Source organism: Mesorhizobium sp. M0152, from assembly GCF_040322415.1.
Lineage (GTDB): Bacteria > Pseudomonadota > Alphaproteobacteria > Rhizobiales > Rhizobiaceae > Mesorhizobium.
In genome coordinates, this window is the sequence record NZ_JAMYTH010000021.1 from 1 (window position 1) to 57,671 (window position 57,671).

45 protein-coding genes and 2 pseudogenes (1 of these 47 running past the window's edge) are annotated in these 57,671 nt (G+C 64.6%); 9 read left to right on the top strand and 38 right to left on the bottom strand.

Annotated features, from left to right (window positions below; all coding sequences use genetic code 11):
* Positions 1-197: 197 nt before the first annotated feature.
* The 12 genes and pseudogenes from NKJ26_RS20505 to NKJ26_RS20555 all read right to left on the bottom strand — a co-directional run bounded on the left by NKJ26_RS20505 (position 198) and on the right by NKJ26_RS20555 (position 21,164).
* On the bottom strand, positions 198-719 hold the full coding sequence (locus NKJ26_RS20505) for an invasion associated locus B family protein (RefSeq protein ID WP_352696720.1): 522 nt from the start codon (positions 717-719) through the stop codon (positions 198-200).
* Between the two features lie 147 nt (positions 720-866).
* Positions 867-6,890 carry an autotransporter outer membrane beta-barrel domain-containing protein gene (locus NKJ26_RS33605; RefSeq protein WP_502903161.1) on the bottom strand — a complete coding sequence of 2,008 codons (6,024 nt, stop codon included), beginning with the start codon at positions 6,888-6,890 and terminating at the stop codon, positions 867-869.
* A pseudogene (locus tag NKJ26_RS33610) lies at positions 6,876-12,221 on the bottom strand (beta strand repeat-containing protein); the annotation flags it as partial. The pseudogene NKJ26_RS33610 and the gene NKJ26_RS33605, both read right to left, overlap by 15 nt.
* A gap of 460 nt (positions 12,222-12,681) precedes the next feature.
* Positions 12,682-12,804 (bottom strand): annotated as a pseudogene (locus NKJ26_RS20515) (integrase core domain-containing protein); the annotation flags it as partial.
* Positions 12,805-12,853: 49 nt separating this feature from the next.
* A complete protein-coding gene (gene atzF / locus NKJ26_RS20520; protein ID WP_352696723.1) occupies positions 12,854-14,698 on the bottom strand; it encodes an allophanate hydrolase in 1,845 nt (614 codons plus the stop codon).
* Positions 14,695-15,045: a cupin domain-containing protein gene (locus NKJ26_RS20525; RefSeq protein ID WP_352696725.1), complete on the bottom strand. Its 351-nt coding sequence runs from the start codon at positions 15,043-15,045 to the stop codon at positions 14,695-14,697. The genes atzF and NKJ26_RS20525 overlap by 4 nt, the downstream gene beginning before the upstream one ends.
* Positions 15,038-15,706: a cysteine hydrolase family protein gene (locus tag NKJ26_RS20530; protein WP_352696726.1), complete on the bottom strand. Its 669-nt coding sequence runs from the start codon at positions 15,704-15,706 to the stop codon at positions 15,038-15,040. The genes NKJ26_RS20525 and NKJ26_RS20530 overlap by 8 nt, the downstream gene beginning before the upstream one ends.
* Positions 15,706-17,238, bottom strand: coding sequence for an ABC transporter ATP-binding protein (locus tag NKJ26_RS20535; RefSeq protein WP_352696728.1), 1,533 nt, complete (start codon positions 17,236-17,238; stop codon positions 15,706-15,708). Before NKJ26_RS20535 ends, NKJ26_RS20530 begins: the two co-directional genes overlap by 1 nt.
* Positions 17,239-17,248: 10 nt before the next feature.
* Positions 17,249-17,950 carry a biuret amidohydrolase gene (biuH, locus tag NKJ26_RS20540; protein ID WP_352696730.1) on the bottom strand — a complete coding sequence of 234 codons (702 nt, stop codon included), beginning with the start codon at positions 17,948-17,950 and terminating at the stop codon, positions 17,249-17,251.
* A 16-nt stretch (positions 17,951-17,966) separates the two neighbouring features.
* On the bottom strand, positions 17,967-18,893 hold the full coding sequence (locus NKJ26_RS20545; protein ID WP_352696732.1) for an ABC transporter permease: 927 nt from the start codon (positions 18,891-18,893) through the stop codon (positions 17,967-17,969).
* Entirely contained in the window at positions 18,893-19,981 is a 1,089-nt protein-coding gene (locus NKJ26_RS20550) for an ABC transporter permease (RefSeq protein ID WP_352696838.1), read from the bottom strand. The genes NKJ26_RS20545 and NKJ26_RS20550 overlap by 1 nt, the downstream gene beginning before the upstream one ends.
* A gap of 55 nt (positions 19,982-20,036) precedes the next feature.
* On the bottom strand, positions 20,037-21,164 hold the full coding sequence (locus NKJ26_RS20555; RefSeq protein ID WP_352696734.1) for a BMP family ABC transporter substrate-binding protein: 1,128 nt from the start codon (positions 21,162-21,164) through the stop codon (positions 20,037-20,039).
* A gap of 293 nt (positions 21,165-21,457) precedes the next feature.
* Here NKJ26_RS20555 and NKJ26_RS20560 point away from each other — a divergent pair, with 293 nt between their 5' ends.
* Positions 21,458-22,144, top strand: coding sequence for a GntR family transcriptional regulator (locus tag NKJ26_RS20560; RefSeq protein WP_352696736.1), 687 nt, complete (start codon positions 21,458-21,460; stop codon positions 22,142-22,144).
* 117 nt (positions 22,145-22,261) lie between these two features.
* Here the strand turns inward: NKJ26_RS20560 and NKJ26_RS20565 are convergent, their stop codons facing one another.
* From NKJ26_RS20565 to NKJ26_RS20595, 7 genes are all read right to left on the bottom strand, one after another.
* Complete coding sequence (locus NKJ26_RS20565) at positions 22,262-22,615, bottom strand: cupin domain-containing protein (protein WP_352696738.1); 354 nt, start codon at positions 22,613-22,615, stop codon at positions 22,262-22,264.
* Positions 22,616-22,854: 239 nt separating this feature from the next.
* Positions 22,855-23,748: a sugar phosphate isomerase/epimerase family protein gene (locus NKJ26_RS20570; protein WP_352696740.1), complete on the bottom strand. Its 894-nt coding sequence runs from the start codon at positions 23,746-23,748 to the stop codon at positions 22,855-22,857.
* Positions 23,749-23,819: 71 nt separating this feature from the next.
* Positions 23,820-24,758 carry an ABC transporter substrate-binding protein gene (locus NKJ26_RS20575; RefSeq protein ID WP_352605784.1) on the bottom strand — a complete coding sequence of 313 codons (939 nt, stop codon included), beginning with the start codon at positions 24,756-24,758 and terminating at the stop codon, positions 23,820-23,822.
* A gap of 77 nt (positions 24,759-24,835) precedes the next feature.
* Positions 24,836-25,828 (bottom strand): ABC transporter permease subunit, encoded by a 993-nt coding sequence (locus tag NKJ26_RS20580; RefSeq protein WP_352696742.1) that lies wholly within the window; start codon positions 25,826-25,828, stop codon positions 24,836-24,838.
* Positions 25,825-27,369 carry a sugar ABC transporter ATP-binding protein gene (locus NKJ26_RS20585; RefSeq protein WP_352696744.1) on the bottom strand — a complete coding sequence of 515 codons (1,545 nt, stop codon included), beginning with the start codon at positions 27,367-27,369 and terminating at the stop codon, positions 25,825-25,827. Before NKJ26_RS20585 ends, NKJ26_RS20580 begins: the two co-directional genes overlap by 4 nt.
* Positions 27,366-28,748: a carbohydrate kinase gene (locus NKJ26_RS20590; protein WP_352696746.1), complete on the bottom strand. Its 1,383-nt coding sequence runs from the start codon at positions 28,746-28,748 to the stop codon at positions 27,366-27,368. The genes NKJ26_RS20585 and NKJ26_RS20590 overlap by 4 nt, the downstream gene beginning before the upstream one ends.
* A complete protein-coding gene (locus NKJ26_RS20595; protein ID WP_352605793.1) occupies positions 28,745-29,527 on the bottom strand; it encodes a DeoR/GlpR family DNA-binding transcription regulator in 783 nt (260 codons plus the stop codon). Before NKJ26_RS20595 ends, NKJ26_RS20590 begins: the two co-directional genes overlap by 4 nt.
* A 189-nt stretch (positions 29,528-29,716) precedes the next feature.
* Here NKJ26_RS20595 and NKJ26_RS20600 point away from each other — a divergent pair, with 189 nt between their 5' ends.
* The 3 genes from NKJ26_RS20600 to NKJ26_RS20610 are packed head-to-tail and all read left to right on the top strand — an operon-like array spanning position 29,717 to position 32,935.
* Positions 29,717-30,760, top strand: a complete 1,044-nt coding sequence (locus NKJ26_RS20600) for a class II aldolase/adducin family protein (RefSeq protein WP_352696748.1) — start codon at positions 29,717-29,719, stop codon at positions 30,758-30,760.
* A gap of 1 nt (position 30,761) precedes the next feature.
* Positions 30,762-32,087, top strand: coding sequence for an FGGY-family carbohydrate kinase (locus NKJ26_RS20605; protein WP_352696750.1), 1,326 nt, complete (start codon positions 30,762-30,764; stop codon positions 32,085-32,087).
* Positions 32,084-32,935, top strand: coding sequence for a TIGR01459 family HAD-type hydrolase (locus tag NKJ26_RS20610; RefSeq protein ID WP_352696752.1), 852 nt, complete (start codon positions 32,084-32,086; stop codon positions 32,933-32,935). Before NKJ26_RS20605 ends, NKJ26_RS20610 begins: the two co-directional genes overlap by 4 nt.
* Here NKJ26_RS20610 and NKJ26_RS20615 read toward each other — a convergent pair.
* Positions 32,922-33,938 (bottom strand): sugar-binding transcriptional regulator, encoded by a 1,017-nt coding sequence (locus tag NKJ26_RS20615; RefSeq protein WP_352696754.1) that lies wholly within the window; start codon positions 33,936-33,938, stop codon positions 32,922-32,924. The genes NKJ26_RS20610 and NKJ26_RS20615 overlap by 14 nt on opposite strands.
* Before the next feature lie 156 nt (positions 33,939-34,094).
* Between NKJ26_RS20615 and NKJ26_RS20620 the strand changes: the two genes are divergently transcribed.
* Positions 34,095-34,898, top strand: coding sequence for a hypothetical protein (locus NKJ26_RS20620; RefSeq protein WP_352696756.1), 804 nt, complete (start codon positions 34,095-34,097; stop codon positions 34,896-34,898).
* A 114-nt stretch (positions 34,899-35,012) separates the two neighbouring features.
* Here the strand turns inward: NKJ26_RS20620 and ptsP are convergent, their stop codons facing one another.
* From ptsP to NKJ26_RS20645, 5 genes are read right to left on the bottom strand one after another with little or no spacing between them, the layout of a single operon-like run.
* Entirely contained in the window at positions 35,013-36,974 is a 1,962-nt protein-coding gene (ptsP, locus tag NKJ26_RS20625) for a phosphoenolpyruvate--protein phosphotransferase (protein ID WP_352696758.1), read from the bottom strand.
* Between the two features lie 55 nt (positions 36,975-37,029).
* Complete coding sequence (locus NKJ26_RS20630) at positions 37,030-37,410, bottom strand: PTS glucitol/sorbitol transporter subunit IIA (protein WP_352696760.1); 381 nt, start codon at positions 37,408-37,410, stop codon at positions 37,030-37,032.
* A 26-nt stretch (positions 37,411-37,436) separates the two neighbouring features.
* Positions 37,437-38,441 (bottom strand): PTS glucitol/sorbitol transporter subunit IIB, encoded by a 1,005-nt coding sequence (gene srlE / locus NKJ26_RS20635; RefSeq protein WP_352696761.1) that lies wholly within the window; start codon positions 38,439-38,441, stop codon positions 37,437-37,439.
* A gap of 16 nt (positions 38,442-38,457) precedes the next feature.
* Complete coding sequence (srlA, locus tag NKJ26_RS20640) at positions 38,458-39,225, bottom strand: PTS glucitol/sorbitol transporter subunit IIC (protein ID WP_352605810.1); 768 nt, start codon at positions 39,223-39,225, stop codon at positions 38,458-38,460.
* A gap of 52 nt (positions 39,226-39,277) precedes the next feature.
* Entirely contained in the window at positions 39,278-39,715 is a 438-nt protein-coding gene (locus NKJ26_RS20645) for a transcriptional regulator GutM (protein WP_352605812.1), read from the bottom strand.
* Positions 39,716-39,909: 194 nt separating this feature from the next.
* On the opposite strand from NKJ26_RS20645, the gene NKJ26_RS20650 reads away from it, so the two are divergent.
* Both NKJ26_RS20650 and NKJ26_RS20655 read left to right on the top strand, forming a co-directional pair.
* A complete protein-coding gene (locus NKJ26_RS20650; protein ID WP_352605814.1) occupies positions 39,910-40,551 on the top strand; it encodes a hypothetical protein in 642 nt (213 codons plus the stop codon).
* Between the two features lie 105 nt (positions 40,552-40,656).
* Positions 40,657-41,331 carry an HAD family hydrolase gene (locus NKJ26_RS20655; RefSeq protein ID WP_352605816.1) on the top strand — a complete coding sequence of 225 codons (675 nt, stop codon included), beginning with the start codon at positions 40,657-40,659 and terminating at the stop codon, positions 41,329-41,331.
* 41 nt (positions 41,332-41,372) lie between these two features.
* On the opposite strand, the gene NKJ26_RS20660 is transcribed toward NKJ26_RS20655, so the two are convergent.
* From NKJ26_RS20660 to NKJ26_RS20685, 6 genes are all read right to left on the bottom strand, one after another.
* The gene (locus tag NKJ26_RS20660) at positions 41,373-42,560 is read right to left on the bottom strand and encodes a DUF930 domain-containing protein (RefSeq protein WP_352605818.1); all 1,188 of its coding nucleotides are present in this window, start codon (positions 42,558-42,560) and stop codon (positions 41,373-41,375) included.
* Positions 42,561-42,738: 178 nt separating this feature from the next.
* Positions 42,739-43,494, bottom strand: a complete 756-nt coding sequence (locus tag NKJ26_RS20665) for a 5'/3'-nucleotidase SurE (RefSeq protein WP_352605820.1) — start codon at positions 43,492-43,494, stop codon at positions 42,739-42,741.
* Complete coding sequence (locus tag NKJ26_RS20670; RefSeq protein ID WP_352696839.1) at positions 43,491-44,657, bottom strand: MBL fold metallo-hydrolase; 1,167 nt, start codon at positions 44,655-44,657, stop codon at positions 43,491-43,493. Before NKJ26_RS20670 ends, NKJ26_RS20665 begins: the two co-directional genes overlap by 4 nt.
* Positions 44,657-45,736: an ABC transporter ATP-binding protein gene (locus NKJ26_RS20675; protein ID WP_352696765.1), complete on the bottom strand. Its 1,080-nt coding sequence runs from the start codon at positions 45,734-45,736 to the stop codon at positions 44,657-44,659. Before NKJ26_RS20675 ends, NKJ26_RS20670 begins: the two co-directional genes overlap by 1 nt.
* Positions 45,724-47,427, bottom strand: a complete 1,704-nt coding sequence (locus tag NKJ26_RS20680; protein WP_352696766.1) for an ABC transporter permease — start codon at positions 47,425-47,427, stop codon at positions 45,724-45,726. The genes NKJ26_RS20675 and NKJ26_RS20680 overlap by 13 nt, the downstream gene beginning before the upstream one ends.
* A gap of 87 nt (positions 47,428-47,514) precedes the next feature.
* Entirely contained in the window at positions 47,515-48,501 is a 987-nt protein-coding gene (locus tag NKJ26_RS20685; protein ID WP_352605826.1) for an ABC transporter substrate-binding protein, read from the bottom strand.
* Positions 48,502-48,763: 262 nt separating this feature from the next.
* Between NKJ26_RS20685 and NKJ26_RS20690 the strand changes: the two genes are divergently transcribed.
* Positions 48,764-49,735 carry a sugar-binding transcriptional regulator gene (locus NKJ26_RS20690; protein ID WP_352696768.1) on the top strand — a complete coding sequence of 324 codons (972 nt, stop codon included), beginning with the start codon at positions 48,764-48,766 and terminating at the stop codon, positions 49,733-49,735.
* A 13-nt stretch (positions 49,736-49,748) separates the two neighbouring features.
* On the opposite strand, the gene NKJ26_RS20695 is transcribed toward NKJ26_RS20690, so the two are convergent.
* From NKJ26_RS20695 to NKJ26_RS20725, 7 genes are all read right to left on the bottom strand, one after another.
* On the bottom strand, positions 49,749-50,117 hold the full coding sequence (locus tag NKJ26_RS20695; RefSeq protein ID WP_352696770.1) for a hypothetical protein: 369 nt from the start codon (positions 50,115-50,117) through the stop codon (positions 49,749-49,751).
* Positions 50,118-50,233: 116 nt separating this feature from the next.
* Entirely contained in the window at positions 50,234-51,655 is a 1,422-nt protein-coding gene (locus NKJ26_RS20700) for a pyruvate dehydrogenase complex dihydrolipoamide acetyltransferase (protein WP_352696772.1), read from the bottom strand.
* Positions 51,656-51,658: 3 nt separating this feature from the next.
* Positions 51,659-52,657: an alpha-ketoacid dehydrogenase subunit beta gene (locus tag NKJ26_RS20705; protein ID WP_352696774.1), complete on the bottom strand. Its 999-nt coding sequence runs from the start codon at positions 52,655-52,657 to the stop codon at positions 51,659-51,661.
* Entirely contained in the window at positions 52,657-53,685 is a 1,029-nt protein-coding gene (locus tag NKJ26_RS20710) for a thiamine pyrophosphate-dependent dehydrogenase E1 component subunit alpha (protein ID WP_352605836.1), read from the bottom strand. Before NKJ26_RS20710 ends, NKJ26_RS20705 begins: the two co-directional genes overlap by 1 nt.
* Positions 53,686-53,687: 2 nt before the next feature.
* Positions 53,688-55,016, bottom strand: coding sequence for an NAD(P)H-dependent oxidoreductase (locus NKJ26_RS20715; RefSeq protein ID WP_352696776.1), 1,329 nt, complete (start codon positions 55,014-55,016; stop codon positions 53,688-53,690).
* Between the two features lie 238 nt (positions 55,017-55,254).
* Positions 55,255-56,022 (bottom strand): phosphodiesterase, encoded by a 768-nt coding sequence (locus tag NKJ26_RS20720; protein WP_352696778.1) that lies wholly within the window; start codon positions 56,020-56,022, stop codon positions 55,255-55,257.
* A gap of 72 nt (positions 56,023-56,094) precedes the next feature.
* A complete protein-coding gene (locus NKJ26_RS20725; RefSeq protein WP_352696780.1) occupies positions 56,095-56,883 on the bottom strand; it encodes a 3-hydroxybutyrate dehydrogenase in 789 nt (262 codons plus the stop codon).
* Between the two features lie 247 nt (positions 56,884-57,130).
* Between NKJ26_RS20725 and NKJ26_RS20730 the strand changes: the two genes are divergently transcribed.
* Positions 57,131-57,671, top strand: partial view of an acetoacetate decarboxylase gene (locus tag NKJ26_RS20730; protein WP_352696781.1) — the 5' portion only. 248 nt of this gene lie beyond the right edge of the window; 541 of the gene's 789 nt are visible here — the first part of the coding sequence; the start codon lies at positions 57,131-57,133; its stop codon lies off the right edge, out of view.

Here is a 57,671-nt window from a genome sequence, read left to right on the forward strand (position 1 = left end):
GCAAGGAAACAGCGCCGAACCACACCAACCGCTCCAAGCGGCGGACATCCCTTGCCCGCAGCTCAAGCGCCCGCAAAATCGCTGCCGCCAACCTAGCGCCGAAAGACTGTGTGAGATATCCGGGTTAAGCCGCCAGCGTCGCCACCGACCCTAAGTGAAGTGGCAAATCTTCGGTCTCTGGGATCAGCTGATTCCTCTTAGCCTCCGGCTAAAACCTGCAGCCTGTCGAGCGCCGCTGCCAGACCTTTTAGCGAAACAGGGAGAGTCAAATCCTTCTGGTCGGCACTTTTGACCTTGATCTTCAGCGCCGTGCCGGCACGCAGCCCGGCGATGGCCTGAGCATCGAAGCTGAGCGGGACGAGGCAACCCCCGGGCACACACGTCGAAAACCGCATTGGTTCTCCTGCTTGTCCATCATCGATCTGCAGGGTTGCACCCGAATCGAGCTGAAGTCCGAAAGGCAGGACCAGATTGCCGGAGACGACATCGCCCTCCCCCTTGCGCAATTCGACCGCCAGCACGCGCTGTCCATTCTGCTGCGATTGCTGCTGCGAGACCACGCAGACGATTTTGGGACTACCTTGACAGTTGAGATTCCAGTCCTGGTACGCCTCCTGCAGGGATGAAGCACCGCCCGGCAGCGTGCTTTCCTGGGCGGATGCGGGTGCGGTGAGCGATATGAAAGCCGCCGCTACATAGATTAGTTTGGGGATGCGCAAACCTGTGCCTTTCTGTTTCGAACGGCAACCCCGAAGGAGATGACAGGTGACGGCATGCCGGACCGTCGGCAACCGTCTTTTGGTACCCTGTGAATAGCCATGCCGGAGGCTGTGCTCAAGCGGCACGGCTATTTAGTTTAACCTCGGCTACCATTTCACGCTGAACCCGAGCTTGGCGCCGATGGCATTGCTGTCGCCGAAATCCTGGAGGCTTGTCCGGACGCTGCCCTCTCCGAAGACGGAGTAGCGGCCGTCCGCCCAGCTCAGCGAGCCACCGAGGCCGACACCGCCCCACAGCGCCTGATTTTCGCTGACCAGCTTCACGCCCGAGACATCGACATCATTTCCGTCGAGGAAGTCGTAGTAGAGGTTCGCGAGCCCGTAGATATGCGTGCGGCTCACTTGCCCTTCGTCACCCGCCCACTGGTCCTCATAGTCCGCGGAGAGACCGAGGCGACCGACGAGGCTGTCGCTGCCACCAGGAGACACGACGGCGCCAAATGGGTCGGTGAAGGCGTCGAAATCGACCGCCGAATACGCGAGCTGGGCCTGCGGCGTGAGAGACCAGTTGCCGTTGAGGGCGATCTTCTGTCCGGTCTCGACACCCACGCCGTAGCCGAAACCGTCGTTGCCGTCCGCAAGCGTCGTGCCAAGCGTGGCCGACCGGATGTCACTGTCATACCAGGTCGCCTGCGCCTGCGCGTCGACGTAGAAGCCGCTGTTGCCGAACCAGGTGAGCGTGCCGCCGATGCCGTAGCCGGTGGCGGCGATCGACCCCACCCCGAAGATCGAGGAGACGTCTGACGAAGCGGTTCCGTAGTGAGCCGTGATCCCCCCGATCAGGATACCGGTCTCGCTCTCGTGCAACAGACCGTCCACGCCAGCCTGCAGCTTCCAGGTGGTCACGCCATAGTTCGTGCCGGAGGTCGACGTCTCCGGCTTGATCTCGGCATGAGCAGCCTCGATGCGTGCCCAGATTGCCTTGCCGTCGACCGGGCCTTGGCCTGGCAGGTCCGCACCTTGCGGCGTCGCACCTTCGCCCCACGATCGATTGCCAATGCGCTGCTGCAAGGTGCCCAGTTCATTGAAAGTCTGCAGTACTCCTTCGTAGGCCTCGTACAGCGGCACGCCAGGCTGGTAGAGCGGCCCCTGTGGGCCGGTCGGGTTGACCAGCGCCGAGCGTAGATACCAGTCGCCGTCGGCCGGCGTGCTGACACCGTTCTTGTAGAGCCGGTACGCATAAGCGCCACCCACTATGGCCTGGTCGCCCTGGAAGACATAATCACCGACCAGGCTGAAGGTGCCGTTGGAGGCCCCGCCGATATCGACCACCTTGATGCCTTCGACGGTTTGCGCCCCGCCGCCGCCGAGATTGGTGATCTTCAGATCGGTGGTACCCGACGTATTGCCGGTGACCACGAGCCTGTCGGTCGGCGAAGCGTCGTCGACCAGCTGGCTCTCGATTTCCACCACGCCGCCATTGCCTACATAGTTGCCGGCCACCGTCAGGGTGCCGGGCACGCCGGGATTGCCGACCGCGATGACGCCGCCGGCGAAGTTGTTCGTGTCGCACACGGTGCCCGTGCCCTCGAGGCGCCCGCCCGAGTTCACATTGACGGTGCCGCACAGGCTGCCCGAGACGGAGAGTGTACCAGCGTCGATCGAGGTCGTGCCGGCAAAGCCCGCGCTATCCGAGGTGACCGCCATGGTTCCCGTGCCGCTTTTCGTCAGGGCGCCGGCGCCGGTAAGCGTCCCATCCCAGGTCAGCGTCGTGCCAGCATCGGTCAGCACCGTGCCCTGGCCGAGAAGGTTCATCGCGCGGCCGCTGTTGAAGCTCGCCGTCGTGCGCAGCGTGCCGCCGTTGAAAGCAAGATCGCCGGCCACATCGCCGAGATTGGCGTCGGTAGAGAGCTGCAGCGTACCGCCATTGATCGCCGTGCCGCCGGTGTAGCTGTTGCTGGCCGTGAGCACGAGCGTCCCGAGATCGGTCTTGATCAGTTGGGTGTTGCCGGTCAACTGCGAGGCGATGGTGGCCGTGATACTCGCTCCGGCTGCGGTGCCGTCGCCGACACGGATAGTCGATGTCGGGCCGCCGGCGAGTGCCACGGGACCACCTTGGATGAGATAGCCGCCGGTCAGGAACTGCATGCCGGAAGCCGCGACCTGGCCGAGGCCGTTGTCCACCGTCACCGTGCCGGCCGCGCCTGCGAAGATCGCGAACGAGCCGTCCGTGAAGGGCGCGTTGACCGCGCCTGTGCTGTCCGCCCAATTGTCGTTGCCGGTCGAATTCTGCCAGACCCCGTCGCCGCCTTCGATGACGCCGTTGAACTTCGGACCGGCAGCGCCGTCCCAGTAATTCAGTGTCAGCCCTTCCGTATTGACCAGGTTCACCTGGTTGGCGATTGCCGTCTGGACGAAGTAGTCCGTTGACGGGATCGTTCCGATCGAAAGCCCATTGTCGGTCAGCGTACCGTTGTAGCTGAACACCCGGTATACGCCGGGGCCAAATGTACCGCCGGGCGAAACCGACACGTTGAGCGTGCCGTCGAGCACCAGGTTGCCGCCGACAGTGGTCAGGTCATTGAGAGCCCCGCCCGCCACGTTGGCCTGGCCGAAGCTGTAGTACATTGTTGAGCCGCCGCTCAGTGACAGGTCGCCAAGGATGTTCAGCGTGCCGACCCCACCGCCGGCGCCGCCCGGCGACAGCGTCGCGCCGTCGGCAATCGTGACATTACCGCCAATGGTGCCAGTGCCGCCCAGCGTGGCGCTGCTGGCGATGCTGGTAAGGCCGGTCGCTGCCGTCTGGTTGCCGTCGACGATCAGGCTGCCGGCGGAAACAGTGGTGTTGCCGCTATAGGCATTGGCGCCGGTGAGGATGAGGGCGCTGTTGCCGGTCTTGGTGAGCGCACCGGCGCCACCGATCAGGCCCGACAGTGTCAGATCGGCATTGGTCTCGAAAGTGCCGCCGCCGGCATTGAGCGTAACGCCGCGGGCCGAACTGAACGACGCCGTGTTGCGCAGCGTGCCGCCGTCGAAGCTGAACGCTCCGGCCGCAGCACCCAGATTGCCGTCGCTCGACACCTGCAGCGTGCCGCTGTTGATGGCGGTGCCGCCGGTGTAGCTGTTGGTGCCACCGAGCACCAGCGTACCGAGATCGGTCTTCACCAGCTGGGTGCTGCCGGTCAGGTTCGAATTGATGGTGGCGACATAGGCTGCGCCGGGCGCCGTTCCGTCGCCGACGCGAATGGTCGATGTCGGACCGACCAGGGCGATGTCGTTCCCCTGGACGAGGTAGCCGCCGGTGGCGAACTGCATGCCCCCAGCCTGAACCTGGCCATTGGTGTTGTCGACGGTCACCGTGCCCGCAGTGCCAGCAAAGATGGCGAAGCTCGCATTGGAGAACGGTGCGTTGATGTCGCCGGCCTGATCGGTCCAGTTGTCGTCGCCTGCGGCACGCCAGACGCCGTTGCCGCCGTCGACGAGGTTGTTGTTCTTGGGACCGGCATCCCCATCCCAGAAGTTCAGCGTCATTGCGCTAATGTCGACCAGGTTCACCTGGCCGACTATCGAGGTCTGCACCGCGTAATTGGGCAAGCTTTCGGAAAGGCCGAGTTGGGTGAGCGTCCCGTCGTAGCTGATAATGCGGTAGATGCCCGGGCCGAAATTGCCGCCGGGCGTCTCGGCGACGTTCAATTGCCCGTCGAGAACAAGATTGCCATGTACGACCGTGAGGTCGTTGAACGCGCCGCCCACGACATTCGCCTGGCCGAAATTGTAGTTGAGCGTTGCGGCTGCCCCGAGTGTCAGGTCGCCGTTGATCGTCAGCGTCTGCGGCGTCGCGCCGATATCGCCCGGGTTCAGCGCGCCGCCATCCAGCACTGCGACGTTGCCGCCAACCCTGCCGATGCCGCCAAGCACGCCGCCGGCCTCGACCGTGGTTGTACCGGTTGCCGCCGACTGATCGCCGTCGACGATGAGCGTGCCCTCGCGCACGTTGGTGTCGCCGTCATAGCTGTTGTTGGCGGTCAGGATCGTGACGCCGCTGCCGATCTGTTCAACCGCGCCGGCGCCCGAGACAAGGCCGGCAAAAGTGTAGGTGTCTGAGCGGTTGAAGGCGAGCGTGGCGTTGTCGAGCACGTCGCCGGTCAGCGATCCCGAGGTGCCGCCATTGCCAAGCTGCAGCGTGCCGGCGGAGACAGTCGTGCCACCGGCATAGGTGTTTGCGCCGGTGAAGATGGTCGTGCCGGTGCCGACCTGGTTCACCACGCCGGTGCCGGAGATCACGCCGGCATAGGTCAGGCTGTCGGAGCGGTTGAAGACGAGCGCGGCGTTGTCGAGCACGTCGCCAATCAGCGAACCCAAGGTCCCGCCACTGCCGAGTTGCAGCGTGCCGGCCGAGATCGTCGTCCCGCCGGTGTAGGTTTCGTCCGCCGTCAGGATAAGCGCGCTGTTGCCGGTCTTGGTGAGCGCACCGGCGCCACCGATCAGGCCCGACAGTGTCAGATCGGCATTGGTCTCGAAAGTGCCGCCGCCGGCATTGAGCGTAACGCCGCGGGCCGAACTGAACGACGCCGTGTTGCGCAGCGTGCCGCCGTCGAAGCTGAGCGCTCCGGCCGCAGCACCCAGATTGCCGTCGCTCGACACCTGCAGCGTGCCGCTGTTGATGGCGGTGCCGCCGGTGTAGCTGTTGGTGCCACCGAGCACCAGCGTACCGAGATCGGTCTTCACCAGCTGGGTGCTGCCGGTCAGGTTCGAATTGATGGTGGCGACGTAGGCTGCGCCGGGCGCCGTTCCGTCGCCGACGCGAATGGTCGATGTCGGACCGACCAGGGCGATATCGTTCCCTTGGATCAGGTAGCCGCCGGTGGCGAACTGCATGCCCCCAGCCTGAACCTGGCCATTGGTGTTGTCGACGGTCACCGTGCCTGCAGCACCGGCGAAGATGGCGAAGCTGGCATTGGCGAACGGCGCGGCGAAGACGCCGGTGTCGTCGGTCCAGTTCTGGTCGCCTGCCGCCCGCCAGGTCCCGTTGCCGCCATTGACGACGTTGTTGGAATGCGGCCCGGCGTCACCGTCCCAGTAGCTCAGCATCAGGCCAGCCGAATTGACCAGATTGACCTGGTTGGCGATCGAGGTCTGGACGGAATAGTTGGGATCGCTGACGGTCAGGCCATTGTCGGTGAGCGTGCCATCGTAGTTCATGACGCGATAGAGGCCCGGGCCGAACGTGCCACCGGGGCTGGTGGTGATGTTCATCTGGCCATCCAGCGTAAGATTGCCGCCGACATTGATCAGGTCGTTGAACGCACCGCCGGCGACATTCGCCTGGCCGAAATTGTAGTTGAGGGTCGAGTTGTTGTTAAGCGCCAGACTGCCGTTGATCGTCAGGGTTCCGGGGGCGTTGCCGGCGCCACCCGGATTGATGGCGCCGCCGTCGGCTACCGTGACGCTACCGCCGATGATGCCGGTGCCACCCACAGTCGCGCCGACGCCGACCAAGGTCGGCCCGGTCGCGCCCGACTGGTTGCCGTTTACGAGCAGGGTGCCGGCATTGACGTTGGTCGCGCCGCTGTAGTTGTTGGTGCCGGTGAACGTCGTCACCCCGGTGCCGAGCTTGTTCACCACGCCGCTGCCCGAGATCGCACCGGCGAAGGTGTAGGCGCTGTCGAGGTTGAAGGCGAGCGTGCCGTTGTTGGTCACGTTTGGCGTCGTGAGCGCGCCGGTCGTGGCGCCGTTGCCGACCTGCAACGTGCCGGCCTGGATCGTTGTGCCGGCGCTGTAGCTGTGATTGCCGGTCAGGATCAGTGCGCCCGTGCCCTGCTTGTTCAGGCTTTCGAAGCTGGTGACATTGGCGCCATCGAGGGTGCGGCCGCCGGCTGTATTCACCTGCAGCGTGTCGCCGGCTCCGCTCTCGCCGCCGGTGCCGGCATTGACGCCGGTGCCGGAAAACAGGGCGGTATCATTGAGCACCAGCGTATCGTTTCCGGCGCCAAGGTTCAGCGCGGCGGCACCCGTGTTGAGCGTGCCGCCGACATTGACGACATCGTTGCCGCCGCCGAGGTCGCCATTGGCAAGCAACGTGCCGCCCGCATTGACGTTGATCGTGCTCGCCCCGGCATCGCCGGTGATCGTTGAAGGCGTGGCGCCGGGTGCCTGCACTGTGCCATTCACGGTCAGCGTGCCGGCGCCGGTCATGGCGATCGTCGCGGTGGTCAGGGCGCCGTTCACTTGCAACGTGCCAGCGCTGATGCTGGTCGCGCCGATGGCGTTGCCTGCCGAGGTCAGCACCGTGGTGCCGGTGCCGATCTGCGCCAGGCTGCCAGGCCCGCTCAGCGTTCCCGTAAAGTTGAACGTGTCGCTGCGATTGATCGACAGCGTAGAGGTTGAGGCGTTGACAATAACGTTGCCGGCGCCGGCGTTGCCTGACGTGCCGCCATTGCCGATCATCAGATTGCCGTTGTTGATAACGGTGTTGCCGGTGAATGTGTTGTTGCCGGTCAGCACCCAGGTGCCGCTGTCGTTCTTGGCCAACGTGGTGATGCCGGTGCCGGCGTCGCCGATCGATCCGGCAAGCGTGTTGTTGCCGGTGCTGGTGCCGCCCAGCGCGATCGTGCGCGCCTGGTTGGTGCCCGCAAGCGTCACTGGTCCGGTGTCGGTGAAGACCACCGCGCCCGTACCTGAGGATTCGATGAAGGTGGTGCCGGCCGAAAGCGTGAACAGACGATTGGTGGTGTCGCCCGCGCCGGTGTAGCGCAGCGTCGAGCCGTTGCCGATGATCAGATTGGACGCGGCGGCCGACGACGCGCCGATACTGCTCGCGATGCCGCCATTAGAGAGCTTGTCTACCCCGAGCACGCCGCCATTGATCGTGGTGACGCCGGTATAGCTGCTGCTCGGGTTGTTGAGAATCCAGGTGCCGACACCGTCCTTGGTGAGCGAGCTGACGCCCGTCCCATTGTTGGTGATCCGCGCGGCCAGGCTGTTATTGCCGGTATTGGTGCCGCCGAGCGTCAGCGTCTGACTGGTGTTGGGACTCGAGAACCCGATCGGCCCGGTGCCGGTAAACGCGATCGCACCCGTGCCGGACGCTTCCAGCCTGCTTGTGGCCGAGGCACCGAGCGTGAAAAGGCGATCGGTGCTACCGGCAGCGCCGGTGTAGCGCAGGGTTCCGCCATTGAGGATCAGATTGCTGGCGCTGGCGCTGGAAGCGCCGATCGCACTGTTGCTGCCGCCATTGGCCAGGCATGAAGCTTCGATCACACCGCCGTTGATCGTGGTGCTGCCGGTATAGCTGCTGCTGCAACCCGTGAGAATTTGGGTGGAGGCGCCATTCTTGACAAGGCCGCCGCTGCCGCTGATGGCGCCGGCATAACTGGCTGCCCCGGACGGCCAGTTCAGCGTCAGCGTCGCAGTGCCGAGCGTGACGTTGCCGCCGAGCGCACCGCCCCCGTTTAGATAGCCGACGGTGTTGTTGAAGCCGGCAAGATCGAGTGTGACACCAGCGGTGTTTGAGAGCGCGACCCCTCCAGAACCGAAGGCGCTGGTCGAGCCGGCGCGCAAGATACCCGCGGTGACGGACGTGCCGCCGGTGTAGGTGTTGGCGCCGGACAGGACCAAGGTACCAGTGCCCGCCTTCTGCAACAGCCCTGTACCTACGACCGCGCCGCCGAATTGAAGCGTGGTGGCGGGATTGTTGACCGTGAGGGTTCCAGTCCCGCCCAGCGTGAACCCGCGATTGGTGGTGGTGCTGCCGCCGGTGTAGATCAGGTTGCCGTTATTCAGGACCAGATTGGCGGAAGCGCTGCTCGACGCGCCGATGCCGCTGGCAAGCCCGCCATTAGCGAGACAGTCCACGCTCAACGTGCCACCACTTACTGAAGTGGCGCCGGTATAGCTGTTGTTGCAGCCGACGATCGTCTGGATGCCGCCGGCCGTCTGGAGGAAGCCGCCGCTGCCGCTGATCGTGCCGGTGAAAGTGCCACTAGCGCCGCCCGATGTCAGAGTGGCCGAACCCAGGACGACGGAGCCGCCGCCGGCAAGTGCACCGACCCTGTTGGCGAATCCGGCGAGATCCAGCGTCCCGCCGGCATTGACGGTCATCAGTGCGGTTTGGCTGCCGAAGGCCTGAACCGAACCCGCACGCAGTGTGCCGGCGGTGATCGTCGTACCGCCTGTGTAGAGATTGGTGCCGGACAGCAGCAGCGTGCCGCCGCCTTCCTTGATCAGCCCGCCAGAACCGATCGCCGTGCCGCTGAGCGTCAGCGTGGCCGCAGGATCGCTCACGCCGATCCGGCCATTGCCAGTCCCCAGCGTGAAACCGCGGTCGCTGCTCACCGTTCCGCCGGTATATTGCAAACCACCTCCGCTCTGAAGCACAAGGTTCGCGGAATCCGCTGTCGAGGCGCCGATGCCGCTCGCCACGCCACCATTCGCCAGCGCGTTGACCGACAAGGTGCCGGCCGATACCGTCGTGATACCGGTGTAGGTGTTGGCGGCGTTCGCGAGCGTCAGCGTGCCAGAGCCGGTCTTGGTCAGGCTGGCGTCGTCCGGGCCGACCACTACGCCGCCGAAAGTCAGATTGGCGCCGCCATTGTCGACCTGGATCGTCCGCGACGAACCGCCGTTCACGAGCGTGAAGCCGCGATCAGTCGTCGCGGTGCTGCCCGTATACTCCAACGTGCCGCTCTCGATCACCAGGTTCGATGAGGCCGCCGACGAAGCGCCGATGCTGCTCGCCACGCCGCCATTGGCGACGCTGCTGACGACGAGCGTGCCACCGCTGAGCGTCGTTCCACCGGTGTAGCTGTTGGCGCCGGTCAGGGAGACGCGGCCGGTGCCGCCCTTGATGAAGCCGGTGGCGCCGCCATTATCGACGATCGTCGATGCGATCGTAAACGTGCCGGTGCCCGTGCCGTTGTGCAGGACGCCGACAGCGCCGCCGCCGGCGCTGCCGGTGAGCGCGCCGCCGGTGATCGTCTGGCTGGCATTGCCGACGCTGGAGGCGACGATGATTGTGCCGTCCACGCCGAGCGTGTTGCCGCCGCCGACGGTGACCGTGGAGTTGGCCGCCGCGGTATATTTGAGGCCACCGAGCTGGACGCTACCGGTGACGGTGTTGAAAAAAGCGGTATTGGCCGCTCCTCCAGCATCGCTGACGACATCGCCGGTTAGCCAGGTGCTGGCGTCATCCTTGTTCGCGTAGGCGGTGAAGGCGGTGATGTTGCCCGCCTGCACCTGCGCGTAGTCCGTACCGTTGACCGTGGCCCATCCGAGAGCCCCGTCCGCATTGCTCGTGGTGATCGCACCGCTGGTGGGCAGCGTGAAGTCCATCAGACCGCCCGTGCGCGTCAGCGCGCCGAGGTTCAGCGTCATGCTGCCGCCGGCGCCGGACGTGGCCACGATCCGGTTGTTGCCTGCGGTGACGTTCAGCCCACTGAAGGTCTGGCTGTTCGCCAGACCCGCCGCCCCGGCGAGGGTGAGCGTGCCGCCGGCCATGTTGAGGCCGGACGCGCTCGAGATGATGTCGCTGGCCGGCGCCCCTGCGGCGGCGAAATTCAGCGCCAGCGAACCGCCATTGATCGTCGTGTCGCCAGTGTAAGTACTTTGGCCGGTCAGCGTCAGCGTGCTCGTGCCGCGCTTGACGAGGCCGCCGGTGCCGCTGATGCTGCCGGCATAGCTCGTGCTGGTAGCGCCGTTGACTGTCAGCTCGCCAGTGCCGGTCAATGCCACGCTGCCGCCGGTTCCGGCGAGCGACGTGACCATGATATCGTTATTGTTGAGGTCCAGGACACCGCCATTGACGGTTACTGCATTCGGCGTGCCGAAAGCTTGGCTGCTGCCAGCCTGCAAGGTGCCCGATGTAACGGTGGTCGTCCCGTTATAGGTGTTGGCGCCGCTGAGCAGCCAGATATTCCCTGCGCCGCCGTTCATGACGAGGTTGCCGGCACCCGAAATTACGCCCGACAGGCTGTTGTTGCCCGCGAAGCTGCCGCCAAGGGTGAAGGTGTCGGCAGGAGCCGCGGGATTGAACGCGACCGCGCCGCTGAGCGCCAGGGAACCGCTGCCGTCGTTGAGGACGCTGCTGCCGCCATTGATTGACAGCCCGCGATTGGTGCTGCTCCCGATGCCGATATAGGATAGGGTACCGCTGTTGAGGGAAATGGTCCCGACTCCGGCACCCGTCCCTAGCGAACTGGCGGTGCCCTGGTCGGCCAGTGCGTTTGCCCTTACGGTAACGGACTGGATCGTGACGGCACCACCAAAGGTGTTGGCATTATTCAATGAAATACTGCGGTTTGTCCCGCCGCCGGTGAATGCAAACGGCCGAGCTGGAAGGTTGCTGCTGATGACGCCCAGAAGCGCCAGGTCCGCAGTCTGCGCATCCAAAATGACAGACGCTGAAAAACCTCCCCCCGCGATTATGTCTCCGGTTACCGTTAGCGTGCCGGTTCCCTGATTTCTCAGAGCGGAGGAGCCGGTGCTGGGCGCCATGTCCCAGCCGCGGTTTGAGGTGTCGCCGCTACCAACATAGATGGCGGAGGCGTTGCGCACGAAAACTGCGCCGTTGGCCACCGTGGTCGCCGCTCCCAGGGCACTCGCCTCGCCCAGATTGCCTATCGAGGTGAAGGACAGTGTCGAGCTATCGATACCTACCTGCCCGGTGAAATCATTGGTGTCGTCGCTCAGCGTCGTCGCTGCGACCAGGGAAAAACCGCCGGACCCAGTGATGTGGGCCGAGCCGACGCCGCCGCCAATTGCGGAGGAGCCGGAGACCAGCGTAACAACGCGGCCAGCGGCTAGCGCGCCGGTGCTTCGCAGAGTCGTGCCTGCCGACAAGGCGATGCCATTGCCCGCGGCGCCAAGCGACGAGTCGCCGCTGACGTTCAGGGTGCCTCCGGTGATGTTGACGCCGCCGCTGAAGGTGTTGACGCCGGTGAGGGTCAGGACGCCGGCGCCCGCCTTGGTCAGCCCCGCATTGCCGGCAAGAATCGAATTGATCGTGGCGGTGCCGTTGGTGGTGATCGTCGGTGTCGCGCCGGCGAGCGTCAGCGTGCTGCCGGTCAGCGTATAGGTGGTGTTGACGTCGAACGTTAGGCTGTTCGCGATGATCGGCGTGTTCAGTGTCACCGTGGCGGTGGTGCCGTTGGGACCGCCGAAAATCGCATTGTCGATCGCGGCGTTGCTCCAGATGCTGTAGGGGCCGCTGACGCCATCCCCGTTGGGACTCCAGAAAGACGAGCTCGTATCCCATATGCCCGTACCGCCGCGGTTGGGCGCCGTGCCGTTGGGGTCCCAGTATCTGTCGGCACCAGCGGCCGCACCTGCGCCAAGTCCCATCAGCAGCGCCGCTGGCAGAAGCCGGGCGCCCCATGTGCGTGCAACAGACGAAACGAGATGCGCCACGTTTGGCGCGTAGCTCGCCGCCTCGCCCTTCCACTTGGTCATGCGACCGCCGCGCAACATGCGCCAATCGAAGGCTGCGCTTGCAAGATTTCCACGCACGCCAAGGCCGGATTGACTAGCGCCTTCGCCAGATCGAGAGAGCCGATGGATCGTCTCGCGATCGAGCAATTCTGACATGCCGCCCCCGTCTAAGTATTACGGATGACTAATATGCTCATCCATTCCTGCCGCGACTCAACCCTATACTTGAGAAACATCCCAGAGTTGAGCATTACTGCCCGATATTATTGAGGGCACCTTAATTTTCTGCTCAGTGTCGCATACGCGCCACGGTCGCAACAAAGCGACACGGCACCTGCTCCGCAAAGCCGAGACGTGGGATCAATTAAACAGTTCAAAATGCCGTCGACGAACAGTCGGGAAAACGACGGCTTGTGAGCTCACATTTGGCGTTGACCTGCCACCGAACTTTCATCCAGCGGCGATTAGAGCCCCGGCGGTTTTTACGTGGGACCCGATTTTGGACCACCGGTTGGGGGATTTCCCGGGGTAGCACTCTCGGCGGACCGGATGCGCCGGAGGCATTCATGAGCGATATGGGTGGTTTGTAACCGATGGCACCGGGAGGTCGAACCTCGTTGTAGTCTCTACGCCATTCCTCCAATTTCCGGCGAGCATCGTTAGGGCTCGGGAACAGGCCAAAAATCCGCTACGTAGCGGGGCTGCGATGCCTAGGCGGGGATGGCTGTGTTCCCGACGATGCCTGTGTTCCCAACCATGCGTTTGCCGCGATCGGCGAAACGGCGCCAGCCGCCGAAGGACGAGATATCGGACGCACCGCTCAGGCCAGCGGATTCGACCAGAAAGCCCTTGACCGAATTCCCGTCCTCGAGCTCGATCGTGCCGATACCGAGCGGCGATGGGATGGCCGCGACGAAGCGGCCGAAGGCGTCGGCCGACAGCCGCCAGATTTCGACCTCGACGGCGGCGCCCCCCTCGGTGACGCGGATCAGCCCCGGCTTGGGCACCGACTGGCCGGCCAGGGCATAGAGCCTGTAGGCGGCGGCGGTCCTTGCCGCCCGCGAGAATTGCGCGCCGAGCTGGCGGAGTTGACCGTTGAGCGGCATGCCTGACAGATGCGCACCGACGACCACGAGATCGACCATTGCGTCATCGGCGGGCGAAACCGCGGGCGCAATGTCCAGTTGCTGCCACCCGGTTGCGCCGAGTGGCAGGCCGCTCCTTGCATGGATGTCGCGTGCGAGTGCAGCGGTGAGGCCATCCATGCCCGCCTCGGCGAGCAAGGTCACGCTCATGGGCAGCCCATCGTCGCGCTCGCCTGTCGGCACGGCGATGCCGCACATGTCGAGCAGGTTGACGAAATTGGTGTAGGTGCCAAGCCGGCTGTTGGTGGCGATCGGATCGGCGAGCACCGCGTCGAGGGCATAATGCGTCGGCGCGGTCGGCACGCAGAACAGGTCGACCGAAGCGATAACAGGGGCGAGCTTGGCCTTGTAGGCCTGAAGCGCATACAAGCCCTTGAAGGCGTCGGCCGCCGACAGGCTGCGCGCGCCGCCGATGATCTTGCGCGTCACCGGATGCATGGCCGCTTCGTTGGCGTCCATGAAGTCGCGGATCGCCGCGTATCGTTCGGCCACCCAGGCGCCTTCGTAAAGCAGATTGGCGGTCGCGTAGAAATCGCCGAATGGGATTTCGACCAGCCGGCAGCCGAGCGCCTCCAATGTGGCAAGGGCCGCTTCGAAGCCCGCCTGCATCGAGGCGTCGCCGAAGAACTGGAGATCCGACTTCGCCGGCACGCCGACGCTCAGCACTGGCGGGCGCTTGGCGAGCGGCTGGACGGCCATGTCGCGCGAATACGGATCGGTGGCATCGCGCGCCGCAGCGACCGAGAATACGCGATAGGCGTCGTCGACGGCCAGCGCGAACACCGAGACGCAGTCGAGCGTGCGGCAGGCTGGCACCACGCCGGCGGCCGACAGCGCGCCGACCGTCGGCTTCAGCCCGACGATGTTGTTGAGGCCGGCGGGAATACGGCCGGAGCCGGCCGTATCGGTGCCGAGCGCGAAGGAGACGATGCCGCGCGCCGTCGCAACGGCGGATCCTGACGAGGAGCCACCCGGCACCAGGCTGGCATCGACAGCGTTCCTCGGGATCGGATATGGCGAGCGCACGCCGACAAGGCCGGTGGCGAACTGGTCGAGATTGGTCTTGCCCACCACCAGCGCGCCGGCCGCCTTCAGCCGTGCCACGACGGTGGCGTCCGTCTCCGGCACATAGGCATAGTCGGCGCAGGCGGCAGTCGTCGGCATGCCGGCAACATCGATGTTGTCCTTGACCGCGAAAGGCACGCCCCATAGCGGCTTGGCCACCGGGTCGAACGGCCCGAGCTCTTGCGCCTGCGCCAGCATCTGCGCCTTGCTGGCAAGATGAATGAAGATGCCCGGATCGTCAGCCGCCTCGATGCGGGCATGAACGGCATCGATCATGGCGGCGACATCGACGCCGGCCGCGTAGGCCGCGTGCAGACTGCCGATATCGAAGCGGATATCACTCATTTAGCCTCCCCCAGAATAATCACCGGCAGATCCCATTGGATCAGTACGACGCAGCCGTCCCTCGTCCACACCGAATGCTCGGTCCCGACCGGGTTCAGGACCACGCTGCCGGCAGGATAATGCCCGTTCTCATCGCTCTGCGAGCCCTCGAGCACGAGAATGGTTTCCAGTCCGACATGGCGGTGGCGCGGCACGCCGGCGCCGGGCCGGTAGTCGAGGATCGCCACCGATGGTTCGGCCGGCCCGCCCTTGAGCAGCCAGTGCACCGTGATGCCCTCGCGAAAGTGCTCGAACGCCAGATCGCGCCAGCCGCCGTCGAGCAGCCCGGGAAAACCAAGGTTAGGCATTGGCAATCCCCTCGAGCACCTGGTCGGTCGTCGCCGTCCAGCCGACGATGGCGCCTTGCGCCCTGATCATGGCAAGTGCTGCCGCTTTGAACTCCGGAAAATAGCTTTCCGTCGCATCTTCGGCCAACAGGCACTCATAGCCGCGATCATTGGCCTCGCGCATCGTCGTCTGCACGCAGACCTCGGTGGTGACGCCGGCAAAGACCAGCTGCTCGGCGCCGATCCTCTTGAGGTCCTCGCCGAAGGAGGTGGCATAGAAGGCACCCTTGCCGGGCTTCTCGATGACGATCTCGCCGGGCAGCGGCGCAAGCTCGTCAAGGATCGCCGTGCCCGGCTCGCCGGCAATCAGCACGCGGCCCATCGGGCCGGCATCGCCGATGCGGATCGACGGATTGCCGCGATTGCGCTTGGCCGGCGGCAGGTCCGAAAGGTCGGGCCTATGGCACTCCATGGTGTGTATCACCGGCAGGCCGGCGGCGCGAAAGCCCTCGATCAGTCTCTTCACCGTCGGCACGATCGCGGTCACCCGGCCGACGTCGTTGCCCAGGCTGGCGCCGAAGCCGCCGGGCTCGGCGAAATCGCGCTGCATGTCGATGACGACCAGCGCCACGGTCTGGGGCCTGAAGGCGAACGGAAACGGCTGCGCTGCGATTTCGGCCATCAATGATGGCCCGCCATGTGCGCGCCGATGGTCTGGACGCTCGCCTGCGCGATCGGCGTCTCGTAGACCAGCGCGCCGTCGGACATCACCAGGATGCGGTCGGAGAGTTCGAGCAATTCGTCGAGATCCTCCGACATCAACAGCACGGCGGCCCCCGCATTGCGCGCCTTCATGATGCGGGCGCGGATCTCGGCCACGGCCGAGAAGTCGAGGCCGAAGCACGGGTTGGAGACGATCAGAAGATCGACCTCGCCGGTGAGTTCGCGGGCGAGCACGGCGCGCTGCACGTTGCCGCCCGACAACGAGGCGATCGGCGAGGACAGCGAGGCGGTCTTGACCTTGAACTGCTCGACCAGCCGGGCGCTGAATGCCCTTATAGCACCGGCGCTGATCCAGTTCACCGGCCTGCCGTTGCCGTCGATGTCGAAGGTGCGGAAGGAGATGTTTTCGGCCACCGTCATCTTAGGTGCGCAGGCGTTTTTCAGCGGCTCCTCCGGGATCAGGCGGACATTGAGCGCCCGCGCTTCGGCACGCGTCGCCGCATAGCCGGAGCCGCGAACCATGACCTCGCCGGCGTCGCGCGCACGCTGTCCGGCCAGAACTTCGAGGAATTCCTTCTGGCCGTTGCCGGAAACGCCGGCAATGCCGACGATCTCGCCGGAGCGCACGCAGAGATCCTCGATGCTGATCGATTTCAGGCCGGTTCTGTCAGGCGCTTTCAGCGATTTGACCTTGAGCACGATCTCCGCATCCGGCCTGGGTTCGGCGCGACTGTCGAGCGCCGCGATCGGCTGGTCTCCGATCATCATCGCCGCCATCGCCCGATGGTCGAGATCGGCGACGCGGCCGGTGCCGGTGAGCTTGCCCTTGCGCAGCACGCTGACCTCGTCGGCGAACGCCGTGACCTCGTGGAATTTGTGCGAGATCATCAGCACGGTGAGATCGCCGGCCTTGGTCATGTCGCGGACAAGGCCCAGCACCTCCTGGGCCTCGCCGGGCGTCAGCACCGAGGTCGGCTCGTCCAGTACCAGGAAGCTGCGGCCGAGATAGAGCTGCTTGACGATCTCCAGCTTCTGCTTCTCGCCGGCGGCGAGTTCGGCCACCTTGACGTCGAGCGGCAGCTTGAACGGCATGCGGTCCATGAACACGGCAAGTTCGCTGCGTTCCTTACGCCAGTCGATGACGCCGGGCACCTTTTCGCGCGAGATGACCAGGTTCTCGGCACCGGTCAGCGAAGGTACCAGCGTAAAATGCTGGTAGACCATGCCGAGGCCGAGCGCGGAGGCGTCCCTGGGGCTGGCGATCCCGACCTCGCGGCCGTCGACCAGAATGTCGCCGGAGGTCGGGTGATAAAACCCCATCATGCATTTCACCAGCGTCGACTTGCCGGCGCCGTTTTCGCCGAGCAGCGCATGGAATGATCCGGCCGACACCTTCACCGACACGCCATCCAGCGCCGCGAAGCCGCCGAAGCGCATGGTCATGCCGATGGTTTCGACGCCAACCGCCTTCTTGTGGATCGTTGCGCTCATCGCGATGTCCTCACGGCAGCTGGGCGACGAGCGCGGCCGCGTTCGACACCGTGCCGAAGACACCGCCCTGCATCTTGATCATCTTGATCGCCGCCAGATGGTTGCCATGGTCCGTCGCCCCGCAGCAATCCTCCAGCATCATGCACTCATAGCCGCGGTCGTTGGCCTCCCGCATGGTGGTGTGAACGCACACATCGGTGGTGATGCCGGTGAGCACGACGTTGCGGATGCCGCGCTGATTGAGGATCAGCTCCAGGTCGGTGGCGCAGAACGAGCCCTTGCCCGGCTTGTCGATGATCGGCTCGCCCTCGATCGGGTAAAGGTCGGGAATGATGTCCCAGCCCGGCTCGCCGCGCACCAGGATGCGCCCGCACGGGCCAGGGTCGCCGATACCGGCATTGATGCGACGCGAGCGCCAGCGCTTGTTGGCCGGCAGGTCGGCGAGATCGGGGCGATGCCCTTCGCGCGTGTGTAGGATGGTGTAGCCCTTGGCCCGCATTGCCGACAGCACCGACTTGATCGGCTCGATCGGCGCCCGCACCAGCGACAGGTCGTAGCCCATATGGTCGACATAGCCGCCCGGCCCGCAGAAATCGGTCTGCATGTCGATGATGATCAACGCCGTGTTGTCGGGCCTCAGATCGCCATTATAGGGCCAGGGATAGGGATCGGCGTCGATATAGCGCTGAGTAATACCGGCCCTGGCGTTCATGGCAAAAACTCCGGTCTCATTTGGTGATCGACAGTTCGCCCGGCGCACCGGCCAGCGAGCGGCTCGGCGATGAGGTGGCGATCATGATGACGAGGGTGAGGATGTAAGGCGCGGCATAGAAGAGGTAGTAGCCTTGCGTGACGCCGACCGATTGCAGCGCGGGGCCGAGCGCGCCCGCGCCGCCGAACAGAAGTGCGGCCGCAAAGCAGCCGAGCGGATTCCAGCGCGCGAAAATGACCAGTGCCACCGCCATCAGCCCCTGGCCAGACGAGATGCGTTCGGTCCAGCTGCCGGGATAATAGAGCGACAGATAGGCGCCGCCGATGCCGGCCAGCGCGCCGCCGACGCCGGTGGCGAGCAGGCGCACCGTATCGGGGTTGAGGCCCATGGCGCGTGCCGCGTCCGAGTTGTCGCCAACCACGCGCACGATGAGGCCGGCGCGCGTGTTGCGGAAGGCCCACCACAACACGACCGACAGCACCGCGCCGATGAGGAACAATACGTTGACGTCGAGTGCCGCCTGCACCTGCGGGATATCAGACCAGCCGCCGAGAGGAATGGCCGGCAGGTTGGGCGCCTTCGGCTTGATGAACGGCTTGCCGAAGAAGAAGGCGAGGCCGGATCCGAACAGCATCAGCGCTATACCGATGGCGATATCGTTGACCCGCGGGAATTTGCAGATCCAGCCGTGAAACAGGCCGAAGCACAAGCCGGCACCGGCGGCGGCGAGCAGGCCCAGCCAGGGCGAGCCGGTCATCACCGCCACGGCATAGGCGGTCATGGCGCCGAACACCAGCGTGCCTTCCAGCCCGAGATTGATGCGGCCGGAACGTTCGGTGATGGCTTCGCCGAGCGAGACGAAGATGAAGGGCGTGGAGACGCGGATGGCGCCGCCGAGGATGGCGAGCGGCACGCCCCAGAGGCCGATCCCGCTGGCGTCCATCAGTTGCTCCTCCGCCAAAGATCGGGATTGAAGGCCCTGAAGCGGCCGTAGAAGGTCTCGCTGAACAGGATGACGATGAACAGCATGCCTTGCAGCACCAGGACCGTGGCGTCGGGCAGGTCCATGCGGCGCTGGATCAGCCCGCCGGAGGCATCGATGCCGCCGAGCAGGAAGGCGACCGGAATGATGGCCAGCGGATTGTGGCGGGCAAGGAAGGCGACGAGAATGCCGGTATAGCCGTAACCGGCCGCTAGCGAGGCGTTGGCGCTGCCCTGCACCGCCGCGACCTCCAGCATGCCCGCAAGACCGGCAAAGGCGCCGGCCAGGCCGGTGAAGCCGACGACCAGCGAGCCCACGGCGAGCCCCTGCACCTGGGCCGCCCGGACATTGCCGCCGGCGATGCGGGCGGCGAATCCCCAGCGCGTCTTTTCGATCAGCACCCAGGACAGCACGCAGGCGACGACGCCGACGGCAAGCCCCCAATGGACCTCCATGCCCGGCATGTTTCCGATGCGGTAGATGTCGGCCAGCGGTTGGGTCGAGGGCTTGTTGAGCGAGGCCGGGTCGCGCAACGGTCCTTCGACCAGCTGGTTCATCAAGGCGATCGCGATATAGGCCATCAGCAGGCTGGAGATGGTCTCGTTGACGGCGCGGTAGTGGCGGAGCGCGCCGACGGCACCTATCCAGATGCCGCCGGCGGCCATGCCCGCCACGCCCATGACGAGAATGACGATGAAGGAGGGGGCGCCGTCGAGCGCCATGCCGGCTGCGGCTGCGGCGACGCCGCCGAGCACGATGGCGCCCTCGCCGCCGATGACGACGAGGCCGAGCCGGGCCGGCAGCGCCACGCAGAGTGCCGCCAGCAACAGCGGTGCAGCACGCGACAGCGAGTTCTGTACGGAGAACCACGAGCCGAAGCCGCCGCGCCACATCGTTTCATAGAGCTGGACCGGCGACTTGCCGACAGCCAGGATGAACAGGCTGAACAGGGCCATGCCGACGACCAGCGCCGCGAGCGGAATGACGAAAGCCTCGGCCCGCCGGGCGATCCGTTCCAGCGCCGCCGGATAACTCTTGGCGCCGAACATCGCCGGCGCGCCGGCACTTGCCACGGTGTCTGTCATGCTATCGCCTCCGTCCGGTTCAGGCGGTCGAGCCGACGACGCCCTCGACGAGATAGTCCATGCTTTCGAGTTCGATTGCCGTCTCGGCGAAGGCCTGGCTTTCGGTGGCAACGACCCCGCCCTTGTTGTTCTTCAGCGGGCCCTTGATGACGGAGAAGCCGCCCTTCGTCATTTCGGCCAAAGTGGCGTCGAACTGCTTTCGGGCCGGCTCGGAGACGGCGGGGCCGAGTGGGCTCATCTTGACGAAGCCGTCGGCCAGCCCGCCGCGTGTGAAATTGGGCAGCGGCTTACCGGCGATGAGGTCGTCGACGAACATCTTGTAGACCTTGGCCCAGTTCCATTCGGCGCCGGTCAGGTATTTCTCGGGCGCCAGCGGGCTCTGGTTGGCGTGATAGCCGCAGACGAAGGCGCCGCGGCCGGCGGCTGTCTCGACCACGACCTTGGGGCTGTCGACATGACAGGTGACGACATCGATGCCCTGGTCGACCAGCGCGTTGGTGGCTTCCGCCTCCTTGACCGCCAGCGACCACTCTCCGGTGAAGATCACCTGGCAGGTGATAGTGGGATCGACCGAGCGGGCGCCGAGCAGGAACGAGTTGATATTGAGCAGCACTTGCGGAATCGGCTTGGCGGCGACGAAGCCGAGCTTCTTGGTTTTGCTTGTGTGGCCGGCGACGACTCCGTTCAGGTACTGGCCCATGCCGATATAGCCGAAATAGGAGCCGGCATTCATCGGATGCTTGTCCTTGTTCCACATGCCGCCGCAATGGCGGAACTGCACGTCGGGGAATTTCGCGCACATGGCCAGCATGTGCGGGTCGAAATAGCCGAAGGAGGTCGGGAAGATCAGCGAGGCGCCGTCGAGGTTGATCATCGATTCCATGGTCTTCTGGACGTCGACCGTCTCGGGGACGTTCTCCTCCTCGACGATGGAGAGCCCTTCGATGCCCTTCAGCGCCGCCGCCCCTTCGGCATGCGCCTGGTTGTAGCCGTAGTCGTCCTTCGGGCCGACATAGATGAAGCCGACAGCGGCGGAGGCAGCGAGGGCGCGGCCGATGGGAAAGGATGCCGAGGCGAGCCCAAGTGCGGCTCCGGCGGCGGAGGTCTTGAGCAGCTCGCGGCGGTTAAGCGTGAATCTCGCGGTCATAATGAATGCTCCCCTTCAGGACCCTTTCCGGGTCGGTTAACATGCCGTCAAGGAAGTGTATGCAATCACCGTGCCAGTTCAGATTGTGAAATTTATCAAGTGAAATCAATGATCACCTTAAAACCACCTGCTCACGCGGCAAGCAATTGCATGCACTTTTTGCCTTGAAAGTAGCCAGTTTGACAGGCAGATTAAAACGGAGGCATACAGAGGTATATCGAGTCGAAGAGGCTGGCGGGCCGGCCGATTCCGCGAAAAGACCATACGGAGGAGATTTGTCGGGGAAGCGCAGCTTGATCAGGTCGGGCACGACCGTGGATCAGATGGTGAGGGCGATCGGCGACCGCATCGTCACCGGCTTTCTGCGCCCCGGCGAAAAGCTCGACGAGACTTCGCTCGCCGCCCGTTTCGACGTCTCACGCACCCCGGTCCGGGAGGCGCTCGGCCAACTCAGCGCCATGGGCCTTGTCGAAAGGCGGCCCAACCGCGGCGCCATCGTCGCCGTCGTCACCCAGGAGCACCTCGCCTCGATGTTCGAGAGCATGGCCGAGCTGGAAGCGATCTGCGCGCGCTTCTCGGCCGAGCGCATGACCAGCGCCGAGCGCCGCGCGCTCGAGATCGAGCATCAGGCTTCGGCACGGCTGGTGCGGCTACGCGCCGAGGAGGATTACGAGTATTTCAACACCGAGTTCCACAGCCGGCTCTATCGCGGCGCCCACAACGGTCACATCTACGAGATGACCGTGATGACGCGCAGCCGCCTGGCGCCGTTCCGCCGCGCCCAGTTCATGCTGCCGGGCCGTCTGGCGAAGTCCTGGCAGGAGCACGACGCGATCGTTACGGCGATCATGCGCGGCGATGGCAATGCTGCCGGCAAGGCCGCACGAGATCACGTTTCCATCGTCAGCGAGGCGAGCGCGGTCTTTGCCGCCGGCGACCAGCCGAAAGCCGCAAGCACGACGCCGGTCACCCTCGACTGACATCCATTTGGTTTCAGCGGCGACACACCGAGCCAGCCATCGAATGTCCGCCTGCCCGTCCGGATCTCGGCATCCACTACGCCCAGGAAGGCGCGCGGCGCTTCAGTTCAAACCAGCTCAGCCCACGCTGACCACAAAATGCTTCGTCACCGGCTCGATGATCTTCCAGGTTCCCTTGAAGTCCGCCTCGACCACGAACGCGTCGCCAGGGCCGACTTCGACCGGCGCGCCGCCGTCGGGCGTAATGACGATGCGGCCGGCGATCATGTGCACGAACTCATAGTCGGTATAGGTCGCATGGTAGGTGCCGGGCGTCGCCTGCCATGTGCCCGACATCACCTTGCCGTCCTCGGTCGTGTGCTGCACGGCGGTCTTCATGGTCGGCTTGCCCTCGACCACGACCCAGCCAGCGAGATCGCCGGTATCCGCGTTCTCGACGGTGCCGAATTTGAGGATCGTCTTGTTCGTCATCGCCGCGGCTCCGTTTTGCTTCGCTATCGCAACGTCGCATAGTCGATCCGCGTGGCGTGGGCAATGCTGCGCCACACGCAACCAGGGCAACGTTGGTTGAGAAGCATCAGACGAAAACCCGCCTGTGCGGCGGGTCATTGGCGCAAATCTGCACCACAGGTAAATATCTACCATAGCTGCACTCACCCTGTCAAGAAAAAATTCCTATCATGAATAGCTGCCCCGTCGATTTGGTAGCTTCAGGGCCTGTGGCGCGCCGAGACGAGTTCCGCCTTGCGCCTTGCCGTCTCCAGTCCGAGCCCGATGAAGGCGCGCGCGTGCTTGGCGAGCGCCATGTTGTCCGTCCACAGATTGCGCCAGATGGCGGTCTTCTTCGACAGGTTCTCGTCGACGATCTCCGAAGAAAAGGATTCGAAGCTGATATCGTCGGCATAGCCGATCGCGGTCAGCGCGTCGAAGATCGCCGCGAAGTCGATATTGCCGGTGCCGAGGAAGCCGCGATGGCTTTCGCCGATATGGACATAGCCGATCTTGCTCGCGGCATGGCGGATGGCCAGCCCGACATCGGCTTCCTCGATGTTCATGTGGAACGTGTCGAGATGCAGGAAGATGTTGTCGGAGCCTGTATCCTCGATGAAGGTCAGGCCTTGCGCGGCGGTGTTGAGCAGATTGCTTTCGAAGCGGTTGACGATCTCGAGATTGAGGGTGACGCCGGCCGCCTTGGCCGTTTCGGCGATCTTCGCCAGCGTGGCAGCGCTGCGGTTCCATTGATCGCGCGTCGGCGGCTCGGTCTGCAACCCATGGCTGGTCGAGAGAATGCCGGCGACCTTGCCGCCGCCGAGGTCGCGCGTCAGCCCGATGGTGTCGTTGAGTATCTCTACGCCGCGCGCCGCGACCGCCTTGTCGGCGCTCGATATGTCGCCGTCCGCCGGCAATCCGATACTGATCGCCACGCCGAGGCGGAGATCGGCGATGCGCCTGGCGAGCCCGCTTATGTCCACGTTGGCTGGGTCGAGATAGGAGAATTCGATCAGCTCGAAACCGGCTTCCCTGGTGTTGGCCAGCGTGCGTTCGAGCTCGCCCTGCGCGGAGCTTGCCGACCAGACGAAAGAATGGATTCCGATGCGCGACATGATCGTCTCCGGTTTTGGCACGATGAGGACAGGCGCGGCCGGGTTAACCGGCCGCGCCCGTGTTGAACGGATCAGCGGGCGGCGGTCCAGCCCTTGTAGTCCTTCAGGTTCTCGGCCGTGATCAGCTTGGGATCGAGCAGCACGACCGGCTCCGCCGGCTTCTTGCCGGCAAGCAGGTCAGCAGCCATCGTCAGCGACTGGCCAGCCATCACGTAAGGGTCCTGCGATGCCGAGGCCTTGATCATCGATTTGCCGGATGCGAGTTCCTTCTCGATGTCGGGAGCGCCGTCGACGGCGGTGAAGACGAACTCCGAGCGGTTGAGCTGCTTGGCGGCAAGCTGGGCGCCGATCGCCGTCGGATCGTTGATGGCGAACACCGCGTCGATCTTGTCGAAGCGCGTCAGCAGCGACTGGAATACCTTCAAGCCGCCGTCACGCGAGCCTTCGGCGTTCTGGTCGTCGGACAGGATCTTTATGTCGGGATGCTGCGCGAGCACGTTCTTGCAGCCCTTCACCCGCTCCAGGATCGACGACGACGCCGGTCCATTGAGGATCACGTAGTCCCCCTTGCCACCAGTTTGGTCGACAAGGTACTGGCAGGCCTCCTCGCCGGCCTTGACGTTGTTGGTCATCACGGTGACGTCGGCGCCCGGCGCCGAGACGTCGAAGGCGGCAACGACGATGCCGGCAGCCTGTGCCTTCTTCACCGCGGGCGCGATCGCCTTGGCGTCGACCGCGTTGAGCATGATCACGTCGACGCCGGCGGCGATGAAGGAATCGACCTGCGAAACCTGCTTGTTGAGGTCGTAGTCGGCCGACACCGAGGTCACTTCGACGTTGGGATTGATCTTCTTTGCCGCGTCCTCGATGCCCTTGATCGTGGCGACGAAGAACGGGTTGCCGAGCAGGCCGACCGAGATGCCGACCTTGTTCAGGTCCTTGGCCGAGGCCGGTGCGATGGCGACGGCCGCGAACGCGGCGCCGCAGAGCAGTTTTGCAATGGTCTTCACGCTTACTTCCTCCTGATGCCCCGCGCCTCTCACGGTGCGTTACACAAGCCGGTCGTTGATGCCGGCGACAAGGTCATTCATGTTCTTGCTCCTGCCTGGAGCCTGTAGCGGTCGAGGGCGACCGCCACGATGATGACCAATCCCTTGATGATGTACTGCCAGATGTCCGAAACGCCGGCCAGGATGAGGCCGTTCGACAGCACCGCGATGATCAGGCCGCCGATCAGCGTGCCCCAGATCGAACCGACGCCGCCGACGAAGCTGGTGCCGCCGAGAATGACGGCGGCGATGGCGTCGAGTTCGTAGGACTGCCCGAGCTGCAGCCCGTTGGCGGCATAGAGCCTGGCCGCCGACATGGCACCGCCAAGGCCAGCCAGAAGGCCGGAAACGCCATAGACGAAAAGCAGCACCAGCGGCACCTTGATGCCGGTCAGCCGTGCTGCTTCGGCATTGCCGCCGACGGCATAGATCCAGGTGCCGAGCACGGTGCGCTTCAGCACCAGCCAGGACAGCACCACGACCGACAGCGCGATGATGACCAGCCAGGGGACGCCCAACAGCGAGCCATTGCCGATGAAGTCGAACGGCAGGTCCGCGTTGAACACCGTCGTGTCTTCGCCGAGCAGGCGGGCGACGCCGCGCACCGCCGTCAACGAGCCGAGCGTGACGATGAAGGGCGGCAAGCGGATATAGGCGACGAGCAGCCCGTTGATGAGCCCGAAGCCGAGGCCGACCAGAATGGCCGCCGGTACGCCGAGCAGGCCCCAGTCCGGCACCAGCGAGACCAGCACCGCCACCATGGCCGAGGCGGCAAGGATGGAACCGACCGACAGGTCGATGCCCCCGGTCAGGATGACGAAGGTCATGCCGGCGGCGAGCACGATGTTGATCGACGATTGCTGCGTGACGATGAGCAGGTTGGTGCCGGTCAGAAACCGCGGATTGATGAATTGGAACCCGGCCGCGAGCAGCACCAGCACCGGCAGCATGCCAAGTGCTGCCAAGGCGGTACGCAGCCGCCGGCTTCTGACCGCCGCCTGATCTCCGGACGTCGTCGTTCTGTCGGTCATCCCTTGGCCGCTCCCGTGGCAAGTTCCATGATTGCTTCCTGGCGAAGCGGCTCGCCTTCGGATGCCGTCACCTCGCCCGATATGGCCCCGTCGCGCATCACCAGAACGCGGTCGGCGACGCCAATCACCTCCGGCAGTTCGCTGGAGATCATCAGGATGGCTATGCCCTTGCTGGCGAGGCTGTCGATCAGCCGGTAGATTTCCGATTTCGCCCCGACATCGACGCCGCGTGTCGGCTCGTCGAGGATGACGACCTTCGGCTCGGTCTCGAGCAGGCGGGCGAGCAGCACCTTCTGCTGGTTGCCGCCCGACAGCGAGCCGGCATTGGCTTGCGCCGAGCGGGTGCGGATCGACAGCTCGGCGATGGTTTTCGCCGCCCGCCTTTCGGCCGCCGCGAAGTCGCGAAAGCCGCCTGCCCGGGCATCCCTGGCCAGCACGCCCATGTTGATATTGTCCGAAATCGACATGTCGAGGAACAGGCCGAGTTCCTTGCGGTCCTCGGTAAGATAGGCAATGCCCGCGTCGAGCGCCTCGCGCGGCGAGCCGATGGAGATCGGCTTTCCGTCAAGTTCCATGGTGCCCGTGATGCGCTTGTCGGCGCCGAAGACCAGCCGGGCGAGCTCGGTACGGCCGGAGCCGACGAGACCCGCCAGGGCCAGCACTTCACCCTTGTGGAGATCGAACGAGCAGTTCTTCAGCAGACGGCCGTCGGACATGCCGCGCACCGACAGCGCCACGGCGCGCGCGCTGTCCGGCGGACGATGGTCCTTCTTGTAGAAGGCGGAAAGGTCGCGGCCGACCATCATCGACACGAGGCGCGGGGCACTGAGGTCGGCGCGCTCCAGCGTGCCGACATAGCCGCTGTCGCGCAGCACGCTGACGCGGTCGGCAAGCTGGTAGACCTCCTCCATGCGGTGACTGATGTAGATGATGGCGATGCCTTGCGCCTTCAGCGTCGCGATCACCTCGAACAGCCGCTCGGTTTCGCGCGAGGTCAGCGAGGTGGTCGGCTCGTCCATGACGATGATGCGCGCATTGGTCGAAAGCGCGCGCGCGATCTCGACCAGCTGGCGCTCGCCGAGCGACAGGCCGGCGACCAGGGCACGCGCCGAAAAGGACACGCCGAGCCGGCCGACGATCTCGCTGGCGCGCCGGTTGCATTGGTCGCGGTCGACGATGCCGAACCGGCGCGGCTCGTTGCCCAGGAAGATGTTCTGCGCCACCGTCAGGTTGGGTGCCAGCGACAGTTCCTGGTAGATCACCGCGACGCCGCTGGCGCGCGCCTTGATCGGATCGCCGGTCGCGGCAGGCACGCCGTCGATGAGGATCTCGCCGCCGGGATCGGGCCGATAGGCGCCCGACAGAACCTTCATCAGCGTCGATTTGCCGGCGCCGTTCTCACCCATCAAAGCATGCAATTCGCCGGCATGGACGGTGAGCGAGACGTCCTGCAACGCGCGGATCGTGCCAAACGTCTTCGAAATGTGCCGCATTTCCAGCACCGGCTGGCGCGCCGGCTGCGTCTTGACCGCCGCGCTCATCGTGCACCTCCCGCCGCTTTGCCGGCGGTCCCGCGCCCTGCGGTAACAAAATCACGCCAGCTGTCGCGGTAGCCGGCAAGGCCAGCCAGGCTCGCCGCAAGCACCGGCTCCGGTCGCTCGGCGGCGAATTCATGCCCGGTGCTCTCGAAGGCCAGAGCCGCCGCCCCGGTGGCGCTGCCCTCCAGCGTGGCGCCCTGCATGAAGGCTTGGCCAGGACGCAGTTGCGCCAGCAGGCTGGCGAGCAAGCCGCCATTGTTGAGCCCGCCATCGACGATCACGGTGTTGCTCGAATGGATCAGATCGAGACAGAGATCGACCATCAGCGCCACATAGAGCAGCGCCGCGGCCGCGCGTTCCACGGCATCTGGCTTGCGTCCGACCAGCCGGCCGGGACGACCCGGCATCGGCCCACCCGGCGCGAAGCTCGGCAGCGCCATGATGCCGTCATCGATCGTGCCCTGTAGCGCCGCGCCTTCGATCGGGCCTTGCCAGTCGCCGCTGATGGCAGCGAATTCGCGTCCGCCCATGAAGCGGATGGTCGGCACCGGGCCGCCGTCGACATCGACATTGACCAGCATGTCGCGGTTGCGGTCGAGCGCTTCGAGCGGGCAATCGGGATTGAGCACGACCACCCAAGTGCCGGTCGAGACGACGGTCAGCGGCCCCAACTCCTGCCGGCGATAGGCATATAGCGCCGCGTTCGAATCATGGACGCCGTTATGGATGGCGATGGGCCGCTTGTTCTGGCCGAAACGCCGTTCGCCTATGACAGCGCCGGCGCGCGCGAAGGCCGGCATCTGGCCGCGCCACCCCTCGCCGTCGACCAATGAGGAAAAGTCGGATTTGCGCGGCGCCCACAGATGCGAATGGCAGCCGAGATAGGACACTTCCGAGGCCGGCCTGCCGCCGAGGCGCCAGCTCCAGTATTGCGGATAACCGAGGATCGATTTCGCCGCCGCGAACGCATCGGGATCGACCTCCTGGAGCCACAGCATGTGGCGGCCATAGTTGAAGCCAAGCGGCAGGCGCGGCGAGAAAGTTTCGGCAAAATCGGGAATGCGGCGATCGATCCGCGCGGCGATTTCAGCCGGCGGCTCCTGCTCGTAATCGAGGATCGGATGCGTCAGCGCGGTATCGTCGACCAGCGCGAAGGTACAGCCATGGCCCGAGATCATCAGGCCTTCCACGCCATGGCGATCGACCGCATCGCCCACGGCGCCGACCGCCCAATTATGAAGCTCGGCCTCGTTGAGCACGACGAAATCCGCCTGGCGCGTCCATTGCGGCTGGGTCCGTCGTTCGTCGAGGATGCGACCGTGCTCTCCGAAGACGAACAGCTTCGAATTGGTCTTGCCGAAATCGAGGACGGCCAGCTTCACGCGATCGCTCCCGAGGTGGACGCGATCCGCACCGTGACGCCGGCATCCTCCAGCATGCGCGCGTCGGCATCCGAAAGCCCGTCGTCCGTGATCAGCGTGCCGATGCGTGACAGGGGCAGCGCCACGTTGCGGGCCTGGATCGACAATTTGCGGCTGTCGGCCAGCACTACGATCTGGTCGACGCAAAGGCTGAGTTCGACGATCGAGCGCACCAGCAGCGGATGTGATTCCAGCACGCCTTCCGCGCCGATGCCTTGCGCGCCGACAAAGAACTTCGAGGCGTAGAAGGGCACCGCCTGTGTGAGCGAATGAATGATGCCGGGCTCGCGATGCAGCTCGCCGCCGGCGACGGTCAGGCTGCAATGGCCATGGTCGCTGAGATAGGCCGCCAGCGGCATGGAATTGGTGTAGAGCCGGATGTTGCGATCCGCGAGCTTGACGCCGAGATGGAAGCAGGTCGAGCCGCCATGGACGATGACCGCGTCGCCGTCGCGCACCATGGTCGCCGCGATCGCTGCGATCTGCCGCTTGGCCTCGACCGCAAGGTCACGGTTCTCGTCATAGGGACGGGCATAGGCGACTCCAGCTTGCGAAGCGCCGTCGAGCGCCGAAATGCCGCCATAGACCTTCCGCGCCTCGCCGGCTTCGTCGATCCTGTCGATATCGCGCCGCACCGTCGCCGCCGAAACGCCAAGCCGCTCCTGCAGCTCGCGCACCGAGGCGAAGGGGCGATCCCGCAAGAGTTCGACGATCTGACGCTGGCGGCCGGAATCGCTCACCTGTTTCCTCCCGCATGTCGTTCTGCGACGGCAATTGGTGTAACTTACTCAACATTAGTTCGATTGCAAGCCGCATCTGACGAAATTAGATCACGGTTGACGGAACTCACTCTTATCTGCGATATCACCTGTTACCCGCACCGCATGTGAATTCCAGGTCGGGCAAGACGGATTGCTGGAGGAAATGCGATGGGGACCCAAGCGGATGCGCAGGAAATGGCGGCGCTGCGGTCGCTTTCGGCAGCCATCGGACGCGACCCGCATCTGACCCAGGCCGCCGGCGGCAACACCTCGCTGAAAGCCGGCGACACGCTCTGGATCAAGGCTTCAGGCACCTGGCTGAAGGACGCGCTTGCCGAAGACATCATGGTGCCCGTGGCGATGTCGCCGCTGCTCGAGGCGGTCGAACGGCGCGACCGCGCCGCCGACCAGCCGCAGGGCTTCGCCATCGGTGAGCTCAACGCACGCGGATTGCGTCCGTCGATCGAGACCACGGTCCACGCCCTGATGCCACAGCGCGTGGTCCTGCATGTCCACTGCGTCGATACCATCTCGCTTGCCGTGCAGACCGATTGCGAGGCCGAGGTGGCCAGGCGGCTCGCCTCGATCGAATGGGCGTATGTGCCCTATTTCCGGCCGGGCCTGCCGCTTGCCCGCGGCATTGCCGAAAGGCTGCGGCCAGGCGTCGATGTCCTGATCCTCGGCAATCACGGCCTGGTCGTCGCGGCGGACACGGTGGCCGAGGCCGAAACCTTGCTGCGGCGCGTCACCGGGCTGCTGGCGCGATCGCCGCGCAAGGCAGCCGCACCGGACCTCGCGGCGCTGAAGGCGCTTGCCGGAGACGCCGGCTACAGGCTGCCGGCCGATGTCGAGGCGCATGCCGTCGCCATCGACCCCGAAAGCCGGCGCATGGCGTCAGGTGGCAGCCTGTACCCGGATCACGTCATTTTCCTTGGCCAAGGCTCGGTCGTGGCGGGCCCCGGCGAAAATGCGGCCGCCGTGGCCGAGCGCTTGGGCGATCAGCCCGCGTCGATCCTGTTTCCCGGGCTTGGCGTCCTGATGCGCGGCAATGCCAGCGCCGGCGCGGACGCCATGCAGCGCTGCCTTGCCGACGTGACGGCGCGGGTCGATGTTACGGCGACGTTGAATTACCTTACCGAGGCGGAGAATGACGAGTTGGTCAACTGGGACGCCGAGCAGTACCGCCAGAAGCTGAACGCCTCGGGGGGTTGATATGTCGTCCGTCGCCGGCTCGCCTCTTTCCGGTTGCCTTGTCGTCGGCGTCGATATCGGCACCTCTGGCGCGCGCGCCGTCGCCATGCGCCCGGACTTTTCCATTGCCGGCCAATCCGCCGTCCGCCTCGATGCGTTTGGCCAAGATCCGCGCAACCCGATCGCATGGTGGCAAGCGGTCCGGACGGCGCTGGCGGAGCTGCTTGCCGGCATCGACCGGACCACGGTCCGCGCCATCGCCGTCGACGGCACCTCGGGCACGTTGCTGCCGGTCGACGGTGCCGGACGGCCGCTCGCCGAGCCGCTGATGTACAGCGACAAGGTCGACGACGACGACATGCTGGCCGCGATCGCGCGCGAGGCGCCGGCGGGGAGCGCCGCGCATGGCGCGACGTCAGGCCTCGCCAAGGCGCTTCACTTCCAGCATCTGCCGGGCGTGGCGGCGGTGTTGCATCAGGCCGACTGGATCGCCGGACAGTTCTCGGGCCGCTTCGACGCCAGCGACGAGAACAATGCCTTGAAAACCGGCTACGATGTCGAGGCCCGCCGCTGGCCGGACTGGATCGCGGCGACCGGAATGCGCCTGGACTTGCTGCCGCGGGTCGTCCAGCCGGGCGATGTGACCGGCACGCTCGCCGCATCTGTTGCCGACCTGTTCGGCCTGCGGCACGATGTGGTTGTGGTAGCTGGCACGACGGACGGCTGCGCGTCGTTTCTGGCGACAGGTGCGGACACAGCCGGCGACGGCGTCACGGCGCTTGGGTCCTCGCTGACCATCAAGATCCTGTCCGACCGGCCGATTTCAGCGCCGCGATACGGCATCTACAGCCATCGGCTGGGCGATGCCTGGCTGGCCGGCGGCGCCTCGAATACCGGCGGCAAGGTGCTGGCGCGGCATTTTCCGCTCGCCCGCATCATCGAACTCAGCGCGGCAATTGACCCCGCGACCGAGACCGGCCTCGATTATTATCCGCTCGCCACATCAGGCGAACGGTTCCCGATCGCCGATCCGGCGCTCCCTCCGCGCCTTGTCCCGCGCCCGGTGGACGATGCCGACTATCTGAAGGCAATGTTCGAAGGCATGGCCGCGATCGAAGCGCTCGGCTATCGCCGGCTTGGCGAGCTCGGCGCGCCGGCGCTGACCTCGGTCCGCAGCGTCGGCGGCGGCGCGGCAAACCCGGCCTGGACGGCGATCCGACGGCGCAAGCTCGGCGTCGAGTTCCTGCCCGCGCTTTCCGACGAGGCAGCCGCCGGCACCGCCAGGCTGGCGCTGAAGGGGGCGGACAAGGCAGGGTTGCTATGTCTGAAAGGGGCCGGGCCGCTATGAATACCGCAATGGTCGAACGCCTCGACGGCATCGGGCCGCTGGTGGAGCGCTACCAGGTTTTCCTGCTCGACCAGTTCGGCGTGCTGCATGACGGCTCCGCCCCTTATCCAGGCGCGGTGGCTGCATTGTCGACACTGAAGCGCGCCGGCAAGACCGTGGTACTGGTCTCCAACTCCGGCAGGCGCGCCAGGCCCAATGAAGACCGTTTGCTGAGGCTCGGCTTCGAGGCCGGAAGCTGGGATCATTTCGTTTCCTCCGGCGAGGTGGCGTGGCGATCCTTCCACGAAATGGCGGCGACCGGAGCGTTGCGGCCTGGCACGAACTGCCTGTTGATCAGCCGCGATAATGACCGCACGGCGATCGAGGGTCTGCCTTTTGTGTTGACCGGAGCCGGCGACACCGCCGACCTGGTGCTGATCGCGGCCAGCGAGGGCGACCGCTACGACCTCGACCACTATCGCCGGCTGCTTGCGCCGGCAGCGGCACGGCAGGTGCCGTGCTTCTGCACCAATCCAGACACCGTCATGCTGACTGCCGTCGGTCCCCGGTTCGGCGCCGGCCGGCTGGCGGACCTCTATGAGAGCCTGGGCGGCAGCGTCACCCGCATCGGCAAGCCTGGTCCGGCGATTTTCGAGACAGCACTGGCGCTGGCCGGCGAGCCGGACCGGCGCAGCGTGGTCTGCGTCGGCGACAGCGTCGAGCATGACATCGCAGGCGGCAAGGGCGTCGGCCTCGCCACGGCACTGGTACTGAGCGGGATATTGGCGGACACGCCAGACCTTGCCGGCGTTTTCGACGAATACGGGGCCCAGCCGGACTACATAACGGGCGCCTTCAGCTTGCGCTGACCGCTTCCAGCATGCGCCTTGCGCTTTCTTCGTCGGTGATCAGGATCGTCGGGGCGATAAGAGACATGGCGCCAAGCAGCGCTTCGGTCTTCTCTTCGCCGCCGGACGTCAGGATGCGGATCGGCGCCTTGCGCAGACGGTCGACATCCACTGACATCACATGGCTGTTGACGGGATGGTCGACCAGGTCGCCATTGCGGTCGAAGAAATGAAACAGGAGGTCGCCGACGGCGCCGCGCGCAAGCAGGGCCTCCCGGTCCGCTTCCTTGAGAAAGCCGCCGCGAGAGAAGGTGGTGGCCGAGGCAATGCCGCCGACGCTCAGCAGAACGGCATCGAGCACGTTGGCCATTTCAAAAACCTCCTGCAGGCCGCAGCGTTCGACCAGCGCGATCTTGGTCTCGACGCTGTCGACGACGGCCGGCGTCGGGATGAGATAGCCGTCGCCTTGGAAGATTTGGGCGAAGCGCCAGGCGAACTCGGCTGGGTTGTAGCGGCGCACGACGCCGACGCCGCCCAGCAACGAAATGACCTTGAAATCGGTGAGCGACTTGGCGCTGATGAAAGGCAGGCTTGAGAACAGCGTCCGTCCCCAGCCGACGCCGACGCGCATGCCGGATTTCATCGTGTCGGACAAGAAGCTGCCGGTCTTGGCGCTGATCGCGGGGAGCGGATCGGCATTGGGCGCGGTCAGCGGCGCCACCAGCGCCTGCTGCAGGCCGAACGTGCGCTCCAGCGCGCGCTCCAGCCTCACGATCTCGGACAGTTCGCTCTCGATGGTGATTTTCACCTCGTTGCGCGACCTGGCTTCCGCCAGCATGCGCACGATGGTGACGCGGCCGACGCCGAGCACGTCGGCTATCTCGTTCTGCGTCATCTGCTCGACGAAATACATCCAGGCGGCGCGGATCCTGAGGCGATCCGTCCGGCTTTCGTTGACCACCTGCTCGGTTGCCTCGCTTGCCTCTCGACCGTTCTCGATTTCGCCCTGTCGTCGCCTGCCCAACTCTGTTCCTCCTGCGGCGATGGACGAACGCGCCGTCGCCGATTCTGCATGCTGGTCTACTATCGCCTATTGATCTACCAATCGATAGGAACAATGTAGAGCTGGTGACCGGCTTCCTGCTGGCGGCCGCTCGCAGCAATTTCGAGGCGAACCGCGATGCTCCGACAAATTTCCGAAGACGTCCGCGTCAATCTGAAGGACCGGCTGCGGGAAGTCCGCGATACCATCCGCCAAAGCCGTCATGACAGCACCGGCGACGCCAGCATCTTGCGCGAAGCGACCAGCCATCTGCCGCCCTTTCCGGGCAAGGGCATCGAAGGACTGCTCGGTCATGCCGCAAGCGCCGTCGACGAAGCGCTGTCGATCGCTGAGTCCTTTGTTCCACATGAGCGCCCGATAGCGGTGGACGGAACCACAATAAAAGGCCTTGGCACCTATTTCCCGGCCGGCAACGAGGACCGGCAGTTGAGCGCCGAGCGCCTGTTCCGGCGCGATATGTATTATCTGACCAAGGCGGTGCTGGGCGGCCTGAAGATCGAGAACGCCCGCATCCACGAAGCCGATTTCGCCGCTGTCCATGCGTCGATGCGCAAGCGGCACGGCGATCTCCTGGCCACCTTGGCCGCGCCCGACCCGGGATTGCAGGCGATCTCGGCTGCCTGTTCGGCGCTGCTGGTCGAGTGCCTCAATCAGCGTCCGGTCCGATTTGCCGAAGCCACCCCTGAAACACCGGCGGCGTTTGCCGACCGGGCGCTCGATATAAGCTGCCTGGCGCCGGTCGTGCTTGCCTGCGGCCTGGCGACGAAAGGCAGCGACGGTTCGCCGGAGCCGGATATGCTGGAGATCGCCATCCTGGCAGCCGGTATACGTCACGACCGCCTTGTCCAGGCCTGCGCAAAGGCAAGCCCGATCGGTGAATTGACGCCTGTCTTCGCTACCTTGCTCGCCCACCTGCCCTGACTGTCCACAATCGCATAGGGCAATTCCGGGAAAGTGCAGAACGCTTTTTCGTCCGGAATTGCGCAAAAACAAAGAGATGGAGCGGTTCGGCTTTTCAGCAAACGGTGAACCGCCCTAGCCTTCGGCCGCCATGGCCATGATCGCCTTCTTCGCGCGCTGGATCGAGGCCGGGCTCATCGACAACTCGGTCAGCCCCATCTTGACGAAGGTCGCAATGAGATCGGGACGGCCGGCCGCCTCGCCGCACATGCCGACCATAATGCCGGCGGCAACGCCCGCCTTGGCTGTCAGTTCGATCGCCGACATGACCGCCGGATTGGTGACGTCGTTGAGTTTGGCCACGGTCGGGTTCAGCCGGTCGGCGGCCATGATGTACTGGGTGAGATCATTGGTGCCGATCGAGAAGAAAGCCACCTCCTTGGCCAGCGCCGGCGCGATCAGCACGGCGGCCGGGGTTTCGATCATTACGCCGAGATCGAACGTCGCATAGGGCACGCCTTCGGCGTCCAGTTCCGCCGCGCATTCGTCGACCAGCACCCGCGTCTGCCTCACCTCGCCGATATCGGACACCATCGGCAGCATCACCTTGATGTAGCCGTGTACGGCGGCCCTGAGCAGCGCCCTGAGCTGGCGCTTGAAGATGTCGGGCCGGTCGAGGCACATGCGGATGCCGCGCCAGCCGAGGAAAGGGTTTTCCTCGTCGGGAAACTCGATGCCGGCGATCGGCTTGTCGCCGCCTATGTCGAGCGTGCGCACGATGACAGGATAGGGCGCGAAAGCCTTGGCCAGCGCCGCATAGGTCTCGGCTTGCATGTCCTCCGACGGGAGATGCATATGGCGCATGAACAGAAGCTCGGTGCGGAACAGGCCGACGCCCATCGCGCCCGCCTCTTGCGCCGCCTCGATTTCCTCCAGCGAACCGATATTGGCCGCGACCTCGATCACCTTGCCGTCGGCGAGCTTCGGCGTCACGGTCTTGAAAACGGTCAGGCCGGCACGTTCCTTTGCCGCCGCTTCGACACGGCCGGCGAAATCGGCGGACGTCGCCGCATCGGGATCGACGATCACTTGGCCGGTGTTGCCGTCAATGGCCACCTCGCGCGCCATGCGCAAGGCATTGACCTGGTCGCCAAGACCCAGCACCGCCGGAATGCCATGCGAGCGGGCGATGATGGCAATGTGCGAGGTGGCGCCGCCATGGCCGCACACCACGCCGCCGATGCGCTTCAGCGGCGCGCGCGCCAGATCCCAGGCACCGATGTCGTCGGCGATGAGGATGGCGCCTTCGGGGATGTTCTCGAGGCTGACGTCATCCTGCCCGAGCAGCACTAGGCAGATCTGCCGTCCGACCGCGTGGACGTCGTCCGCCCGCGCGTTGAGATAGTGATCGTCGACGGCGCTGAAATCGGCGGCGATGGTGGAAGCGGCGGTGATCACGGCTGAAACCGCGTCATTGCCGCCCGTGATCAGGTCCTCGGCCTCGCCGGTCAGGCTATCGTCGGCGGCGATATCCCTGAGTGCCGCGACGATGCCGCGGTCTCCAGCCGACAGGCTGTCGTGCGCCAACGCCCGGTCCATCCGCGCCTGAACGGCGCTGACGGCGGCGCGGAACCTGTCGATCTCGCTGGCGATCTCTTCAGCCTGCAACATGCGGCCTTGTCCGGCGATATCAGGCGGAAAATGCGCGAAGGCCGGCCCGATGGCGGCACCCTCGCTTGCCGCGACGCCGCGTAGGCTGTTTGGCCCAACAGGTGCCGCCGCGGATACCAGGTCCTGCCCGGCATTCGCCGCGCTCTGCGACTCAGCCTCATCGTCGAGGCCCGCCTTGGGGTTCTCGAGATAGCCTATCAGCGCCTCGATGGCCTCGATGGCGTCGGCGCCGTTCGCCCGCACCGTGACCTCCTGGTTCTCCTTGACCGCCAGCAGCATCAGCTTGACCGAGCTCTTGGCGCTGACCGCCTTGCCGTCCTTGACCAGTTCCACGTCGGATTCGAAAGCCTTGGCGAGCTTGACGAACCGCGTGGCGGGCCGAGCGTGCAGACCTTCATGCACTCTGACGATGGTCGAGCGTTCCATGGCAAATACTCTGGTTTTGGCACCCGGCCGGACCTCGGTGCGGGCGCGAATGCTTTCAGGCGGCGATGGTGATGATCGCGTCTGTCTTCAGGGCGGCCACGAGGGCTTGGCTGTCGACTTGCGACGCGCAGATCTCACCTGGCCTCTCGGCCTCGGTGGCGCCGTTGAACGAGATGACGACATGGCCCATTTCGAGGACCTTGCTCCAGGCACTGGAGCCGACGGCGGTGATCGTCGCGCAAACCGGACCAAGGGTGATCGTCGCGCCCTTCCGAGGCGCACCGTCGCTGGGTCCGTGCTCCGTCTTGTGGAGCACGGAAACCTCGGCAAGCTCGGGCGGCGAGCCATCCGCGAACAGGATGACCACGCCCCCTTCGGCGAGATCCGCCACTTCGGGCCCGATGGATGTGACCCGTGTTCTCAACAGAACCGTCATGTGGCGAACCTCATTTTTTCTTTTTCTCAGAACACGATCAGGCTGACGACCCAGGCAATGAGCACCGAAACCGGGCCCATGATCTGGCGGCTGATGAGCACCGCCGGGACGCCGATTTCAATCGTCTTCGGCTTGGCCTCGCCAAGCGCCAGGCCGACGGGAACGAAGTCGCAGCCGACCTGGGTATTGTAGGCAAACAGCGCCGGCAGCGCCATCGCCGGTGAAATCGTGCCGTTGGCGATCTGCGGGCCGATGATGGCGACGCCGATGACCTGCGCGATGACCGCGCCTGGCCCGAGGATGGGCGACAGGAACGGCAGGCCGCAGATGGCCGAGATGATCAGCAGGCCGACGATGTTGTTGGCCAGCGGACCCATTGGCTGCGCCAGCACATCGCCGATGCCGGTGTAGAGGATCAGACCGATGAGCATGGTCACGAACGCCATGAACGGCAGCACGTTGCGCACCACCTGATCGATCGTGCGGCGGCCGGCATTGAAGAAGATACCGACCACACGGCCCATGACGCGGCCGATCGAGCTGATCAGGCCGATAACGCCGCCTTCGCTCGGCAGCGGCTTCGGCGCTGCCGCCGTATTGTTGGTGCTTGAACTCATCGATGCTGCTCCCCCCGCAGTGGTGACCGTTTCGGATCCGTCCGCCATTGTGACGTTGGCCGGCTTCACGCCCGAAACGTAGATGTCCTCCGTGATGAACTGGGCGAGCGGCCCAGCCTGCCCGACCGGCGTCAGATTGACGGTCGGAATGCGCTTGCGCGGATAGACGCCGCACCGCGCGGTGCCGCCGCAATCGACGACGACCACCGCCATTTCACTTTCGATCGGCGGCGCCTTGAAGCCGTCGACGGCTTCGGCGCCGGTCATGTCGGCGATGAGCTGCGCTACCGGGTGAATACCGCCACCGGTGACGGACACAACCTTGCTGCGCTGTTCGGTCGGTTCGATCACGAGTGGACCGCCCCAGCCTGTCTTGCCCCTGGAAATGCGTACGGCTTTGTATGTCTTGGCCATGATGTCCTCCCCGCCCTTACAACTCGACGCCCTGACGGCGTGCCATGATGGCGGTGATGCGCTCGGTCAGCATGCCCTTGAGCAGGATGACGACGAGGCCGACGATGGCATACCAGATCGCCACCTTGACGTGATAACCTCCGGCGACGACACCCCGCTTCTCGAGGTCGAGCAACGCGACCAGCATGCCGCCCCAGACGAAGTATTCGCCGGGGTTGATATGCGGGAACAGGCCGAGCGGCGGATGCACGTAGGACACGGCCGCGTCATAGAAAGCGGGCTTGTGCTTTTCTTCCAGGAATGAGCCGAATGTGTAAGCCATCGGATTGGTCAGGAAGAACACCGCCAGCAGCGGCAGCAGCGTATAGCGCGTCAGTGCGATCCTGCCGGCGCCGCGCGCCAGGCCATGCACGCGCTCCTCGCCGACCAGTTCGGTCACGGCGTAGAAGGCGGTCATCAGCACCACCAGTGTCGGGATGATGCCGGTGACGAAGCCGGCGAACACTTCGCCGCCCTTCTGGAAGATGCCGATGAAGTATTTGCCGATTGCCGTGAGCCAGCCGAGTTGCTCTTCCTGCTGCACGTTTTTCAGCTGTTCCTTTAGCTGATCGGCGGTGACTGGCGCGTTGTCGGTCTGCGCCTGCGCCAAAACCACGAGATGATCGGTGGCATGCTCGACGCCAAGCTTGCCATGCCAGGCAGCATCCGAGACCATGGTGCCTGCGACATGCAGGTTATGCACGGCCATGTCGGCATGCTGCGCCAATAACGAAAATACAGACATTTCTCCTCCTTATGCCGACTTGCCGGTTATCCCAGCCGGCGCTCGGCGTCCTCTAGACCCTTGCTAAGTTCAAGCCGGACAGGCCCGGCTTCTTCCCCGGCTCCGACCGTGCTTTATCGATCTGTTCGATCGCGCGTTTCACGGCCTCGGCCACACCGGGTTCCCCCTCCCCCATGATCGCAGGGTTGGACCGGAGTCGATCGAGGGGAACACCCTCGAATTCTTGATGTCTCTTGAACTTGGTGAACACGGAACGGCCGCTCATCACCATCAGGCGGCGCACGATGAGGTCAGGCGTCACCACGACGAGCGCGATGGTGCCCTTGGCCAATCGACCGCGAAAATTGCCGGCTCCGACGAAGCCATCCTTGTACTGGTCGGTGACGCCCCGGAAGACATCCGAATAGTGCCGCATCTGCAGCCATACGCCGAGCGACTGCAGCGCCCACACGATAACCAGCAGAAGCAGTCCCCACTGCCAAATCGCCATTCGGTTCTCCTCCCGAAGTCTCCGTTGAACCGCACTTTGGACCAGCACGTGACAACAGCAAAGTGAGAACATTTGTTTCCGAGAATGTCAATATGTATGATATTAGCGTTTGCTGTCGTCATCCACAGGCCGCTGGTCGATTTCGGCGACGGCGCTGTTGTGGTAGCCTTGCCGGGAAACAGGATACGAGGAACATGGATCTGCCCTTTAGGGACGAACTGGCCCTGATGCCCGACCTTCGCCATCGGTTGCGGCAGTTGCGCTGGTTCCGCGCCACCTTTCGCGGCAGCGCCAAGGTGGTCTCGGATACGTTCGGCGTGCGCTTTGAAATCGACGAAGCGAAGCTCACCCGGGCCTTTCTCGACTGGGTCGAGATCATGGAGGCGCAGAAGCGCTTCGCCGCGGTCGACCGCGCCGACTTCATCGTCTTCGCCGCCGGCCTCGTGCTGCGCGAATTGATAAGGCAGGCGCCGGCCAGGGAAATCTCCGGACTCGCCCATCTCCTCGAAACGGAACAGAATGCCGGCACGCTGGCAATCGTCCGCTTCTGGCCGGAAGGGTTCCTCTACACCAACTATTGCGTCTCGGCCATTTCGGCGATCTACGAGCAGGAATTCGGTAGCGCACCAAGCATCGACAAATGCGCCGACGACCTGCGGACATGGTGGTCCTATCGCGAGAACGTGACCGAGATGCCGGCCTATGCGGTGGCTTTCCTCGACCGTTTCCTCGGTGCCGAACCGAACTGGATCACGCCGGACCGCGCACAGTCCCGGCAAGCCATGCAACGGGCGCTCGGATCCTCCCGTGCAAGCGATGCGCTGCGCCAGCTTTGACTGGCCATCGTTTCGTGCCTCAAACGGGCTCAAGACACATCACGCTATTGAACATTTGAGTTCTAGCCGATAGCGATGTGCAAAAATCGACTGGGAGAAAAGCGCGTGGCGCGATCAAGGCCTATCATTTTCGATTGCGACGGCGTTCTCGTCGACAGTGAACCGCTGGCGGCGCGCGCCTATGAGCGTGTCTACGAGAAGCATGGCATGCCTGGCGTCCACGGCGGCATCATCGCCCAGTGCGTGGGCATGAAGCAGTCCGACATCATCGTCAGGATCAGGGAATTGACCGGCCACCAGTTTCCGGCGGCCGCCGACACCGACATCTGGGCCGAGACCAAGATCCTGTTTTCGGAAGAATTGAAGCCGACACCCGGGATAGCCGCGTTTCTGGAAACGCTTGCTGGCGACCGTTGCGTTGCCTCTTCGTCCTCGGTCGAGCGCATAAACCACAGCCTGAAGGTCACGGGACTGGCACGGTTCTTCGGCGATGCGATCTACAGCTCTTCGATGGTCAAGAACGGCAAGCCCGCACCGGACATCTTCCTGTTCGCCGCCGCCAAGATTGGCGCCAACCCTGGCGATTGCATCGTCATCGAGGATTCGCCCTTCGGCATCCAGGGCGCGGTTGCCGCCGGCATGACGGCGATAGGCTACACCGGCGGCGGCCACACCTATGCCGAGCACGCCGCGCGGCTGACAGCGGCGGGCGCCGCCGCCATCTGTTCGGACTGGCATGAAGTTAGCCGGCGGCTGGCTGGACTCGGTGTCCCCGCCTGATGTGAAATGGTTCCTTTGGCGTTTCCGTGAAACGGTAACCACTAGCGAGTAGGCAGTCCGAGGCCGGCCCATTCGCTGGGCGGGATCACTGGCCCTACACGGAAGTCGAAAGACAAGACCCTCGTCGCATCGGTGTCGACCTCGCACCGGAAGCCCAGATGGTACCATGTGGTAGCTGTGCGGAAGGCGACATCCGGGGCGTTAAGGATATTGCCGACCTTCAGCGGAACACTTGGGATCAACTGGGGGAAATAAGAGGCGTCCAGCAGTTGCTGCTGCAACGCGCTGGCGCAAAGTTTGGCAGCCCGCTGGCCGCGAGGCACACCTCCCATCGACGTCGTGGCCAGCGCATCGCCGGTAGCGCCTTGCGAATACAGCTTGCGGACGCCCGGAAGGCCCGAAAAAGCCCGCGATTTAGCAACGGCCACGTCCGTGGAGCTTGGCCCCTTGGCGCTCCCGCTCCCAGACTTCGAGACTTTCGCAGGGCTGGGTTTCGGCGCGTTTTCGGGTCTGGGCTTCGGCGCTTCAGCCGACGTGGGAAGCTCGATCTCGTCATCGCCGCCGGCGGCTGCCAACGGCATTGGTAATGTGGCCGTCTGCTTGTCGGCGTCGTGCACGTCCGCCTCTTGTTTGTCCGCCTGCTGTTTATCCCGGTCCTGGGCCGAAGTTGGCTGCTTCACATCCTGTGCGGGGTCGGCGTCCTTCGCCGCGGCTGCCGGCTTCTCGCCGGGCTTGGCTGAATCCGCCCGCTCTCCGGTGTCTGGAGACGCGGCAGATTTGTCCTCTGCCTGCTTCGGCGCGACAGGCGGCTTCGCATCATTATCCTTGGCCGGCGACGGCGAATTCTCCTGAGCGCTGCCCCCATCCAGGGACTTCCTGGGGCCGGTATCCTTCTCGCCGAACTGAAAGACAGGCTTCAGCACCTCGATTGGCGGAGATCTCTGGGGCTGCTTTTGCGGCGGAGGTGGCTTTTCAACCTTCTGCTCGGGCGGTTTTTCAGCCTTCGTTTCCGGCGGCTTTTCGGCTTTGGGCTGCTTTGGCGGCGGTTTCGGTTTTGGCTGTTCGGGCGGAGGCACGAGCGCGACGTTCACCGGCTGCTCCTGCTGCGGCTCTTGGGCAGGCCTCGGCACGCTGTAGATCAAGAGCGCGGCGATGAGCGCATGCAGGATCAACGATGCGGGCAGGCCCCACAGCAAGTTCCGACGCCGTTCTCGTGCCTCGTCCTTCATCCTGACCGATGTGGAATGAAATAGCCGCGGCTTCAAGCATTGGCAATGAATCGGCGCAATTTAGCCTCTGCACAGCTTAGTGATCTGAAGACCATGCGCAGGGCCTCGCCATCGGGTGTTGGCGCGACCAAACGAGCGGCGGTGCCGTCCTGACAGTCGCGACGACCGAAACTCAGGGCTAGCTTTGCCGCTGGTGCAGGATCTCGTCCAGAAACCGTCCGTCCAGCCGCGTTTCGCCAAACCAGGTCAGCCGGTTGATGCTGACAAAGCCGGCATCGATCGCCTCGTTCTCGTCGCCCGGCTCACTTGCATGAGCGCGCCCGCGCGGGACAGTGATGACGGTCCGCTCGCCCTCGCTTTCCACAATCTCCGCCTTGCGGCCGATCTTGTCGCGGCCGATACGCGGCTGCTGGATTTCGGCCGGCAGCGAGGTCGGCAGATTGACGCTCAGCCAGTGGCCTTCTATCGCCCAGTCGGCACGCGACTGCCACAATGAGGCGATCAGCGCCGTCAGCCATTGGTCGTCGGCGTCGGTGATGTCAGGATTCTTCACCCGCGAAAAGCCGATCGCCGGAATGCCCCAGAATGTCGCCTCGCGCGCAATGCCCAGCGTCCCGGAATAGGCAAGGTCCTCGGCGACGTTGCGCCCGTCATTGACGCCCGCCAGCACAAGGTCCGGTGTCTTCACATCGGCAAACAGCCAGGTCATCGCGCTCACCACGCAGTCGGCCGGAGTGCCGGAACAGGAATACCAGCCAGGCTTGACGCGCCGCATCGTCAATGGCCGGGCGATCGTCAGCGACGCGCCAGCGGCGGTGCGCTTGCCGTCGGGCGCGATGACCCAGATATCGTCGCTCAATCCACTGGCGGCGTTGACGAGACGGGCGAGCCCCGGCGCTTCGATGCCGTCGTCGTTGCAGATCAGAATTCTCACTTTTTGCTCCCTTGCGGCACCATGAAGCGCTGGCCGGTGCGGCACTCTGCTTGCAGTGACGGAATATGGCTTTTCAGATCATAGAGAGCATCGGTCCCGCAGGAATGACCGAGCGCCGCCGGCCGCCCCGCTCTCTGCCAGATGTCGACATTGCCCGACAGCGTCGGGTGGGTGGGCATGCGGATCCAGTCCGCCCGGCGGGCCTTATGCAACAAATCGCCTGGAGAGCCGGACGGCAGATGGCCGGTGAGCAGCACCGGGAAACCGGCCTGGTCGGCGCGCGGCAAGAGCCGCGACGACGGACCTGCCTCGCCCATGCCGTCATCGGCCAGCAGCGGCACCGCTGGCAATGGATCGGCATCGGTCCAGTCGGCCGCACCCCGCAAACGTCGAAGCAGGAGCTCGGAAACGCCGGGCAGCAGGGACGCTGTCGCGCCGATCTGCGCCTCGAGGGACGAACGCATGCCTGCATGGATGACAAAGGGCCCCGGCAATGCCGCGATCAGTTCCAGCGACCGGCCCGACAGCGGCGTCGGCAGAAGGCATCCCTTCGAATGTCTGGCCACCCAATCCGAGATTTCGTGTGCACGCGCCGCTCCAGGCACAGGATCGGCGCCATAGGAGGCATCGAGAACCAGAAGGTCGCACTCTGGAATCACGTCCATGGCGAACACGTTGCTGTCCGGCACCACGTCGGCTGAATAGACGACGCGGTTCTTGCCGTCATCGACGGCAAACCAGACGCCGCCGACGACATGTCCCGATCTCCCCGTGCTCACCGTGAAATTGCCGCTCTTCAGCATATCGCCGGGTTCGAAAATCTCGATGCGATCTTCCGGAAAGGGAAACCGCTTCAGATCCCCGGGATCGGCATAGCCGGCAAGCGTTACCGGAGCCTCGGCGCGAGTTTCGGCCGTCATGAAAATCGGACCGGCATAGCCGCGCGATAAAAGCCAGCTCAGCGCACCGACGTGATCCTCGTGGGCATGCGAGACAAACAACGCGTCGATGTCAGCGATCGGCCCGTCAAGCGCCGGATAGTACTCCGCTCCCGTGGCCCCGACCTTGATCCCGACGTCGAGCAAGATGCGATCGTTTCCGCTGCTGACGGCGAGGCTGGTGCGGCCCTTTTCGCCAAAGCCGCCGGCCAGGTCCAGCATCATCACCGCGCTGCCTCCGCCGCCGGGATCAGCCAGCCGGACTTTATGCGCAGGCGCGCCTGGGCTCCGCTCTCCAGCACGACCGGGTCGGGCTGCTCGAAATGCAAGGTAAGATCGGGTCCTGCGGAAGGCGCAAATTCGATGCGCGCCGCACCACCCTGGTATATCACCCGCTTGACGAGGCCATCGAAGCCGGGGCCGTCCGGCGACACGTCGAGATCGGCCGACCGGCAGCAGATCTTTGCGTCGGCGCGCGGCCGCTCGCCGGCCCGGCAGCGGACGACCAGCTCGGCTCCGAGAACCCGGACCTTGCAATGGCCGGCCTCCTCGGCGCTGAGCACATCGGCCGGAAGCAGAATGCCTTGCGAAATGAAGGAGGCGACCATTTCATTCGCCGGCTCATGATAGAGCTCGTGCGGCGTCGCGAGCTGCGCCAGCCGCCCGTGGTCCATCACGGCGATGCGGTCGGCCAGCGCCATCGCCTCGGCCTGGTCATGCGTGATGTAGACGATGGTCGTGCCGGTGCGCTTGTGGAAGGCGGCGAACTCATCCTCCATCGAGGCTCTGAGATGCACATCGAGGTTGGCCAGCGGCTCGTCGAACAGCACCAGCGAGGGCGCGGCAACCAGGCAGCGCGCCAGCGCCACGCGTTGGCGCTGGCCGCCAGACAGGTTGGCGGGCCTGCGCTCGCCCAGCCCTTGCAGATTGACCAGGGCGAGCGCGTCTTCAACCTTCCGGCGCGCGACGGCCTTGTCGAGCTTCGCCACCTTCAGCGAATAGCCGATGTTTTCGGCGACATTCATATGCGGCCACAGGGCATAATTCTGGAAAACGATGCCTACGCGCCGCTTTTCCGGCGCAACGCTGCCGCCCGCGCCCGACACGATTTCGCTGCCGATGCGGATTTCGCCCGACGTCACCTTCTCGAAACCGGCGACAAGCCTGAGCAACGTCGTCTTGCCGCAGCCGGAAGGCCCGAGCACGGCAAGGAATTCGCCGTCGCCGACATCGATCGAAACGTCCTTAACCGCATCGAACTCGGCGAAGCTCTTGGTCACACGATCCAGGGTCAATCGCGCCATGGCAGAACTCCGCTCGGAAGATGAGGGGCAAGCAGGTTGGTCACCAGCATCAGCACGAAGGTGACCGCGACCGTGATGACGGACATCGCCGCCGCATAGTTGGAATCGCCGCCTTGTTCGAAGGAGAACATCACCACGCCGATCGTTTCCGAGCCCGACGACCACAGCAATGCCGACACGGTGAGCTCGCTGAGCGCCGTCATGAAGATCAGCAGGCCGCCGGCGATTGCCGCTGGCGCCACCAGCGGAAAAATGATCGTGCGCATGCGCGTGAACAGGCCGGCGCCAGCGACCTGCGCCGCTTCCTCCAGCGCCCGGTCGATCTGGTGATAGCCGCTGATGGTCGGCCGCAGCGCCAGCACCAGGAAGCGGGCGAGATAGGCATAGAGGATGATCCAGACCGTGTTGTAGAGCTGGACGCCGGTCAGCGGGATCGGCCGCAGGAACAGCAGCAGCGACGCGATCGCCAGCACCACGCCGGGCAAGGCATAGGGCAGTTCGACCGACAAATTGAGCAGCCGCACCCAGCGCTGCTTGCCCCAGGCGATGAGATAGCCGATCGGCACGGCGACCAGCACCGCGAATACAGCGGCGGCGATCGACAGCCAAAGGCTGTTGAAGAAGGCACGGCTGGCGGCATCGTGCTCGAACAGAACGAAGCGGTAATTGTCGAGCGTCGCCGTCTTGGCGGTGAGCGCGATGCCGTAACCCGGAACCAGTGAGGTCAGCACCAGCCCGAATAGCGGCAGGAAGAGCACCAGCACGATCAGCAGCCACATTGCCGCCTGGACGGCAGGCCTCCATTTGCCCAGTTCGTAAGGCTCGGCCGGTAGCGACGTGGAGCTGATGCGGTAGTCGCGACGCCGGCTCATCATCTCCTGGGCGAAAATGCCCGCCATGGCGATGACGCCGATAAGCACCGACAGGAACGCGGTTTCGCCGAGTACGGCGGGGCCGCCGCCGGCCAGCTTCTGGTAGATGAGCGTCGGCAGCACGAGATAGTTGGCGGGAATGCCAAGGAAGGCCGGAATGCCGAAATTGCCGACACAGGAGACGAAGGCGAGTGCCGCGGCCGCCATGATCGACGGCGTCATCAGCGGCAGCACGATTGTGGTAAGCACCATAAACCAGCTCGCGCCACCGGCCCGTGCCGCCTCGACCAGTTCGCGCGGCAGCTTGCGCAGGCCGGCGCGCACCAGCAGGAACACCAGCGGGCCATACTGCACGCCGAGCAGCAGGATGATGCCCGAGGTGGAATAGAGCGGGTTCTTGGTGCCGAGCGGCGGCGCGGCGCCGAACAGCTTGAGGAACGGGCTGGCCGGTCCGAACAGTTGCAGCCAGGCCAGCGCCGTGACCTGCGGCGCGATCATCAGCGGCATGACGTAGCAGAGCACCAGGGCGCCGCGGCGGCGCAGGTCTGTCAGCGTGATCAGCACAGCCACCAGCGTTCCCGATAGCACCGCAAGCACCGTGCCGCCTATGCCCACGACAAGCGTGTGCCAGGTGGCGATCCAGGTCGCCGGACTTCTCAGTCCAGCCTCAAGGGCCATCGTCGACACGGTGCCGCCGGGTGCGACGATCTCCTTGATGAGGCGCAGCATCGGCAACAGCGAGAGCAGCACGATGACGACGGCTACCGCCGCCGTCAGGGCCATCTCCTGGCCCCGACTTTCCCTGATCCGTGTTGCCATGACTGGGTTCCTGAAATGTATGCGATCGAGTCTCGCCCAATGCCGTCCGGGATGCCATCGAGGCGGCATCCCGCTGGGATTGCCGGCTCAGCCGCCGAACAGTTCCGAGAACTTCGCCTTGTCGGCGTCGGTCTTGGCGACGATTGCCTTGGTGTCGAACGACATCACCTTGATCTTGACGCCTTCCGGCAGCCATTCGGGGCGGCCGACCGAGGCGCGCGCCGGCAGATAGCCCATGGAAAGCGCCAGCTTCTGACCCTCATCCGAAAGAATGAAATCGACGAACTTCTTGGCACCATCGACATTCCTGGCCGTCTTCATGATCGCGACCGGTTCGGTCACCGCGGGCACGCCCTCGGACGGGAACACGAATTCGATCGGCGAGCCTTTCTTCTTGGCGTTCATCGCCATGAAGTCGACCAGGATTCCATAGGGCTTTTCGCCTGATGCCACCGACTTCAGCACGGCGCCGTTGCCCCGCACGCTGACGGTGTTGTTGGTCTTCAATTTCTGGAAGAAATCCCAGCCATAATTGGCATCGCCGGCGAAGCCTGAAAGCAGATAGGCGGCGGCCCCCGAATAGAGCGGACTTGGCATGACCAAACCATCGGCATAGGCCGGCTTGGCGAGATCGGCCCAATGCTCGGGTTTTTGCGCCGCCGCGGTGTTGTAGACGATGCCGGTGGTGATCAGCTTGCTGCCGAAATAGGTCTTGTCGGCGTCATAAGCATCCGGCTCGATGCCGTCGAGCTTTGCCTCGGGATAAGGCAACAGCCGGTCGTCTTTTTTCAACAGCTCCATGCTGACCGCGTCAGCGATCAGAAGCACGTCGGGCTGCGGGCTGCCGGCGGCGAACTCGGCCGCCATCTTGGTGAGAATGTCGCTGGTTCCCGAGCGGTAGATGGTCACGTCGATGCCGGGTTGCGCCTTCTTGAAGGCCTCCACGGTCTTGGCCGCATCGGCCTCCGGCTGGGATGTGTAGAGCGTCAGCGTTTCGGCACTGGCGGCGCCGGCAAACAAAGTTGCCGCGAGCGCCAGCTGGCTGGCCAGCAGCTTGATGAATAGCGTCTTCATGAGACCTCCTGTCTTGTCAGTGCACGACCGGTCCGGCCCCTGGCCGGTTCCCCGTCTCTTCCTCCCTGCACGGCGCATATGACTGGTGGATGACACAGCGCGTGAAACCCACAACATATGTTCATATGTACAAAGTCAATTACAAATGAACACAACTATGCAACAATCGCCGCGCCGGAAGCCCGGCATCAGTTGACAGCCTGCCGCCGCTTCTCCGAAGAGGCAATACGGTCAGGCGATGACTCATGAGGGACGAGAACCGATGCCCGCGAAAAGGCCCAGAACGGCTCGGCTGCCGATGGTGTCGTCGGACCTGAACGTCAAGACGGCGTGGCTCTACTATGTCGAAGGCTTCACGCAGGAGCAGATCGCTGAAAAGCTGGACGTCAGCCGGGTGAAGGTCATGCGCACGCTCGCCGCCTGCACCGCGGAAGGCATCGTCGTCACCATGATCAACGCGCCGACCGCCGAGCAGGTGACGCTCGAACGTGCACTCGAGAAGCGCTGGGGTCTCGATGCCGCCGTCGTCATCCCGACGCCTTCGGCGCAAGAGCACCTGGAGAAGGCGATCGGCCACGCCGTGGCAGCCTATCTCGGCGAGCAGATGCAGGACGGCATGACGCTGGCGATCGGCGGCGGTGCGACGCTGCATGCCAGCCTCGGCTTTCTCGCCCGCCGGCAGTTGAAGCGCGCCTCGGTCGTGGCACTCGTCGGCAGCCTGCCGCATTCGCAATGGATCAATCCGTCCATCGTCGCCGCCAAGGTCGCCGATGTCTTCGAGGTCGACAGCTACCAGATTACCGCGCCCGTAACGATCGACGATCCCGCACTCCGCGATCTCCTGTGGGCGCAGCCGGCCCTGCAGGATGTGCGCCGGCGCGCGGCAGCTGCCGACATCGCGCTGCTCACGGTCGGGGACATGTCGCCCGACGCCACTATTTTCCGGCACGGCATCGTGCCGTCGTCGCTGATCGCGTCGTTGAAGGCAAAGGGCGCTGTCGCCAACATGCTGTGCTATTTCATCGATGCCTCGGGCAGGCTGGTCGATCACGAGGTCAACGGCCGCGTCATGGCCATCGATCTCGATGTCGTCGGCCAGGTGCCGAATGTCGTGCTGGCCGCCGGCGGCAGGCGCAAGGTAGCGGCGATCCTCGCCGCGCTGAAAGCCGTCAGCACCAATGTGCTGATCACCGACAGCGACACGGCGACGGCGCTGCTGGCCAAGGCCGGCTGAAACGGTCCTCGAGCTAAATCAGCCCGCGTTCGCGTAAAAAATCCTCGACGCCCACATGGGTCATGGACTCGAACTCGGCGACCGCCTCGGCCACTCGCCTGCGCTGGGCCGCCAGCAGGGTGAACACCTGCTTCATCTCGCCGGAAACGCCGAAGCGGCTCCACCGCTCCGCGATATGCGCCGGCAAGCCGATGTCGGCGCAGAAAGCATCCAGGCTCTCGTAGCCGAGGCTCGCGACAAGTTGCCTGGTTTCGTCCGCCGACATACGCGGCTCGAAGGCGTGATCGTGCAGGCGCTGCGCGACCAGCTTGATATCGGATGGCGACGCGCCCATCACCTTGCTGAACAGGGTCTTGACGTCGGATGGGTCGAATGCGGGCATGGCTATCCTCCCTTGATCGCGGTCCACTATGAAACATGGGCGAAGGGCTGGCGCCTGACAAGTCGTTCCCATCGTAAGCCGACGCACCATTTAAACGCCGACTGACATCAGGCGGCTTACGCCAGCATGCCCATCGGGTTCTCGATCAGCCACTTGAAGGCGACCAGGAGTTCGGCGCCGAGCGCTCCGTCGACGGCGCGATGGTCGGTCGACAGCGTCACCGACATCACTGTCGCGATCTTGATCTCGCCGTTCTTGACCACCGCGCGTTCCTCGCCCGCACCCACCGCCAGGATCGTCGCATGCGGCGGGTTGATGACCGCGGCAAAGTCCTTGATGCCGAACATGCCGAGATTGGACACCGCCGTGGTGCCGCCCTGGTATTCCTCCGGCTTCAGCTTGCGGCTGCGGGCACGGCTGGCCAGGTCCTTCATCTCGTTGGAAATGACGGAAAGCGTCTTTTCGTCGGCCTTGCGGATGATCGGCGTGATCAGCCCGCCAGGGATCGACACGGCAACGCCGACATCGGCATGCTTGTGCTTGACCATCGCGCTCTCGGTCCAGGAGGCATTGGCATCGGGCACTGCCTTCAGCGCCATGGCCATCGCCTTGATGACCATGTCGTTGACCGACAGCTTGTAGGCGGGAACCTCGCCCTTCTCGGTCTTCTTCACCGGTGCCGCCGCATTGAGCTGCGTGCGCAGTGCCAACAGCGCATCGAGCTCGCAGTCGAGCGTCAGGTAGAAATGCGGGATGGCGGTCTTGGCCTCGACCAGGCGGCGCGCGATGGTCTTGCGCATGTTGTCGTGCGGGACGAGTTCGTAGGAGCCTTCCTCGAACAGGCGCAGCACGTCCCCCTCCCCCTTGAGGGGAGGGTGGCCGGCCGCAGGCCGGTCGGGTGGGGTCGGCTCGACCGGGCTCGGCGCAAAAGCGGTGCCTCCTGAGGCGACCTCTGTCGACTTTGTCGACACCTCCCCCTCGAGGGGGGAGGAAAGCGCTGCGTCGATATCCGCCTTCACCACACGGCCGCGCGGGCCGGTGCCGGCAACACTGGAGAGAGCAATGCCTGCTTCCCGAGCCAGCCGCCGCGCCAAAGGTGTCGCGCGCACGCCCGACGGCGATTGGCTGATCTCCCCCCCTGTGGGGGAGATGGCCGGCAGGCCAGAGGGGGGCGCCTCGCTCCCTGCGGCTGGAGGGACAGCGCCCCCCTCTGTCGACTTCGTCGACATCTCCCCCACGAGGGGGGAGATTGGCGCCTCACCCGGCTTCGCCGCGGCAGCATTTGCCCCGTAGGCCTCATCATCAGCGTAAATCCACGCCACCGCCGCACCGACCGCAATATCGACACCCTCCTTGCCGGTGACGTCGCGCAGGACGCCGCTGGCCGGGGCGTCGATTTCCATCGCCGCCTTGTCGGTTTCGATCTCGAACAGCACGTCGCCCTTCTTGACCCTGGCGCCCTCCTCGGCGAACCAGCGCGAAATCTGTCCGGTTGCCATGTCCATGTCGACCTTGGGAAGAATGACTTCGGTCGGCATTGCTCAGCGAACCCCTTTCACGAGGTCGCGTGCGGCGGTGATGATGTCGGGAACCTGCGGCACAACGGCCTTTTCCAGCTCCGGATTATAGGGGATCGGCGTCTCCGCGCCGCCCAGCCGCACGATCGGCGCGTCGAGATAATCGAAGGCCTCGCTCTCGGCGATCATGGCGCTGATCTCGGCGCCGATACCGAGCGTCTTGACGGCCTCGTAGACGCAAAGCAGCCGCGACGTCTTCTTGACGCTGTCGATGACGGTCTGCTTGTCCATCGGCCGGATGGTCCGGAGGTCGACGACTTCGATATCGATGCCTTCGGACTCTAGCGCCGCCGCCGCGTCGAGCGCCTTCTGCACCATGATCGAAGTGGCAACGATGGTCAGGTCGCGGCCTTCGCGGCGGATGTCGGCCTTGCCGATCGGCACGGTGTAATAGCCTTCGGGCACCGGTCCCTTCACTTTGTAGAGCAGCTTATGCTCGAAGATCATCACCGGATCGGGATCGGCGACCGCCGCCAGAAGCATGCCCTTGGCGTCATAAGGCGTCGCCGGCTGGATGACTTTCAGGCCGGGCACATGGCCAAGCCAGGCCTCCAGGCTTTGGCTGTGCTGGGCCGCGGCCCCGGTGCCGGAGCCGGCCGGAAAGCGCATCACCACGGGAACCGAAACCTCGCCGCCCAGCATGAAGCGCATCTTCGCCGCCTGGTTGACGATCTGCTCCATGGCCAGCGTCGCAAAATCGGAAAACTGGAACTCGAAGATCGGCCGCATGCCGGTGAGGGCAGCACCCACGGCGACGCCCGCACCGCCCAGCTCCGAGATCGGGGTGTCCATAACCCGATCGCTGCCGTAGCGCTCGACCAGATCGCCGGTCACCTGGAAGGCACCGCCATAGACGCCGATATCCTCACCCATCAGGAAAACGCGCTCGTCCATGTCCATGGCGATCGCCATGGCTTCCTGGATCGCCTGGGCGTAGCTCAGTTCACGCACCATCGCGTCCATCACGCCTGCTCCGTGTAGACATAATTTCCAGTGTCGCGAACGTCCGGTGACGGGCTCGCCTTGGCGAATTCGATACCGTCGGCGATCTCCTGCGCCACGGCTTCGCGAATGGCTTCGATGCCCTTGTCGTCGACGAAGCCGAATTCGCGCAGCTCGCTTTCGAACAGGGTGATCGGATCGCGGTTCGACATCCAATCCTCGATCTCTTCCTTGGTGCGATAGCGGTTGCGGTCGCTCTTGGAATGACCGCGATGGCGATAGGTCTTGGATTCGATCAGCGTCGGTCCCTCGCCCGCGCGCGCACGTTCGATAGCCTTGTAGGAGGCCTCGGCGACCTCCGAAAAAATGTTGCCGTTGACGACGACGCCGGGCATCGAATAGGCGGCGGCGCGATCGGCGATGTTCTTGACCGCGGTCGAGCGGGCCGTCGATGTCGACATGCCGTAGCCGTTGTTCTCGCAAACGAAGATCACCGGCAGCTTCCAGACCGCCGCCATGTTCAGCGCTTCGTGGAAAGCGCCTTCATTGTTGGCGCCGTCGCCGAAGAACGAGACGACGACCTTGCCGGTCTTCATCATCTTGGCGGAGAGTGCCGCCCCGACCGCAATCGGAATGCCGCCGCCGACGATGCCGTTGGCGCCGAGATTGCCCTTGCCGACATCGGCGATGTGCATCGAACCGCCGCGGCCCTTGCAATAGCCGGTTGTCTTGCCGAAGAACTCGGCGAACATGCGCTTGACCTCGGCGCCCTTGGCTATGCAGTGGCCATGGCCGCGATGTGTCGAGGTGATCTGGTCATCCTCGCCGAGCGGCATGCAGATGCCCATGGCGCTGGCTTCCTGGCCGATCGACAGGTGCATGGTGCCGTGGATGAGGCCGCGCGTGTAGCACTCCTCCGCGCCCTCTTCGAAGCGGCGGATGAGGTACATCTTATGGAGCACCTCTCTGAGCTGCTCGGCGCTGTACTGGCGATAGACGAAGGGCAGGTTGGCGCGACTGTCCGCCACGGCTTTGCTGGCTGCGGCCATGATCAGGCTCCCACGGTACCGTAGACGAGTTTGTCCTGGCGCGCGCGCAGTTCGGCAATCTTGGATCCCGGCGCAGGCGCCGCGTTGGCATAGGTGATGAGCTCGCCCTTCTTGATCGGCGCGGTTACCGAGCCGCCTTGCAGCAGGCCGCAGGGAATGGCCTTGGCGGCATGCGCTTCCGGCGCCGTCATGATCCAGGCGCGGTAGCAATATTCGCCGATCGCATCGAGCTTCTCGCCGGGCTTCATATCCTTCTTGGCCACGGCGCAGACTTCGGCCACGGGCTTGGCCAGCGGCACCATGTCGGCCTTGCCGTAGAGCACGACGCGGGCGCATGTCAGCGGCACTTCCAGCGACGTCAAATGATAGGGACGATGGAATGTGAAGTACGGGCCCTTGCCCATCTTCAAATCTTCCATGCGCTCCGAGATGCGCGGATGCGACATGTCCGCGACCACGAAGACACCGGGCGCGACACCCTTGCCGATCGAATAGTCGACGACGCCGACCCTCGACAGCACGCCGCCGTCCTTCTGCGGCACGAGGACTTTCGAGAGTTCGCCGAGCGTCGCCGCCGGGCCGTGCATGCCCGCCTTGTCGGGGACAAGACCGGTGGCGTTGGCGATCGCCGCCATCTCGACCATGGTCTTGGAGCCGTCGACGAATTCGACCAGCATGCGCACATTCATGTGCCGGCGCTGGGCTTCCTCCTCATAGGCAGGCGGCGTGGCATCGATGTTGAGTGGATTGTTCTTGCCCTTGCCCGCGGCGACGATCGGATGGCCCATCGCCGAGACGAATTCAATCAGTTCCATGCAGGAGGATGGCTCGTCGCCCGCACCCAGCGAATAGGTGACGCCGAGCCGGTCGGCCTCGCTCTTCAGATAGGCGCCGATGGTGACGTCGGCCTCGACGTTCATCATCACCAGATGCTTGCCGTGCTCCATGGCGCGCAAGCCGATCTCGGCGCCGACGGCGGGAACGCCGGTTGCATCGATGACGACGTCGATCAGGTCATTGTTGATGACCAGGCTGGAGTCGTTGGTGACCGCGATCTTGCCGGCTTCCATCGCCGCCGTCATCGCGGAAGCGTTCGACACCTCGCGCGCATGTCCGGTCTCCTGGAAGGCGATATCCACCGCCTTGCTGGCCGCGGGCAGGTTCAGTTCGGAGATGGCGCCGATCTCGATGCCGGACATATGGGCGACGCGGGTGACGATATCGGTTCCCATCTCGCCGGAGCCTATCAAACCGATGCGGATAGGCTTGCCCGACTTGGCACGTTCCTCAAGATCGCGGGCAAGACCCGTCAGCGAAACATTGGAAGCCATAGCGCTCATTCCTCCCACTTTGCAGGCTGTTCAATTGCTTGACGGGTATTGAACATCTGTATTTCTGTCAAGACTAATGTCCAAATCCGGGTGCTTTTAGCGCACTTTCGCGGAGGCCCTGTCGCGGGCCAAAAGGGGGCAATGGCAGCCGCGGTGCGGGACAGACAGCCACCGGCCGCGACAGGCACCTTATCACGACCGTCGACCTTCTTCGGAACGGAGAAACTGCGCAACCCGGTCAGTCACCGGCCGCGCCGATTGGAAAATCCTGGAAATGGACGATCACTCCATCCGCATCGATCAGGATCACGGCATAGGCGGGCGGCTCGTGCCCCAGGCTCCAGCTCTGAGAGAAATCGAGCGCGCTCTGGTGGTTGGTGCTGCGCAGCGTGCTGACGGGAATACCACGCCAGCTGCCGGCGATCAGCCGATGAACATGTCCGGCGAAGATATGACGGACATTGCCGTGACGCTGGAGTATCTCATGAAAGGCATCGGCGTCGGCCAGCCTGACCTCGTCGAGCACCGGCATGTGTATCCGGAACGGCGGGTGGTGCATGAACAGGAGGACCGACCGGTCCTGCGCCTCTTGCAGCCTTTCATCCAGCCATTCGAGACGCGCCTCGCACAGCCTGCCTTCGACATGCCCGCTGTCCAGCGTGTCGAGCAGGACAAGGCGGCCCTCGCTGCCGTCGACCACGCTCTGCACGAAACCGCGCTCAGCAGCCGCTTCCGGGAACATCTCGAGGAAAAGCGCCCGGTCGTCATGGTTGCCGAGCATCAGCCGCCAGGGCGGACCGAACTCCGTCAATTTTTCCCTCAGCGCTGCGTACGCGGCACGCTCGCCGTCATTGGTGAGATCACCTGATATCACCACCAGATCGGCATCGGCATGGTTCTTGCCGATATCGGCAAGGCAGGCTTCCAGTCTTGCCAGGGGATCCGAGCCGTACAGAAGACCGCCCGGCGTCATCAGATGCGGATCGGATAGCTGGATGATTTTCATGGCCGTGACGCAATGTTTTCCTGCTGGCGCTCGTCGGCACCAGCCGGCAAACCGATCACCCCAGCCAATCCTCTACTGCGCCGTCCAGCCGCCGTCCATCGGCAAGGTCGTGCCGGTGATCTGCCTGGCCGAATCCGAGCACAGGAAGAGCGCGAGTGCGGCAAGCTCCTCAACGGTGACGAATTCCTTGGTCGGCTGGGCCGCCAGCATCACATCGTGCTTGACCTGCTCTTCGGTCATGCCGCGCGCCTTCATCGTGTCGGGGATCTGCTTTTCGACCAGCGGCGTCCAGACATAGCCCGGCGCGATCGAGTTGACGGTGACGCCGTCAAGCGCGGCCTCCAGCGCCACGGTCTTGGTCAGGCCTGATATGCCGTGCTTGGCCGCGACATAGGCGGACTTGAACGGCGAGGCGACCAGCGCGTGCGCGGAAGCCGTATTGATGATGCGGCCCCATTTGCGCGCCTTCATGCCCGGCAGCGCCGCCTTGATGGCGTAGAAGGCGGCCAGCAGGTTGATGCGGATGATGGCTTCCCACTTGTCGTCAGGGAATTCCTCGATCGGCGCGACATGCTGGATGCCGGCATTGTTGACCAGGATATCGAGACTGCCGAACGCGGCTTCTGCCTCGTGCACCATGGCGCTGACCGCCGCGCCGTCCATCATGTTGGCATCGGAGTAGCGGCACTTGACGCCGAAATCCTTCTCGATACCGGCGCGCTCCTGCTCGATTGCCGCCGGATCGCCAAGACCGTTGATGGTGACGTTTGCCCCTTCGGCGGCGAAGGCACGGGCTATGGCCAGGCCGATACCGCTGGTCGAGCCGGTGACGAGGGCGTTTTTCGAAGACAGGGAAGCCATGGCGATCTCTCGAGAAATGGAAGGGAAGGTGACGATATATTTGTGCGTCGCAGCATGACAATGCCAGAGCCATATGTCGATGCGATTACAGCCAGACGACCGGGCCGGCACGGGCTCTCGCCGGGGGTGACGCCGTGGTCGTCAGGGCTGACACGGCAGTGTCATGGTGCCATGCAACACAATCGATTGCGCATTCGCGCGGTCCTTCCTGAGTAATTTTGCCTGAAAGAGCCTTTGGGGGTGCAGCTTGGAAATCGCCGATGTCGTGAAGCGTGCCTATGCGATGCCGCTCACCAACCCGTCTTTCCCGCCGGGGCCCTATCGTTTCTTCGACCGAGAATACATCATCATCACCTATCGCACGACACGCGAGGCGCTCGAGGCGGTTGTGCCGGCGCCGCTGGAGATCGACGAGCCGCTGGTCAAGTACGAATTCATCCGCATGCCAGACTCGACCGGCTTCGGCGACTATACCGAGACCGGCCAGGTCATCCCGGTAAGGTACAAGGGCCAGCACGGCGCCTATGTCCATTCAATGTATCTCGACGACGACGCGCCCATCGCCGGCGGCCGTGAGCTCTGGGGCTTCCCAAAAAAGCTCGCCAGCCCCAAGATCGTGCATGAGGGCGAAGTGGTGGTGGGCACACTGCACTATGGCAGCGTTCTGTGCGCCACCGGCACGATGGGCTACAAGCATCGCGAGGCCGACCACGATTCCGTGCTCGCCTCGCTCGCCGCCCCCAACTTCCTGATCAAGATCATTCCGCATGTCGACGGAAGTCCACGCA

Bases quoted from the DNA above. Each gene is read 5' to 3' on its own strand.
- atzF (WP_352696723.1), bottom strand. From the start codon at position 14,698: ATGAGTGATATCCGCTTCGATATCGGCAGTCTGCACGCGGCCTACGCG.
- NKJ26_RS20525 (WP_352696725.1), bottom strand. From the start codon at position 15,045: ATGCCTAACCTTGGTTTTCCCGGGCTGCTCGACGGCGGCTGGCGCGAT.
- NKJ26_RS20530 (WP_352696726.1), bottom strand. From the start codon at position 15,706: ATGGCCGAAATCGCAGCGCAGCCGTTTCCGTTCGCCTTCAGGCCCCAG.
- NKJ26_RS20535 (WP_352696728.1), bottom strand. From the start codon at position 17,238: ATGAGCGCAACGATCCACAAGAAGGCGGTTGGCGTCGAAACCATCGGC.
- biuH (WP_352696730.1), bottom strand. From the start codon at position 17,950: ATGAACGCCAGGGCCGGTATTACTCAGCGCTATATCGACGCCGATCCC.
- NKJ26_RS20545 (WP_352696732.1), bottom strand. From the start codon at position 18,893: ATGGACGCCAGCGGGATCGGCCTCTGGGGCGTGCCGCTCGCCATCCTC.
- NKJ26_RS20550 (WP_352696838.1), bottom strand. From the start codon at position 19,981: ATGTTCGGCGCCAAGAGTTATCCGGCGGCGCTGGAACGGATCGCCCGG.
- NKJ26_RS20555 (WP_352696734.1), bottom strand. From the start codon at position 21,164: ATGACCGCGAGATTCACGCTTAACCGCCGCGAGCTGCTCAAGACCTCC.
- NKJ26_RS20565 (WP_352696738.1), bottom strand. From the start codon at position 22,615: ATGACGAACAAGACGATCCTCAAATTCGGCACCGTCGAGAACGCGGAT.
- NKJ26_RS20570 (WP_352696740.1), bottom strand. From the start codon at position 23,748: ATGTCGCGCATCGGAATCCATTCTTTCGTCTGGTCGGCAAGCTCCGCG.
- NKJ26_RS20580 (WP_352696742.1), bottom strand. From the start codon at position 25,828: ATGACCGACAGAACGACGACGTCCGGAGATCAGGCGGCGGTCAGAAGC.
- NKJ26_RS20585 (WP_352696744.1), bottom strand. From the start codon at position 27,369: ATGAGCGCGGCGGTCAAGACGCAGCCGGCGCGCCAGCCGGTGCTGGAA.
- NKJ26_RS20600 (WP_352696748.1), top strand. From the start codon at position 29,717: ATGGGGACCCAAGCGGATGCGCAGGAAATGGCGGCGCTGCGGTCGCTT.
- NKJ26_RS20605 (WP_352696750.1), top strand. From the start codon at position 30,762: ATGTCGTCCGTCGCCGGCTCGCCTCTTTCCGGTTGCCTTGTCGTCGGC.
- NKJ26_RS20610 (WP_352696752.1), top strand. From the start codon at position 32,084: ATGAATACCGCAATGGTCGAACGCCTCGACGGCATCGGGCCGCTGGTG.
- NKJ26_RS20620 (WP_352696756.1), top strand. From the start codon at position 34,095: ATGCTCCGACAAATTTCCGAAGACGTCCGCGTCAATCTGAAGGACCGG.
- ptsP (WP_352696758.1), bottom strand. From the start codon at position 36,974: ATGGAACGCTCGACCATCGTCAGAGTGCATGAAGGTCTGCACGCTCGG.
- NKJ26_RS20630 (WP_352696760.1), bottom strand. From the start codon at position 37,410: ATGACGGTTCTGTTGAGAACACGGGTCACATCCATCGGGCCCGAAGTG.
- srlE (WP_352696761.1), bottom strand. From the start codon at position 38,441: ATGGCCAAGACATACAAAGCCGTACGCATTTCCAGGGGCAAGACAGGC.
- srlA (WP_352605810.1), bottom strand. From the start codon at position 39,225: ATGTCTGTATTTTCGTTATTGGCGCAGCATGCCGACATGGCCGTGCAT.
- NKJ26_RS20645 (WP_352605812.1), bottom strand. From the start codon at position 39,715: ATGGCGATTTGGCAGTGGGGACTGCTTCTGCTGGTTATCGTGTGGGCG.
- NKJ26_RS20650 (WP_352605814.1), top strand. From the start codon at position 39,910: ATGGATCTGCCCTTTAGGGACGAACTGGCCCTGATGCCCGACCTTCGC.
- NKJ26_RS20660 (WP_352605818.1), bottom strand. From the start codon at position 42,560: ATGAAGGACGAGGCACGAGAACGGCGTCGGAACTTGCTGTGGGGCCTG.
- NKJ26_RS20670 (WP_352696839.1), bottom strand. From the start codon at position 44,657: ATGATGCTGGACCTGGCCGGCGGCTTTGGCGAAAAGGGCCGCACCAGC.
- NKJ26_RS20675 (WP_352696765.1), bottom strand. From the start codon at position 45,736: ATGGCGCGATTGACCCTGGATCGTGTGACCAAGAGCTTCGCCGAGTTC.
- NKJ26_RS20680 (WP_352696766.1), bottom strand. From the start codon at position 47,427: ATGGCAACACGGATCAGGGAAAGTCGGGGCCAGGAGATGGCCCTGACG.
- NKJ26_RS20685 (WP_352605826.1), bottom strand. From the start codon at position 48,501: ATGAAGACGCTATTCATCAAGCTGCTGGCCAGCCAGCTGGCGCTCGCG.
- NKJ26_RS20690 (WP_352696768.1), top strand. From the start codon at position 48,764: ATGCCCGCGAAAAGGCCCAGAACGGCTCGGCTGCCGATGGTGTCGTCG.
- NKJ26_RS20695 (WP_352696770.1), bottom strand. From the start codon at position 50,117: ATGCCCGCATTCGACCCATCCGACGTCAAGACCCTGTTCAGCAAGGTG.
- NKJ26_RS20700 (WP_352696772.1), bottom strand. From the start codon at position 51,655: ATGCCGACCGAAGTCATTCTTCCCAAGGTCGACATGGACATGGCAACC.
- NKJ26_RS20705 (WP_352696774.1), bottom strand. From the start codon at position 52,657: ATGGACGCGATGGTGCGTGAACTGAGCTACGCCCAGGCGATCCAGGAA.
- NKJ26_RS20710 (WP_352605836.1), bottom strand. From the start codon at position 53,685: ATGGCCGCAGCCAGCAAAGCCGTGGCGGACAGTCGCGCCAACCTGCCC.
- NKJ26_RS20715 (WP_352696776.1), bottom strand. From the start codon at position 55,016: ATGGCTTCCAATGTTTCGCTGACGGGTCTTGCCCGCGATCTTGAGGAA.
- NKJ26_RS20720 (WP_352696778.1), bottom strand. From the start codon at position 56,022: ATGAAAATCATCCAGCTATCCGATCCGCATCTGATGACGCCGGGCGGT.
- NKJ26_RS20725 (WP_352696780.1), bottom strand. From the start codon at position 56,883: ATGGCTTCCCTGTCTTCGAAAAACGCCCTCGTCACCGGCTCGACCAGC.